General features: G+C 72.5%; 50 protein-coding genes (1 of these 50 cut by a window edge). 26 read left to right on the forward strand and 24 right to left on the reverse strand.

Annotated elements, in window-relative coordinates; genetic code table 11:
* Positions 1-1,164: the 5' portion of a cytochrome P450 family protein gene (locus RM479_RS16125; RefSeq protein ID WP_311512542.1), read on the reverse strand. 51 nt of this gene lie to the left of the window's left edge; the window shows 1,164 of its 1,215 coding nt (coding positions 1-1,164); it begins with the start codon at positions 1,162-1,164; its stop codon lies beyond the left edge, outside the window.
* 81 nt (positions 1,165-1,245) lie between these two features.
* Between RM479_RS16125 and RM479_RS16130 the strand changes: the two genes are divergently transcribed.
* Positions 1,246-1,713, forward strand: a complete 468-nt coding sequence (locus RM479_RS16130) for a hypothetical protein (protein ID WP_311512543.1) — start codon at positions 1,246-1,248, stop codon at positions 1,711-1,713.
* A 7-nt stretch (positions 1,714-1,720) separates the two neighbouring features.
* On the opposite strand, the gene RM479_RS16135 is transcribed toward RM479_RS16130, so the two are convergent.
* Positions 1,721-2,893 carry a PucR family transcriptional regulator gene (locus tag RM479_RS16135; protein ID WP_311512544.1) on the reverse strand — a complete coding sequence of 391 codons (1,173 nt, stop codon included), beginning with the start codon at positions 2,891-2,893 and terminating at the stop codon, positions 1,721-1,723.
* A gap of 288 nt (positions 2,894-3,181) precedes the next feature.
* Between RM479_RS16135 and RM479_RS16140 the strand changes: the two genes are divergently transcribed.
* Positions 3,182-4,009 carry an aldo/keto reductase gene (locus tag RM479_RS16140; protein ID WP_397222386.1) on the forward strand — a complete coding sequence of 276 codons (828 nt, stop codon included), beginning with the start codon at positions 3,182-3,184 and terminating at the stop codon, positions 4,007-4,009.
* A 15-nt stretch (positions 4,010-4,024) separates the two neighbouring features.
* Here the strand turns inward: RM479_RS16140 and RM479_RS16145 are convergent, their stop codons facing one another.
* Positions 4,025-4,186, reverse strand: a complete 162-nt coding sequence (locus RM479_RS16145) for a hypothetical protein (protein WP_274808023.1) — start codon at positions 4,184-4,186, stop codon at positions 4,025-4,027.
* A gap of 95 nt (positions 4,187-4,281) precedes the next feature.
* On the opposite strand from RM479_RS16145, the gene RM479_RS16150 reads away from it, so the two are divergent.
* Positions 4,282-4,830 (forward strand): RidA family protein, encoded by a 549-nt coding sequence (locus RM479_RS16150; RefSeq protein ID WP_311512546.1) that lies wholly within the window; start codon positions 4,282-4,284, stop codon positions 4,828-4,830.
* A 114-nt stretch (positions 4,831-4,944) separates the two neighbouring features.
* Here RM479_RS16150 and RM479_RS16155 read toward each other — a convergent pair whose 3' ends face one another.
* Positions 4,945-5,829: a sulfotransferase family protein gene (locus RM479_RS16155; protein WP_311512547.1), complete on the reverse strand. Its 885-nt coding sequence runs from the start codon at positions 5,827-5,829 to the stop codon at positions 4,945-4,947.
* A 167-nt stretch (positions 5,830-5,996) separates the two neighbouring features.
* Here RM479_RS16155 and RM479_RS16160 point away from each other — a divergent pair, with 167 nt between their 5' ends.
* Positions 5,997-6,803 carry an SIR2 family NAD-dependent protein deacylase gene (locus tag RM479_RS16160; RefSeq protein ID WP_311512548.1) on the forward strand — a complete coding sequence of 269 codons (807 nt, stop codon included), beginning with the start codon at positions 5,997-5,999 and terminating at the stop codon, positions 6,801-6,803.
* A 49-nt stretch (positions 6,804-6,852) separates the two neighbouring features.
* Here RM479_RS16160 and RM479_RS16165 read toward each other — a convergent pair whose 3' ends face one another.
* The 4 genes from RM479_RS16165 to RM479_RS16185 form a co-directional block, all read right to left on the reverse strand.
* Positions 6,853-10,098: an NACHT domain-containing protein gene (locus tag RM479_RS16165; protein ID WP_311512549.1), complete on the reverse strand. Its 3,246-nt coding sequence runs from the start codon at positions 10,096-10,098 to the stop codon at positions 6,853-6,855.
* Positions 10,099-10,198: 100 nt separating this feature from the next.
* Positions 10,199-13,420: an NACHT domain-containing protein gene (locus RM479_RS16170; RefSeq protein WP_311512550.1), complete on the reverse strand. Its 3,222-nt coding sequence runs from the start codon at positions 13,418-13,420 to the stop codon at positions 10,199-10,201.
* A 104-nt stretch (positions 13,421-13,524) separates the two neighbouring features.
* Positions 13,525-14,196, reverse strand: coding sequence for a uracil-DNA glycosylase (locus tag RM479_RS16175; RefSeq protein WP_274808136.1), 672 nt, complete (start codon positions 14,194-14,196; stop codon positions 13,525-13,527).
* Between the two features lie 472 nt (positions 14,197-14,668).
* The gene (locus tag RM479_RS16185; RefSeq protein WP_311512551.1) at positions 14,669-16,339 is read right to left on the reverse strand and encodes a serine/threonine-protein kinase; all 1,671 of its coding nucleotides are present in this window, start codon (positions 16,337-16,339) and stop codon (positions 14,669-14,671) included.
* A 191-nt stretch (positions 16,340-16,530) separates the two neighbouring features.
* Between RM479_RS16185 and RM479_RS16190 the strand changes: the two genes are divergently transcribed.
* Positions 16,531-18,861: a protein kinase domain-containing protein gene (locus RM479_RS16190; protein ID WP_311512552.1), complete on the forward strand. Its 2,331-nt coding sequence runs from the start codon at positions 16,531-16,533 to the stop codon at positions 18,859-18,861.
* Positions 18,862-19,083: 222 nt separating this feature from the next.
* On the opposite strand, the gene RM479_RS16195 is transcribed toward RM479_RS16190, so the two are convergent.
* Together RM479_RS16195 and yczE are read right to left on the reverse strand one after the other, a co-directional pair.
* Entirely contained in the window at positions 19,084-20,889 is a 1,806-nt protein-coding gene (locus RM479_RS16195) for a glycoside hydrolase family 15 protein (RefSeq protein WP_311512553.1), read from the reverse strand.
* Between the two features lie 431 nt (positions 20,890-21,320).
* On the reverse strand, positions 21,321-21,956 hold the full coding sequence (gene yczE, locus RM479_RS16200; protein WP_311512679.1) for a membrane protein YczE: 636 nt from the start codon (positions 21,954-21,956) through the stop codon (positions 21,321-21,323).
* Between the two features lie 235 nt (positions 21,957-22,191).
* Between yczE and yczR the strand changes: the two genes are divergently transcribed.
* Positions 22,192-23,673: a MocR-like transcription factor YczR gene (yczR, locus tag RM479_RS16205; protein ID WP_311512554.1), complete on the forward strand. Its 1,482-nt coding sequence runs from the start codon at positions 22,192-22,194 to the stop codon at positions 23,671-23,673.
* Between the two features lie 40 nt (positions 23,674-23,713).
* Here yczR and RM479_RS16210 read toward each other — a convergent pair whose 3' ends face one another.
* Complete coding sequence (locus RM479_RS16210; RefSeq protein ID WP_311512555.1) at positions 23,714-24,535, reverse strand: alpha/beta hydrolase; 822 nt, start codon at positions 24,533-24,535, stop codon at positions 23,714-23,716.
* 323 nt (positions 24,536-24,858) lie between these two features.
* Here RM479_RS16210 and moaA point away from each other — a divergent pair, with 323 nt between their 5' ends.
* Together moaA and RM479_RS16220 are read left to right on the forward strand one after the other, a co-directional pair.
* On the forward strand, positions 24,859-25,866 hold the full coding sequence (gene moaA, locus RM479_RS16215; RefSeq protein WP_311512680.1) for a GTP 3',8-cyclase MoaA: 1,008 nt from the start codon (positions 24,859-24,861) through the stop codon (positions 25,864-25,866).
* 120 nt (positions 25,867-25,986) lie between these two features.
* Entirely contained in the window at positions 25,987-27,174 is a 1,188-nt protein-coding gene (locus tag RM479_RS16220) for an RtcB family protein (protein WP_311512556.1), read from the forward strand.
* A 284-nt stretch (positions 27,175-27,458) separates the two neighbouring features.
* Here the strand turns inward: RM479_RS16220 and RM479_RS16225 are convergent, their stop codons facing one another.
* Together RM479_RS16225 and RM479_RS16230 are read right to left on the reverse strand one after the other, a co-directional pair.
* A complete protein-coding gene (locus tag RM479_RS16225) occupies positions 27,459-27,842 on the reverse strand; it encodes a hypothetical protein (RefSeq protein ID WP_311512557.1) in 384 nt (127 codons plus the stop codon).
* A 242-nt stretch (positions 27,843-28,084) separates the two neighbouring features.
* The gene (locus tag RM479_RS16230) at positions 28,085-28,342 is read right to left on the reverse strand and encodes a hypothetical protein (RefSeq protein WP_311512558.1); all 258 of its coding nucleotides are present in this window, start codon (positions 28,340-28,342) and stop codon (positions 28,085-28,087) included.
* 143 nt (positions 28,343-28,485) lie between these two features.
* Between RM479_RS16230 and mobA the strand changes: the two genes are divergently transcribed.
* On the forward strand, positions 28,486-29,049 hold the full coding sequence (gene mobA, locus RM479_RS16235) for a molybdenum cofactor guanylyltransferase (RefSeq protein ID WP_311512559.1): 564 nt from the start codon (positions 28,486-28,488) through the stop codon (positions 29,047-29,049).
* A 129-nt stretch (positions 29,050-29,178) separates the two neighbouring features.
* On the opposite strand, the gene RM479_RS16240 is transcribed toward mobA, so the two are convergent.
* Both RM479_RS16240 and RM479_RS16245 read right to left on the reverse strand, forming a co-directional pair.
* A complete protein-coding gene (locus RM479_RS16240; RefSeq protein WP_274808042.1) occupies positions 29,179-29,412 on the reverse strand; it encodes a hypothetical protein in 234 nt (77 codons plus the stop codon).
* A 170-nt stretch (positions 29,413-29,582) separates the two neighbouring features.
* Entirely contained in the window at positions 29,583-29,867 is a 285-nt protein-coding gene (locus RM479_RS16245; RefSeq protein WP_311512560.1) for a hypothetical protein, read from the reverse strand.
* Positions 29,868-29,956: 89 nt separating this feature from the next.
* Here RM479_RS16245 and RM479_RS16250 point away from each other — a divergent pair, with 89 nt between their 5' ends.
* The 4 genes from RM479_RS16250 to RM479_RS16265 all read left to right on the forward strand — a co-directional run bounded on the left by RM479_RS16250 (position 29,957) and on the right by RM479_RS16265 (position 34,764).
* Entirely contained in the window at positions 29,957-30,712 is a 756-nt protein-coding gene (locus RM479_RS16250; RefSeq protein ID WP_311512561.1) for a Scr1 family TA system antitoxin-like transcriptional regulator, read from the forward strand.
* The gene (locus RM479_RS16255; RefSeq protein WP_311512562.1) at positions 30,709-30,885 is read left to right on the forward strand and encodes a DUF397 domain-containing protein; all 177 of its coding nucleotides are present in this window, start codon (positions 30,709-30,711) and stop codon (positions 30,883-30,885) included. The genes RM479_RS16250 and RM479_RS16255 overlap by 4 nt, the downstream gene beginning before the upstream one ends.
* Positions 30,886-31,023: 138 nt before the next feature.
* Positions 31,024-31,197, forward strand: a complete 174-nt coding sequence (locus RM479_RS16260; RefSeq protein ID WP_311512563.1) for a DUF397 domain-containing protein — start codon at positions 31,024-31,026, stop codon at positions 31,195-31,197.
* A 114-nt stretch (positions 31,198-31,311) separates the two neighbouring features.
* Complete coding sequence (locus RM479_RS16265) at positions 31,312-34,764, forward strand: hypothetical protein (RefSeq protein WP_311512564.1); 3,453 nt, start codon at positions 31,312-31,314, stop codon at positions 34,762-34,764.
* Positions 34,765-34,969: 205 nt separating this feature from the next.
* Here RM479_RS16265 and RM479_RS16270 read toward each other — a convergent pair whose 3' ends face one another.
* Positions 34,970-35,191: a hypothetical protein gene (locus RM479_RS16270; protein WP_311512565.1), complete on the reverse strand. Its 222-nt coding sequence runs from the start codon at positions 35,189-35,191 to the stop codon at positions 34,970-34,972.
* A gap of 547 nt (positions 35,192-35,738) precedes the next feature.
* Here RM479_RS16270 and RM479_RS16275 point away from each other — a divergent pair.
* On the forward strand, positions 35,739-35,948 hold the full coding sequence (locus tag RM479_RS16275) for a dodecin (protein WP_274808049.1): 210 nt from the start codon (positions 35,739-35,741) through the stop codon (positions 35,946-35,948).
* Positions 35,949-36,008: 60 nt separating this feature from the next.
* On the opposite strand, the gene RM479_RS16280 is transcribed toward RM479_RS16275, so the two are convergent.
* The 3 genes from RM479_RS16280 to RM479_RS16290 form a co-directional block, all read right to left on the reverse strand.
* Positions 36,009-36,800, reverse strand: a complete 792-nt coding sequence (locus tag RM479_RS16280; protein WP_311512566.1) for a hypothetical protein — start codon at positions 36,798-36,800, stop codon at positions 36,009-36,011.
* Between the two features lie 157 nt (positions 36,801-36,957).
* Positions 36,958-37,659: a cell wall anchor protein gene (locus RM479_RS16285; RefSeq protein WP_311512567.1), complete on the reverse strand. Its 702-nt coding sequence runs from the start codon at positions 37,657-37,659 to the stop codon at positions 36,958-36,960.
* A gap of 312 nt (positions 37,660-37,971) precedes the next feature.
* Positions 37,972-39,489 carry an LCP family protein gene (locus RM479_RS16290; RefSeq protein WP_311512568.1) on the reverse strand — a complete coding sequence of 506 codons (1,518 nt, stop codon included), beginning with the start codon at positions 39,487-39,489 and terminating at the stop codon, positions 37,972-37,974.
* A 497-nt stretch (positions 39,490-39,986) separates the two neighbouring features.
* Between RM479_RS16290 and RM479_RS16295 the strand changes: the two genes are divergently transcribed.
* Positions 39,987-40,895, forward strand: coding sequence for an Lrp/AsnC family transcriptional regulator (locus RM479_RS16295; RefSeq protein ID WP_311512569.1), 909 nt, complete (start codon positions 39,987-39,989; stop codon positions 40,893-40,895).
* Positions 40,896-41,106: 211 nt separating this feature from the next.
* Complete coding sequence (locus RM479_RS16300; RefSeq protein WP_311512681.1) at positions 41,107-41,865, forward strand: RraA family protein; 759 nt, start codon at positions 41,107-41,109, stop codon at positions 41,863-41,865.
* Between the two features lie 207 nt (positions 41,866-42,072).
* Here the strand turns inward: RM479_RS16300 and RM479_RS16305 are convergent, their stop codons facing one another.
* Positions 42,073-42,774: a FadR/GntR family transcriptional regulator gene (locus RM479_RS16305; protein ID WP_274808054.1), complete on the reverse strand. Its 702-nt coding sequence runs from the start codon at positions 42,772-42,774 to the stop codon at positions 42,073-42,075.
* Positions 42,775-42,941: 167 nt separating this feature from the next.
* On the opposite strand from RM479_RS16305, the gene RM479_RS16310 reads away from it, so the two are divergent.
* Entirely contained in the window at positions 42,942-44,225 is a 1,284-nt protein-coding gene (locus tag RM479_RS16310; protein WP_311512570.1) for a CynX/NimT family MFS transporter, read from the forward strand.
* 136 nt (positions 44,226-44,361) lie between these two features.
* Here the strand turns inward: RM479_RS16310 and RM479_RS16315 are convergent, their stop codons facing one another.
* Positions 44,362-45,204 carry a CPBP family intramembrane glutamic endopeptidase gene (locus RM479_RS16315; RefSeq protein ID WP_311512571.1) on the reverse strand — a complete coding sequence of 281 codons (843 nt, stop codon included), beginning with the start codon at positions 45,202-45,204 and terminating at the stop codon, positions 44,362-44,364.
* A gap of 287 nt (positions 45,205-45,491) precedes the next feature.
* Positions 45,492-46,790 (reverse strand): isocitrate lyase, encoded by a 1,299-nt coding sequence (aceA, locus tag RM479_RS16320; protein ID WP_311512572.1) that lies wholly within the window; start codon positions 46,788-46,790, stop codon positions 45,492-45,494.
* Between the two features lie 221 nt (positions 46,791-47,011).
* Here aceA and RM479_RS16325 point away from each other — a divergent pair, with 221 nt between their 5' ends.
* Positions 47,012-48,454, forward strand: coding sequence for a helix-turn-helix domain-containing protein (locus RM479_RS16325; protein WP_311512573.1), 1,443 nt, complete (start codon positions 47,012-47,014; stop codon positions 48,452-48,454).
* Between the two features lie 197 nt (positions 48,455-48,651).
* On the opposite strand, the gene RM479_RS16330 is transcribed toward RM479_RS16325, so the two are convergent.
* Positions 48,652-49,209, reverse strand: a complete 558-nt coding sequence (locus tag RM479_RS16330) for a hypothetical protein (RefSeq protein ID WP_311512574.1) — start codon at positions 49,207-49,209, stop codon at positions 48,652-48,654.
* Positions 49,210-49,457: 248 nt separating this feature from the next.
* Between RM479_RS16330 and RM479_RS16335 the strand changes: the two genes are divergently transcribed.
* The gene (locus RM479_RS16335) at positions 49,458-50,687 is read left to right on the forward strand and encodes an acyl-CoA dehydrogenase family protein (protein ID WP_311512575.1); all 1,230 of its coding nucleotides are present in this window, start codon (positions 49,458-49,460) and stop codon (positions 50,685-50,687) included.
* A 272-nt stretch (positions 50,688-50,959) separates the two neighbouring features.
* A complete protein-coding gene (locus RM479_RS16340) occupies positions 50,960-52,426 on the forward strand; it encodes a hypothetical protein (protein WP_311512576.1) in 1,467 nt (488 codons plus the stop codon).
* 177 nt (positions 52,427-52,603) lie between these two features.
* On the opposite strand, the gene RM479_RS16345 is transcribed toward RM479_RS16340, so the two are convergent.
* On the reverse strand, positions 52,604-53,200 hold the full coding sequence (locus tag RM479_RS16345; RefSeq protein WP_311512577.1) for a TetR/AcrR family transcriptional regulator: 597 nt from the start codon (positions 53,198-53,200) through the stop codon (positions 52,604-52,606).
* Between the two features lie 63 nt (positions 53,201-53,263).
* Here RM479_RS16345 and RM479_RS16350 point away from each other — a divergent pair, with 63 nt between their 5' ends.
* From RM479_RS16350 to RM479_RS16375, 6 genes are all read left to right on the forward strand, one after another.
* Positions 53,264-53,797, forward strand: a complete 534-nt coding sequence (locus tag RM479_RS16350; protein ID WP_311512578.1) for an SRPBCC family protein — start codon at positions 53,264-53,266, stop codon at positions 53,795-53,797.
* Positions 53,798-53,834: 37 nt separating this feature from the next.
* Complete coding sequence (locus RM479_RS16355) at positions 53,835-54,368, forward strand: HAD domain-containing protein (RefSeq protein ID WP_311512579.1); 534 nt, start codon at positions 53,835-53,837, stop codon at positions 54,366-54,368.
* A 156-nt stretch (positions 54,369-54,524) separates the two neighbouring features.
* Positions 54,525-55,307 carry a hypothetical protein gene (locus RM479_RS16360; RefSeq protein ID WP_311512580.1) on the forward strand — a complete coding sequence of 261 codons (783 nt, stop codon included), beginning with the start codon at positions 54,525-54,527 and terminating at the stop codon, positions 55,305-55,307.
* Positions 55,308-55,423: 116 nt separating this feature from the next.
* Entirely contained in the window at positions 55,424-56,074 is a 651-nt protein-coding gene (locus tag RM479_RS16365) for a TetR/AcrR family transcriptional regulator (protein WP_311512581.1), read from the forward strand.
* Between the two features lie 64 nt (positions 56,075-56,138).
* Positions 56,139-56,546 carry a MerR family transcriptional regulator gene (locus RM479_RS16370; protein WP_311512682.1) on the forward strand — a complete coding sequence of 136 codons (408 nt, stop codon included), beginning with the start codon at positions 56,139-56,141 and terminating at the stop codon, positions 56,544-56,546.
* On the forward strand, positions 56,546-57,514 hold the full coding sequence (locus tag RM479_RS16375) for an aldo/keto reductase (protein WP_311512582.1): 969 nt from the start codon (positions 56,546-56,548) through the stop codon (positions 57,512-57,514). The genes RM479_RS16370 and RM479_RS16375 overlap by 1 nt, the downstream gene beginning before the upstream one ends.
* The last annotated feature ends 157 nt before the right edge of the window (positions 57,515-57,671 follow it).

A 57,671-nucleotide genomic window follows, 5' to 3' on the forward strand; every position in this document is an offset into this window, starting at 1 on the left:
GCTCGGCCACCGGCGCGGTTCGGCCGGGTCGACGGCCAGGCGCAGACCGGGCAGGCGGTCCAGCACCGCGTTCACGGCGACCTTCGCCTCCATCCGCGCCAGGTGCGCGCCGACGCAGAAATGGGCGCCGTGCCCGAACGACAGGTGCGGGTCACCGCGTTCGGGGTCGAACGCGTCGGGGTCGGCGTAGCGTTCCGGGTCCCGTCCGGCGGCCAGCAGCGACACCAGGACGGGTTCGCCGGCCGCCAGCCCCACCCCGCCCACGGTGGTCGCCGTGCGCGGGAACCGCCAGGTGGCGTTCTGCAACGGGCTCTCCAGACGCAGCGCCTCCTCGATGGCCGGACCCACCAGGTCGCGCTCGCCTCTCAACCGTTCCAGGCGTTCCGGCCGGCGCAACAGGATGTGGAAGAGGTTGCCGATGAGCGCCACCGTGGTCTCGTGCCCGGCCACCAGCATCAGGAACGCCGCGGAGGTGACCTCGTCGCGGCTCATCTCCCCGCGCCGGTGCGCCTCCACCAGGTCACCGAGCAGGTCGTCCGTCGGTTCGGCCAGCCGTGCCTCCACCAAGGACGCCAGGTAGGCGTCGAACCAGTCGGTGGTGGCGGCGATCGCCTCCATCTCCTCGTAGGACGACGAGTCGATCACCGCGGCCCGTCGATGGAACTCCTCCCGGTCCGCCTCGGGGACGCCGAGGATGTCGCAGATGATCGCGATGGGCAGCGGGTAGGCCAGGTCCCGCACCAGGTCGGCCTCGCCGGTCCCGGCGTCGACGATCCGGTCCAGCAGGTCGGCGGTGATCCGCTCGGCCCGTTCCACCAGCGTCCGCACCCGGCGCGGGGTGAACGCCGTGCCCGCGACCCGCCGCAGCCGGCTGTGATCGGGGGCGTCCACGTTGACCATGCTGAGCATCAGCGAGGGCCGGTGATCGTAGGGCAGGCCGAGTCCGGCCTCGCGCCAGACCTCGTTGCCCGCGTGCGGGCTCTTGAGCATGTCCGGGTCGGCGAGCACCGCCTTGGCGTCCGCGTGGCGGGTGACGATCCACGCCCACGCCCCGCCGGGCAGGTCCACGCGGTGCACGGGGGAGTGCTCGCGCAGCCACCGGTAGGCGGGGTGCGGGTCGGCCTCGAACTCGGGGCCGTGCAACTGCGGAGGGGAGGCGGACATGCGGGACCTTTCCGGCGGGGGACCGTTCCGGGGGAGTCCTACCCATCCGGCCGGCCCGCCCACGGCCGGTTCCGGACACCCGTGTCCGTCGTCCCCGCCCGCTACGCTCGCTCCGCGCACGGCTACTTCCAGGAGGCCCGAATGAGCTGGGACGTCGTACTGGTACCCCTTCCCGAGGACATCGCCTCGGTGTCCGATCTGCCCCGCGACCACGAACCGCCGCCGATCGGCCCGGTCGCCGAGGTCCTGGACCGCATCCGCGGGGGGTTCCCCGACGCGGACCTGTCCGACCCCGCCTGGGGGTTCCTGTCCGACGCGGAGGGTGCCTGGTCGATGGAGCTGAACATCGGCGCGAAGGACCCGGTCGAGACCGTCATGCTGCACATCCGGGGCGGCGGCGACGCCGTCCCCACCGCGCTGCTCCTGGCCGAACTGCTGGGATGCCGGGCCGTCGACTGTTCCGACGGGGGGTTCCTCACCCTCGACGGCGGATCCCGGGACGCCTTCCAGGCCTACCGGGACCGCGTCATCGGGCGTTCGGGGGACTGACCGTCGTTCAGGGGGCGATGGCGCAGGCGGTCTCCAGGACGAACCGCGACCACGGTCGGTGCGGGTCGTGGCCGGTCAGCTCCCGTGCCCGGCGCAGCCGGTAGCGCAGGGTCTGGGCGTGGACGTGCAGCGACTCGGCCGCCGAGGTGGCCGCGCCCTCCCGGAAGTAGGCCCGCAACGTCTCCAGCAGGTGGGCGTTGGACTCGGTCAACAGGGGACCGAGGACGGCGCTGCGCACCGCGTCCGGGGTCACCGGGCCGCCGTTGAGCAGGGCCAGCACACAGGCGTCGGCCTCGCCCAGCAGTCCGCCCGACCCGAACGCGTGCGGCGGCGCGGTCTCCAGGGCCCCGTCGGCCAGCCGGTAGGCCGACGACACGTCCGTCAACTGCCGCGGCGCGGACACGCACCCGCGCCAGGCGCGGCCGTCCAGGGCCCGTGCGGCCCGGTCGGCGTCGTCGGGGGACGACAACAGCACCACCCGCCCCGACCGGGTCGTTGACAGCGGGTCGGCGACCGCGGGTTCCATCCGGGCGATCAGCTCCAGGGCGTTCGACACCGTCACCGGGGACGGATCGCCCGTGTTCACGGGTTCGGCCACCACCAGCACCGCCGGGTCGGGCGGGGTGATGCCCAGGGTGCGGGCCCGGTCGCGGATCGCGCCCCGGGACGCCTGCCGGCCGATGAGCAGATCGTCCAGGAACGTCCGCCGGGCCCGCTCCAGGTCGGCGTCCATCCGGCGGGCGGTCTCGGCGTGCCCGGCCGCGAGGCCCTCGGAGATCTGGTCGATCGAGGTCATCCACAGTTCGCTCAGAGCGAACACGTCGGCGGTCTCCAGCCGGTCGCCCGCGTAGGCGGAGATCAGACGCATCGCGGCCACCGACCCGACCCGGTGGGCGCGCACGACCGCGCCGATCGAGCGGCCGTCGGCCGCCCGGGTGCGGCCGATGCCCCGCAACCGCTCCACGTCCTCCGCCGCGAGCCGGGTCCCCCCGGCCACCCACAGCTCCAGCGACCGGGTCACCAACCACGCGGTGATCGCCCGTACCTCCGCCAGTTGCGATCCGTGCAGGGCCCGGTAGGCGGGCACCTCCGCGTGCACCTCGGCCACGATCCGCTCCACCAGAGCGGTGCGGTCCCGCATCAGCTCCGCGCCGACCGCGGCCCGACGATCCCGACCCACGACGCCCCCTTCCCCGGCCCGGGCAGCCTACCGCCCGACCCCGGCCCCGGCACGGGCCGACGCCGCGCCCGGAACCGGGCCCGGGGAGGTCGATACGGCCGATCGGGGCGCGGTCTCCGGTCTCCCGGGTAAAAAGCCCGTACGTGGCGGTGCAGTGACCGGTCACCGCCGGGTCGCCGTGGCAGTATGCCAAGTGGGCGACCTGGGGGAGGTCGCGGGCTCGCCGACGGCCCTTCGGCGGGCGACGACGGCGTTGCGGGCCGACGGGGGATGACTGGGATGAGAACCATGACGGTTCCCGAGCTGACGCTGAACAACGGATCGCGGATCCCACAGTTGGGCCTGGGCGTGTGGCAGGTGCCCGATGAACAGGTCGTCGACGTGGTCACCACCGCGTTGGAGGTGGGCTACCGCAGTATCGACACGGCCGCCGCCTACGGCAACGAACGCGGAGTGGGGGAGGCGCTGCGTCGTTCGGGGATCGACCGCGACGACGTGTTCGTCACCTCCAAGCTGGCCAACCCCGACCAGGGGTACGACCACACCCTGCGCGCCTTCGACGCGAGCCTCGAACGCCTGGGTCTGGAGACCCTGGACCTGTACCTGATCCACTGGCCGCTGCCCGCCCGCGACCTGTACGTTCCCACCTGGAAGGCGTTGGAGCACCTGTACGCCGAGGGTCGGGCCCGTGCCATCGGCGTGTCCAACTTCCAGATCCCGCACCTGCAACGGGTCATGGAGGAGGGCGGGATCGCGCCCATGGTCAACCAGATCGAGCTGCACCCCCGCCTCTCACAGCGGCGGCTGCGCGAGTTCGGCGCGACGCACAACATCGTCACCGAGGCGTGGAGCCCGCTCGGTCACGGTCGACTGCTCGACGACGTGGTGGTCGTCTCGATCGCCGAGGAACACGAGCGGACCCCCGCCCAGGTGCTGCTGCGCTGGCATGTCCAGCTCGGTGACGTGGTCATCCCCAAGTCGGTGACGCCCGAGCGCATCCGCGCCAACTTCGACATCTTCGACTTCGAGCTGAGCGAGGACGACATGGAGCGCATCGGCCGGCTCGACGCCGGTGTCAGGTTCGGTCCCGACCCCGACCGGTTCGACGGGGACTGACGGACCTCTGCGGGCTCAGGTCCGCAGGTCGCGGCGCTTGCGCGCGCCGACCAGGGTCGCCTCGGTGCCCTGGCGGCGCATCCGCACCACGTAGACGATGCCGCCGATGAAGATGGCGACGATGAGGGCGAGCACCGCGACGAGGGCGACGAGGGACAGCAGGAAAGTGATCGACATGGGCTCATCGTAGCCGCACGTCCGGGGATCCCTCCGGGGGGAGTCCGCCGGGACGCGGCCGATGGGCACGACCACAACCGGGAGGGGTTCCGCCGGTGGACCGCACACCGCACCAGATCGTCAACCCGCTCACCCTGTCCGAACCCGTGGGGTTCTCCCACGCCCTGGTGGTGTCACCGGGCCGGATCGTCCATGTCGGCGGCCAGGCGGCCCGCCGCCACGACGGCAAGGTGATGGGCGACGGCGTCGCCGAACAGTTCGACCGGGCCCTCGGCAACGTGATCGAGGCGCTGCGCGCGGCCCACGCGGAACCGTTCCACGTGGTCGAGATGCGCATCTACACGACCGTCATGCACGCCTACCGGGTCAGCAGCAACACCATCGGATCGGTGTACCGCCGCCACATGGGCCGCCACTACCCGCCGATGACGGTGATCGGGATCGACGAGCTGATGGATCCCGACGCCCTGGTGGAGATCGTGTGCACCGCGGTGGTCCCCGAGGTGAGCGAGGAGGCCGCCCTGGAGGACGAGGAGACCCGGGAACTGCTGGAGGAGATCGAGGAGTCCGCCGACGACACCGTCGTCATCGGCCGTCCCGGCGCGGAGGGGCCGGAGGAGTTCCCGGAACGCTCTCCGGCCTGAGCCCGCGACCCGGGGGCGCGGGATCGGCGGTCCAGCGCCCACGCCACCGCCGACACCCTGCTCACCGCGTCCGGGGCGCCCTGAGGCGGGCCCGGCGCGGGGCGGCGATCCGCCTCACAGGTAACCCAGGCGGGACAGCTCCAGCCCGGCCGCCTCCACCACGTCGGCGTGCTGTTCGCGGGTGAGCCGGTCCCGCCAGGCCCCCACCCGCCAGGAGCGTTCGATCATCAGCTCCGTCGCCGACACCCGCACGCCGGTGAAGTCGCGCAACCGCTTGGCGGTCTGCACCTCCCCGCCGTGCAGGTCCTCGTAGCGCAACGTCAACAGTCGGTCGGTCTCGATGCCGCGCCGCAGCGTCGCCGACATGCGCACCGCGCCACGCCACCGCATCGCGCACTTGGCCTCGATCGACCCGTCCCGGAACTCCTCCAGGTCCGAGCCGTCCTCCAACCCGAAGAAGTGGTTGGGGAACTCGTGGTCCACGTTCATGAAGCTGGGGCGCGCCCACGCCAACGACCGCTCATCGTCCACCATCTCCGCGACGACGTCGCGCCCGTCCCGGATGATCTGCACGAAAAGGGCGTCGGGGAAGGCGATCCCGAGGGCCTTGGCGCTGAACAGCAGATCGGGACTGGCGTCCCCGTACCGGCGCACGTCGGCGCTGTGCTCGCACGGTTCGGCGGAGTCCTTCGCGGGCACCCGCGCCCACGGTCCGGGACAGCGCGGGCAGGTGAGCGGCGTCAACTGCCAGGCCTCGGCGTAGGCCTCGCGCAACAGGCTGGCCGTGCCCGCGGCCTTCTCCAACGCCAGGGAGGGCTTGCGGGCGACGGCGTACACGGCGTTGAGCACGCCCGAGGAACCCGCGCTCAGGTGGAACCCGGGTGCGCGCGACAGGGCGCGGGAGATCTCGGAGACACCGGAGTGCGGCGCGCCCAACAGGAACACGGGCCGCTGCACCTTGGTCCCGTTGACCACGAGGATGTAGGAGGGCTGCTTCATGATTGCGTTGATTTTCGCACCCTTTGCCCTTCTCGTGTGCATCGGACCGATGTCGTTCCGGCACACCTTCGTGCGTTTTCCGAGGTTAAGGTGTGTGCAGGGGCGCGCGGGGGCGCCCACGACCAAGCCGAGGGAAAGCCGGTCCCACGTCGCTGCAAGAATGGGGTATGGCCGCGATGACCACAGACTCCACGCCCTTCTCCGATCCCGAGGCGTTCGAGCGGGCAGCCGAACTCCTGGAGTCGGCCGGGCGCATCACCGTCCTGACCGGTGCGGGCGTGTCCACCGACTCCGGGATCCCCGACTTCCGCGGCCCCAACGGGGTGTGGACCACCGACCCCGACGCCCAGGCGCAGTCCGACATCGGCATCTACATGGGCGACGTGAACGTCCGCCGGCAGGTGTGGTCACAGCGCCGCGCCCACCAGGTGTGGGAGGCCGGGCCCAACGCCGCCCACCGGGCCCTGGCCGCACTCGACCGCACCGGTCGGTTGCGCGCGCTCATCACCCAGAACATCGACGGCCTGCACCAGCTCGGCGGGGTCCCCGCCGAGAGGATGATCGAGGTGCACGGGACGATGCTGTGGGTGCGGTGCACGGCGTGCGGGCTGCGCACCCCGACCCCCGAGGTGCTCGCCCGCCTGGACGAGGAGTCCGACCCCCGGTGCGTGGAGTGCGGCGGGATCCAGAAGTCGGACACGATCTCGTTCGGCCAGAACCTGGACCCCGACGTCATCCTGGCGGCCACGCACGCCACCCGCGACTGCGACGTGTTCCTGGCGGTCGGCACGTCGCTGACGGTGCACCCGGTGGCGGGGCTGTGCGACATGGCGATGATGGCGGGCGCGGCGCTGGTCATCGTCAACGGCGAGCCCACGCCCTACGACGACTTCGCGTCGGCGGTCGTGCACGACCCCATCGGCGCGACGCTGCCCGCCCTGGTGGCACGGGTCGGCGCGAGCGCGTCCCACTGAGGGCGGCGGAGCCGGTCCCCGGGGAGGGGACCCGGCCCCGCGCCGCCCACTAGCGCAGGTGGGCGTGTACGCGCTCGCGCCTCCCGCGCAGGGGGTTCTCCTGGTCGACGACGGCGATGATCCGGTCCACCATCTCGTCCGGGAGGAAACCCGGGGGGAACATGTCCAGCACGGGGGCGACGTTCTCCTTCGACAGGCTGTTGCCCGAGACGACGGACCGGATCCCGGAGAGGTACTCCCAGATCATGCGCCGCAACGGGGAGACGACCGTGTCCGCTTCGCCCCTCGGCCAGCGCAGGTCCTCCGCCGCCTGCCGCAGCACCAGCAGCTCCAGACGGCCCAGCTGGGTCGACGTGAGCAGCCTGCGATAGGAGTTCATGCGCCCCTCGGGATCGCGGTGCGGCGGTTCCATGCGCAACCGCATCACCTCGTGCGGTTCCAACCAGGCGCTCTCGCCCTCCGGGTCCAGGAACCAGGCGCCCAGATCGCCGGAGACCTGCCTCAGGTAGGGGATCAGGCCCAGGATCACCCGGGCGCCGCTGCCGTTGACGCGCATGGAGATGGAGCGCAGCATGCGGGAGATCGCCCGGTCGAACGGGACCGTCACCCCGTAGGGGTCCACCACGTCGGGGCGCACCTCGACGTCCGTGTGCAGCTCGAACCCGATGCACTCACCGACGTCGACCGGATCGCCGGTCTCCCGGGAGAGCCTGCTGTGGCTGTCCTTCCGCGTCCACGACTCCAGGTGTCTCAGCCGCACCGTGTTCAGCACGCTGAACCACTCCGGGCTGTCCAGCGAACGCCACACCCCCACCAGGTTGCGCCATTCCTGGAGCGGCTCGGCCGGGGGCGGGAACAGCTCTCCCAGATCCACCTCGTCCTCGCGCACCAGGATCAGCAGCACGATGAGGTTGGCCGTGTAGTTGCCCTGCCGGAGCGTGACCGGCAGGCGCGCGGGCTCGAACTCCCCGTAGGACCGGTTGGTCGCCGGGAACGGAGCCTCCCGGAAGAGCTCGACGAGCAGGTCCGCGTAGTCCTCGCGCAGCCCCGGGTCCTCGGCGAAGCGCCGCTCCAGGGCCTCCTCCAGGAAGTCCACGACCTTCTCCCGGCCGGGCAGGCACGCGAACGACAACAGCGCGTACAGCTCACCGTCGTCGATGCGCTGGGCCCGCCCGCGCCGCCGTGAGACCCGGGACCGGGAGGCGTCCAGCTCCTCCAGGGCGGCCACCACCGTCCGCGCCACCAGGTACTCCCCGAACGTCGCGTGCAGGAACTCGAAGACGCTCGCCGTCCCGGTCCCCGTCCGCGCTCGCGCCTCGTGGACGAAGAAGAACCGGCCCAGCACCTGGTGGGCCGGGGCGATCCGGCCGTGCAGGTCGGTGTCGGCCGGGTCCAGGGCCGCGTCGGGCATCAGCACGCCGAGGTCGCGCTCCAACTCCTCGGCGCTCACGTTCTGCTTGCGTCGGGTGAACATCGCCAGCGCCGCCACCTCCAGCCGGCGCAGCTCGTCCTCCACGGCCTCCGCGAGATCCTCCCGGCCCAGGCCCGAACGGTGCTTGTCCACCTCCCGCCGGGCGAACATGGTGAGCAGCCTTTCGTACAGCTCCCCATGGGTGAGCCGCTGGTCGGCACGGCGCAGCGCGCCGTCCGCGGCGTCGTAGATGAGCAGCATCATCAGCAGCAGCGGCTGTTCGGCCAGGTCGCGGTAGCGGAGCACGGCCTCGGTGGTCAGCGCCCCCTCGGTTCGGGCGTTCGCCCGGTTCCACACCGCCACCAGGCGGGAGATCCGTCCCTCGTCGAAGGGGTCGAGCTTGATGACGGTCGTCCCCTGTGGGAACCGGGCCCGGTCGGCGACCACGGTGCGGCTGGTGACGATGACGACCACCGGCAGCCCCATGGCCTCCTGCTGCTGCTGGAACTCCTGGACCCGCTCCAGGTAGTCGGAGCGGTCGACCCCGGTGGCCTGGAGGAGTTCGTCGAACCCGTCCAGGATGATCACGGGCAGCGCCCCGTCGGCCGAGTCCGCCAGTTCCCGCCAGGACACCCGCGTGTGCAGGGCGGCGGCCAGGCCCTCCTCGATCTGCACGTGGATGGGGGAGTTGGGGCTCACCGACCGCAGCTCCACCCGTACCGGCAGGAAGTCGGCGGCGGGCAGCCGGGCCGCGAGCACCTCCGTGAACTTGGACTTGCCCGCGCCGGGGTGTCCCAGCAGGACGGTGGGGTGGTCGGTCGCGTCGGGGTGGGTCAGGTGGGCGGCGATGAACGCGGCGAGCTCGTCGACGGGCGTGTGCATCCCCCACCACTCCTTGGAGGAGGGGACGGCGTTCGCGGTGACGACCGCGATGCGTCCGCGCGGGGGGACGTAGGCCTGTGCCAGCGACGGCAGCACCAGGCCGGTCGGGACGTCGGACGCGCGCAGCACGGGGCGGTCCAGCACGGCCCGATGGGCGGCGAACAGCTCCTCCCGGCGCCGGTCCACCGTACGCTCCGAACCCACCGTCGCCAACAGCCGGCGCAGTTCCCCCAACCCCTCGTCGACGGCCGCCCTCGTCCGCGCGTGCTCGCCCTCGTGCGCCCACAGCCCGAACTCGGGCACCTCGACGGCGAGCCTGCGGTGGTGCTCGGCGTACCGCTCCGTCGCCCTGACGGCCAGCTCGGTGCCCACCGTCGTCAGCAGCGGGTGATCGGGGCCCTCGATCCCGTGCTCGCGCGCCGTCGTCACCCGGGGCACGGCGTGCTGGAACGCCTCGACCAGGCCGTGGAAGTACTCCTGCCGGGTCAGTTCCTCCGCCCGGTCGAAACGCGCGTGCGTCCAGGGGGTCTCGGGCGCGTTCGTTCCGGCGGCCGGGTCCGCGGAGTCGAGGGCCTGGTGGGAGGCCTCGATGTTCCAGCGGTAGGGCAGGGCGACCCGCTCGGGCTGGCCGGGCGACACCAGCGGCTCGAACAGGACGGCCCGGTCCTCGGCGGAGAACCCCAGCTCGTCCAGGGTCAGCGGGGCGTCCGCCGCCTCCCACACCTCGTCCAGCGCCTCCAGGAAGGCGACCGCGGCCAGGATCCGCTCGGCGGCCAGGATGCGCTCGGTCCGCGTCAGCCGGCCCTCACCGTTGAGCCGATCGCGGATGCCCTCCACCGCCTCCCGGCCCTTGCTCACCAGCAGGCTCCGCAACCCGAACAGGTCCGGGACGCCCACCAGTCCGAGCCCGCCGTCCGCCAGCCGTTCGGCGAGGTCCCAGGCCTCGGAGTCCTTCTTGCCGAGGATCTTCAGGGCGTCCGCGTAGGAGAGCTTCTTCGCCACGTTCGGGGGGCCTTTCGTCGGGGGCGGGGTGCCGAGGTCCTCCACGAAGGATCTCGGACCCTCAGGTGGGATCGGACGGTGGGGTCCGTGGTTCGGGGGGTCAGTGCTCCCCGCTGCCGGGAGGGCTGATGACGATGGGGACACGGCGGCGACCCTTCTCCCCGTCCCCCGTCCGATGGGCCGCGTCCGCCAGATCCAGGATCCGATCCACCATGCCGTTCGGGAGGAAACCCGTCGGGAACGACTCCAGGATCGGCCGGATCGCCTCCCGTGACAACGTCGGCCGGGGGGACACGGAGCGGACGGCGCTCAGATAGTCCCGCACCGTGCGACGCAGCGGCTCCATGCCACCCGTGTCGGAGGGCCACCGCGCGTCTTCGGCGGCCTGGCGCAGCGCCACCAGTTCCAGCCTTCCCAGCCTTCGCGTGGAGAGCAACCTGCGGTAGCCGACCAGCCGGGCGTCCGGGTCGTGTCCCGGTGTCTCCAGGCGCAACCGCAGCACCTCGTGCACCTCCAGCCACGCCTTTCGCCCGTCGTCGTCCGTGAACCAGGACCCCAGCTCCTCCGAGATCCGATGCAGGTAGGGCAGGAGCCCCAGGACCGTCCGGGCGTTGGTGCCGTTGACGCGCATGGCGGTGGAGCGCAGCATCCGCGACGCGGTCGACCGGAACGGCGAGGTGACCTCGTAGGGATCGAGCACGTCGGGGCGCACGTCCAGGTCCGTGTACAGCTCGAACCCGACGCACTCGCCCACGTTCACCGGTTCCCCCCGATCCCGGGATATCACCGTGCGGCGCCGGTCCGGATCCCAGGCGTCCAGGTACCGCACCCGCACCGTGTTGAGGAAGGCGAACCACTCCGAGCTGTGCAGGGACCGCCACAGTCCCGCCATGTCGCGCCACTCCGGCAGCGGTCTGTCCACGTCGGGGAACAGTTCGTGCAGGTCCACCGCGTCCTCGCGGACCAGCACCAGCAGGACGACGAGGTTCGCCGTGTAGTTGCCCTGCCGGGTCGTGATGGGCGATCGCGCGGGTTCGTACGCTCCGTGGGAGCGGTCGGCCGCCGGGAACGCGGACGCCTGGAACAGGTCGAGGAGCAGTTTCGAGTACTCCGTGCGCAGCCCCGTGTCCTCACGGAACCGCTTCTCCAGCCCCTCGGTCAGGAAGTCCACGACCTTCTCCCGGCCGGGCAGGCACGCGAACGACAGCAGCGCGTACAGCTCGCCGTCGTTGGCGGACCGCGCCCACCCGTGCTGTCGCAGGGCCAGCGACCGGAAGGCGCGCAACCGGTCCAGCGCCGCGACCACGGCCCGCGCCACCAGGTACTCGCCGAAGGTCGCGTGCAGGAACTCGTAGGTCCGCGCTGTCCCCTCCGCGACCCTGGCCCGCGCTTCGTGCACGAAGAAGAACCGGCCCAGCACCTGGTGCGACGGGGCGATCCGGCCGTGCGGGGCGGTGTCGCTCGGGCGCGGGACCGCGCCCGGCATCAGCACGTCGAGGTCGCGGTCCAGCTCCTCGGCGGTGACGTACTGCCGCCGCCGGGTGAACATGGCCAGCGCCGTCACCTCCAACCGGCGCAGTTCGTCCTCGACGGCCCGGTCGAAATCGTGCTGGTCGAGCGAGGAGCGGTGCTTCCTCACCTCGCGTGCGGCGAACATGGTGAGCAGCCGTTCGTACAGCTCCCCGTGGGTGAGCCGGTCACCGGTGCGGCGGAGCGCGTGGTCCCGGGCGTCGTAGACGAGCAGCATGGCCAACAGGAGCGGCTGTTCGGCGAGATCGCGGTAGCGCAGCACCGCTTCCGTGGTGAGCGTCTCCGCCCCCGTGCCGCCCCGGCCGTTCGCCGTGTTCCACACCCGGAGGAACCGGTCGATCCGCGCCTCGTCGAAGGGCTCCAGCTTGATGACGGTGGTCCGGTGGGGGAACCGGGCCCGGTCGGCGACCACGGTGCGGCTGGTGACGATGACGACCACCGGCCTCTCCATCGCCTCCTGCTGCTGCTGGAACTCGTGCACCCGCTCCAGGTAGTCGGAGCGGTCGACCCCGGTGGCCTGGAGGAGTTCGTCGAACCCGTCCAGGATGATCACCGGCAACGCGCCGTCCGCGCAGTCCGCCAGTTCCCGCCAGGACACCGGGGCGTTGAGGGTGTGCGTCAGCCCCTGCTCGATCTGGGCGTGGATCGGCGCGTTGGGCGGGACGGAGCGCAGCTCCACCCGGATGGGCAGGAAGTCGGCGGCGGGCAGCCGCGCGGCGAGCACCTCCGTGAACTTCGACTTCCCGGCGCCGGGGTGCCCGAGGACGACGGTCGGGAAGGCGGTGGCCTGCGGGTGCACGAGGTGGGCCGCGATGAACCCCTCCAGGTCCTGCGTGATGCCCGTGGTCTCCTGCCACCATGACTCGGAGGAGGGGACGGCATGGCTCCTGATCAGGGTGATCCGCCCGCGCGGGGGGATGTACGCCTCCTCCAGCGAGGGCAGGACCAGATCGCGGACCGTGTCGTCCGAGGGGAGGACGGGCCGACGCAGCACGCTCCGGTGAAGAGCGGAGAGCTCGGTCCGCCGTCGGGCCACCGGACGGTCGGAGGCGATCGCGTCCAGCCGGCGGCCCACCTCCGCCAGGCCGGTGTCCCACCGGTGCCGGGTGCGGGTGTCCTCCTGTTCGCGCGTCCACATCGCGAACTCGGGGATGTCGGCGGCGAGTGCGCGTCGATGCTCCTGATGGCGGAGCACGACCACGTGTTCCAGTCGGCTTCCGAGGGCGTCCAGGAGCGGATCGCGGACGTCGGTGATGCCGTGCGCCTCGGTCACCGCCAGACCCGCGACCATGGTCACGAAGGAGCCGACGAGGTCGTCGAAGAGCTCCTCCGTCTCCATGGCATGGAAATCGGGTGGGGACAGCCCCTCGGGGTTCTCCTCGCTCCATCGGTCGGTCAGGTAGGGGACGACCCTGCCCGTCGGTCGCATGATCCCCTCCACCAGGGCGATCCGCTCCTCACCGGTGATCTCCAGATCCTTCATCGGGAAGGGCATCCCGACCTGTTCCCACGCCTCCCCGGCGGCCTCGAAGAAGGAGACGACGATCAGGAGCCGCTCCGCCGCGAGGATCTTCTCCGTCCGGGACAGCCGGCTCTCGCCCTTGAGCTTGCCCCGCATCCCCTCCAGGGCCCTGCGCCCCTTGCCCACCACCATGCTCCGGATCCCGAACAGGTCCGGGACCCCGAGCGCCCCCAACCCCCCGTCGGCCAGTTTCTCGGCCATGTCCAAGACTTCCGAGTCGTTCTTCCCCAGGATCTTCAGGGCGTCCGCGTAGGAGGGCTGCTTCGCCACGTTCGAGGGACCTTTCCGGGGTCGGGGGGCGGGACACAGGGAGGACCCGGCACCGGGGTCGGTGCCGAGTCCGCAGGTCGACAGGGGTGGAGGAGGTCCGGGGGCTAGACGAGGCTCCAGTCCACCGGATCCGCGCCCTGCTCCTTCAACAGCGCGTCGGTCTTGCTGAACGGCTTGGAGCCGAAGAACCCGCTGCGCGCGGACAGGGGACTCGGGTGCGCCGACTCCACGCACGGGACGCCCGGCATCATCGGACGCAGGTTGCGGGCCTGGCGCCCCCACAGGATCGCCACCATCGGCTTGTCCCGCTCGGCCAGGGCCCGGATGGCCTGCTCGGTGACGGCCTCCCAGCCCTTGCCCTGGTGGGAACCGGACTTGCCGGGCTCCACCGTCAGCACCCTGTTGAGCAGCAGCACGCCCTGTTCCGTCCACGGGGTGAGGTCACCGGTGTCGGGGATCGGCAGGCCGAGGTCGTCCTGCATCTCCTTGTAGATGTTCTTCAGACTCGCGGGCGGTCGCACACCGGGGGCGACGGAGAAGCTCAACCCCACCGGGTTGCCGGGGGTGGGGTAGGGGTCCTGGCCCACGATGAGCACGCGCACGTCGTCGAACGGCTGCTGGAACGCGCGCAGGACATGTTCGCCGGCGGGCAGGTAGGTGCGCCCGTCGGCGACCTCCTGTCGGAGGAAGTCGCCCATCGCGGCGATCTGCGGGGCGACCGGCTCCAGGGCCTTCGCCCACCCGGCTTCCATGATTTCGTTGAGGTCCTTGGGCATGGCCAGAACATTAGCGTCCGGCGGCGACATCCACGGCCGTTCCGGTCGATCGGCCCTCGAACGGACACCCGTCATCCCAGCGCGCGGCTCCGCGTCGACCTCCGGGCCGTCTTCGCGGAGCGCCCTCGACACGGCTTCGACGTCGAGGGGTCGTCGGAGCGTGAGCACTTCGACGCCGACCGGGCGTCCGTCGAAGGCGCGGTCCACGAGGAAACCGCCGTGGTCCGTGGTCCTCTCCACCGGTGCCTCGTCGAGGAGCAGGTATCCGGCGTCGGCCTCCCGGTCGATGGTGATGTTCCGGGCGGTGCCCTCCGCCTCGGGGGTCACGATGACGTCGCCCCCGAGGAGCGGCACGAGGACCGATGCCGGGGCGGGGGCGGTCGTGTCACGTTCCATGGGAGACGACGATAGGGAAGCGGAGCCTCGCGCGGGGGCGGAACGGCGTGATCGCCGGGCGACCGTCGCGGCCGGTTCACGCCTTGGGGCGGTCCCTTTTCGCCAGGCCGTGCCAGCGGCGCAGGTGGGCGGCGGCGCGGACGGTCTCCGGCGCCTCCTCGCCGTGCAACCGCACGTGCCGGGCGACCAGGTCCCGGTAGCGGCGGGCCGCCTCGGACGCATCGCCCGCGTGTCCCAGGTAGGCGGCCTGGTAGTGGCGGGCCCGCAGCGTCGTCGGGTGGTCCTCGCCCAGCGCCCGCTCCAGGTCCGGGATCAGCTCGTCGAGGATCCCGACCGCCTTGCCCGGATCCCCCGCCTCCCCGGTCTCGAAGGCCAGGTACAGGTGGGTGGTGAGCACCCGTTCGGTGTCCGGTCCGTACACGGCCGCCAGATCGGGCAGCAGTTCGGCGTGCACCCGGGCCGCCCTGGCGTGCTCACCCGCCCGGCCCGCGTTGGTCGCCAGGTAGTAGCGCACCGTCAGGGTCTCCGGGTGGCGGGGGCCGTGTACCCGCAGCATGTCCGGCAGCAGTGCCTCCATCGACTCCGCCGCCCGCGCGTGGGCGCCGCTCTTCCCGGTCAGGTACGCCTCCCGGCGGCGGGCCCGCAGCGTCTCGGGGTCGTCGGGGCCGAACGCGGCGCGCAGCCGGGGCAGCAGCGGACGCAACCGCTCCGCCGCCTCGGCGTAGCGTCCCTCGCCCGCCAGTTCCTGGGACGCCTCCACCATGGACCGCAGCCGGAACCGGTCCTCGCCCTCGGTGCCGGGCGTGCCCGTCGTGGCGACCTTCGTGTACGGGCGGGTGCGGGGGACCGGCAGGGAGGCCCCGGTGTCCGACGCCGACACCGGGCGGGAGGGCCGCGCCACCGTGAACGGGGCCAGGCGTTCGCGGACCTCCTCGGCCGAGGCGGGCCGCTCCTGCGCCCGTTTGGCGAGCAGCGAGTCGACCAGTTCGGCCAGCGGCTCCGGTAGTCCCGGTCGCAGCGACGCCACCGGTCGGGGTTTCTCCCGCAGGTGTCCGCGCAGGATCGCCAGCGGGTCGTCGCCGGGGAACGGGGGTTCGCCGGTGAGCATCTGGTAGAGGATCGCGCCCACGGAGTACAGGTCGCCGGCCTGGCCCACCCGCTCTCCGCGCACCTGCTCGGGCGCCATGTACAGGGGCGTGCCCAGCACCCGGCCGGTCTGGGTGAGCCGACGGCTCTGGGCCGCCGCGGTGAACGCCGCGATCCCGAAGTCGAGGACCTTCAGGGTGCCCCCGTGGGGTTCGGAGCCCTCCGCGAGCACCATCAGGTTCGCGGGCTTGACGTCGCGGTGCACGATCCCCGCCGTGTGCGCCGCACCCAGCCCGGCGGCGGTCTGGGACATCAGGTCGGTGGCGCGGGCGACCGGCATCGGGTCGGCGTCGCGCAGCACGTCCGAGAGCGGGCGGCCGGCGACCAGCTCCATCACCGCGTACACCGAACCGTCGGCCTCCTGGCCGAAGTCGTGCAGGATGACGATGTTGGGGTGGCCGGCCAACCGGGCGGTCACCCGGGCCTCGCGACGGAACCGCGTCACGGCCTCATCGGAGTCGCCCCGTTCGGCGCGCACCAGCTTGACCGCGACGGGGCGGTCCAGCAGCTCGTCGACCGCTCGCCACACCTCGCCCATGCCGCCGCGACCCAGGCGGGAGAGCAGGCGGTAACGCCCGCCCAGCACCCGTTCGTCGGCCATCCCCGTCCCCCCACCGTCGCCCGTGCCTCGCCCACGGCCCCACGACCCCACGGCCGTTCCCGGCCATTGGGGCCGTACAGGGCGTAAGGGTACAGTCGTCCGCGTTAATGTGGTCCCCTGTGCCCACAGCCCGAACCCCCGACCCTGTGGGCCATGCCCGAGCCCCCACCGTGAAATCGAGTGCCACAGCCGTGAGCCTGAGTCTCTACGTCGGTCCGGACTCCCAACCGGACAAGTACCGTCTGGTCCGTTCCGTGGGACGCGGCGGCGAGGCCACCCTCTACCTGGCCGAGGTGACCCTGGCCGGGCAGACCGAACCGGTCGTGGTCAAGGCCCTGGACGCCGACGTCACCACCGATCCGGCCCAGTTCGCCGAGTTGAGCTCGCGCTGGGCCGAGCAGGCGGAGCTGCTGCGCTTCATCAACCGGCTGGGCGTGGTGGGGGTCCGCGAACACTTCGAGGGTGCCCCCGAACACCCCGAGGGGCGGTCCGGGGAGTACACCGAACGCTGCCTGTACCTGGTGATGAACCACATCGACGGCCTGGACCTGCGCGACTGGCGGGCCGAGCACGCCGAGGAGGGCCCGCACGGACAGCGCGAGGCGCTGCGCCACCTGGAGCAGGTCGCGCAGGTGCTGGACATGCTGCACTCGGGTCGGGCCACCCCCTCCCGGCGCCCGGTGGTGCACGGTGACCTCTCCCCGGGCAACGTCATGATCGACGCGGACGGTCAGGCCACCCTGGTGGACTTCGGGCTCAGCCGCATCGCGGCCCGGCACATGACGGCCCGCCCGTGGTTCACCCCGGGGTACGCGGCTCCGGAGATCTTCGGCGGCGAGTACTCCCCGGCCACCGACCGCTACGCCTTCGGCGCCGTGGCGTTCTACGCCCTGACCGGTGAGGACCCGCCGCCCGCCCCCGAGCAGTTGCGCGAACGCTTCGCGGCCCTGCCGCTGGTCGCCGACGCCGGGGAGCGCACGCGCGCCCTGATCGTGTCGATGTTCTCGGCCGAACCCGGCGAGCGCCCGGGGGCCTCGGACTGGGTCCGGGCGCTGCGGACCCTGGCCACCTCGGTGCCGTGGACCGGCCCGGGGCACGAACCCGGCGGCCCGGTGGTCGACGGTGACCCCGGTGCCTCCGCCGTGTTCGCGGCGTCGCTGTTCAGCGCCGTCGCGGACGGGGCGGACGTCCCGGACGAGCCGGGCGGGTCCGACGAGGACACCCTGGCGACCGCGACGTTCGCCGCCCCCGACGAGGACACCCTGGCGACCGCGAAGATCGACCCCTCCGCGCTGCCGGGCGGCGCTCCGAAGGGCTCGGCGCCGCCCCAGGGCGCGCCGTTCGCCGGTCCTCCTCCCGCGAGCCCGCCCGTCCCCGGCGCCCCGCCCGCCCCCACCGGCCCTCGGACCCCGCCCTCCGGCACGGACGCGACCGTCGTCCCGTCGTCGAACCCGACGCCCGCCCCCGGCGGCGGCCCGGCGGCCTCCGATTCCGAGGCGACCGTCGTCCCGCCCCCCGTGGCGGAGGAGTCCCGGATCGAGGAGATGCCGCACCGCCCGGTCGGCGGGATGCGCGGACGCCCCGTCCAGCAGCGTCCCGCCCCCGGTCCCTCGCCCGCGCCGCGCGCTCCCGCCGGGCCGCCGACGGGGAGACCCGGCGGCCCCACCCCGCCGGGCGGCACGGCACGCCCGCCGATGCCCCCGCCCCACTCCGGTCCGACACGTTCGGGCCCGATGAACCCCGGTCCCGCCTACGGTCCCCCGCCCGCGTACTCCCGGCCCGCCTGGGGACCGCCCGCCGGGACGGCCACCGGGGCCTTCCCGGCCCACGGCGCTCCGCCCGCGCCGGAAGCCCCCGGGAAGAAGTCGCGCAAGCCCCTGATCATCGGGCTCGCGGTCGTCACCGTGCTCGGCATGTTCGGCGGTGCCGCCCTGACCTACGTGGTCATGGACCGGGGCCTGCCCTTCCTGGAGGGCGACTCCCGGCAGGTCGCCGCCGACGCCCCCGGCGAACCGTCCGCCTCCGAGGAGGCCCCGCCGGCGGCGGGCCTTCCCACGGAGGAGGAGTCGGCGTCCGCGGCCGACACGGACGGCTCCGCCGGCGACCCGGCGCCGGGCGACAGCACCCTGCTCACCCAGTTGGAGATCGTCGACGACGACGGCTACTGGCGCCCGGAGACCGGTAGGGCGGAGGTCGACGGGCAGGCCTACACCCGGGCGATCGTCCCTGGTTTCTGCATGCAGCACAGCTCGTCCTGCGACGGGTGGGCCGACTACAACCTGGGCCGCAAGTGGTCGACCTTCACGGCCACCATCGGTGTCGACGACAACTCCAGCGCCTCGGCGACCACCACGTTCACCGTCTACACCGACGGTGAGCCCGAAGTGACCGAGACCCTGAGGCTGGGGGAGACCCTGGACATCGAGGTCGACGTGCGCGACGCCCTGCGTCTGCGCATCGAGGTGGACAGCGACCAGAACGGCGTCTACCCGGTCTGGGCCGACCCCACCCTCACCTCCTGAGGGCGAGCGGCCGGGACATGGACGCCCGGTGCCGTCACCACCGGAGGACGGGACCGTCCATCACCCGGTGCGCGTGATCCGCGGGGATGCCCGCCGGACGGCCCGGCCCCGACCCGTCGTTCCCGCCTCCGCCCCGACACGACGGTGCCCCGTGGCCCGGTGGTGGATTCCACCGGTCGGCCACGGGGCACCGTCTGCGGCCGGGGCCGCGCTCCTCCCGTGCTACTCGGCGCGCCACCCGCCCTGCCGGTCGGCCAGGTTGAGCGCCGTCGTCACCAGCGGCACGTGGCTGAACGCCTGCGGGAAGTTGCCCACCTGACGGCCGATCCGCGGGTCCCACTCCTCGGCGAGCAGTCCCACGTCGTTGCGCAGGGCCAGCAGCCGCTCGAACAGCTCCTTGGCCTCCTCCTGCCGTCCGATGGACAGCAGCGCGTTGGCCATCCAGAAGCTGCACGCCAGGAACGCGCCCTCGTCGCCGGGCAGCTGGTCGGCGGAGTTCTCCAGGTCGGTCCGGTAGCGCAGCACGAACCCGTCCACCATCAGGTCCTTGCGCACCGCCTCGATGGTCCCGATGACCCGTGGGTCGTCGTAGGGCAGGAACCCCACCTCGGGGATGAGCAGCAGTGCGGCGTCCAGTTCCTTGCTGCCGTAGTACTGGGTGAACGTGTTGCGCTGCGGGTCGTACCCGTACTCGCACACCTCGGAGTGGATGGTGTCGCGCAGGGCCCGCCACCGTTCGATGGGGCCCTCCTTGCCGAACTCCTCGATGCTGCGCACCGCCCGGTCGGCCGCCACCCAGGCCATCACCTTGGAGTGCACGAAGTGCTGCCGGGGTCCGCGCACCTCCCACAGGCCCTCGTCGGGTTCGTCCCAGCACCATTCGAGGTAGTTGACCAGGGAACGCTGCAACCCCCACAGGTAGTCGCCGCCCCGGATGCCCGAGCGTCGGGCCAGGTGCAGGACGTCCATGACCTCGCCGTACACGTCCAGCTGGTACTGGCCCACGGCGGCGTTGCCGATGCGCACCGGCCGGGACGCCTCGTACCCGGGCAGCCAGTCGGCCTCCCACTCGGTGAGCCGTCGTTCGCCCCGGATGCCGTACATGATCTGCATCAGCTGGGGTTCGCCGGCCACGGCCCGGACCAGCCATTCGCGCCAGGCCAGCGCCTCGTCCTTGTACCCGGAGCGGATAAGCGCCTCCAGGGTGATGGTGGCGTCGCGCAGCCAGCAGTAGCGGTAGTCCCAGTTGCGGACGCCGCCGATCTCCTCGGGCAGCGAGGTGGTGGGGGCGGCGACGATCCCGCCGGTGGGCCGGTAGGTGAGCGCCTTCAACACGATGAGGGAGCGGATGACGGCCTCGCGGTAGGGGCCCTCGTAGGTGCACTGGGACACCCACTTCTCCCAGAACCGCTCGGTGCGCGACAGCGCCTTCTCGGCGTCGAGGTGGTCGGACTCCTCCACCTGGGAGGGGTGCCAGGTCATGACGAAGGACACCCGTTGGCCCGCGGTGACGGTGAAGGTGGCGTCGTGGGTGAAGTTGTGCCCTTGGAGGTGGACGGGGGTGCTGAGCCAGACGGCGTCGGGGCCGGCGACCGCCACCAGCTCGGCGCCGGCCCGGTGCACCCACGGCACCACGTGGCCGTAGTCGAAGCGCAGGCGCAGCACGGTCTCCATGGTGACGCTGCCGCTGAGCCCCTCCACGAGGCGGACGATGTGCGGGGCCCCGCCGCGCGGGGGCATGAAGTCGATGACCCGGACCGAGCCGGTGTCGGTGTCCCACTCCGATTCCAGGATGAGGGTGTCGCCCCGGTAACGGCGCCGGGTGGCGCGGGGATCGCCGTCGGCGGGGCGCAGGGTCCAGCAGCCGTTCTGTTCGTCGCCGAGCAGGGCCGCGAAGCAGGCCGAGGAGTCGAAGTCGGGCAGACAGGCCCAGTCGATGGAACCGTCGCGACCGACCAGAGCGGCGGTCTGCATGTCGCCGATCATTGCGTAGTCTTCAATCCAGCCGGGCACGCGGCTCACCCCCATCACATCGTTGAGTCCTTGCGGTCGGCGCGGCACTCTCGCCTCCGGACGGGATCGCGGCGCTCCATTGCGGACCACATCGCGCACGCCCGTGTGCACGCCCCGTCGGGGTGCTTCTCCCGGCCCGTTCCGGCGGAGCGGCGTCCGCCGCGGACCGGGGCGCCGCTCGGATCACGGCCTCTCCCCTCGGACCACCTGCCGCGTGCCCCTGTACCCGATTATGTTCCCAGGTGAGGGCAGGCGAAAAGGTCGGTCCCCGGGAGCCGCTCCAAGACGGTCCTTCCGTTCACCGCGATTCCCCATCTTCCCCCTTGTGCCGGGCACGCGCCACCCGCAATTGCACGTGCATTGGAGAGTGCAGCCGGATATGTGGTCGATTGGGGTTTTTGTCGGTCCAGAAGTTATGTCGTGGTGATCAACAAACGATGACGAGGTCACCGATGGCCCGATCTGATCGGTGTTTCGGGGAGGTTCTCGGACATCCGGAACAAGGGGAGGAAGATCTGGGCGAGCGGGCCGATCGTCACGGCGAACAACAGGGTGCCCACCCCCACCGTGCCGCCCAGCAGGAACCCGGTGACGACCACGAGCGCCTCGATCCCGGTGCGGGCCAGCCGCACCGAGACCCCCAGGGCCGCCAGCCCCGTCATGAGCCCGTCGCGCGGGCCCGGGCCCAGACCGGCCCCGATGTAGCAACCGGTGGCCATCGCGCACGCCAGGATCCCGACGAGTAGTTCGCCGACGCGGATCCATGGCACCCCGGTCTCCGGCAGCAGCCACAGGAACAGGTCCGCGGTCACGCCGACCACGATCACGTTGCTCAGCGTGCCCAGGCCCGGCTTCTGCCGTAGGGGGATCCACAGCAGCATCAGGAGCGCCCCGACGATGACGCTCCAGGTGCCGACGGACAGCCCGCTGCGCAGGGCCAGGCCCTGGTCCAGCACGGCCCAGGGCATCGCCCCCAGGTCGGACTCGATCAGCAGGGCGACGCTGAGCCCGTACAGGGTCAGGCCGACGTACAGCCGGACCAGGCGGCGCAGTCGCGGCCGGGGGAGCACGGGGGTGATCATCACCCGGCTCAGGAGGGAGGGGCGGGGGCCGCGCCGTTCGTTCACGGGACGTCCTTTCGAGAAAAAGAGGGGATCATCGGATGAGATGCGGGCGCGGGCTCCGGGCGTCTTCGGGCACCCGCGATGACCCCCGTTCCGCGGAGGTGCCACTTCGGTATCCTGGCCGATGTGGCACCACGTTCACAGTGCCAATTCCAACAAGTGGCCCTGAGTGGGCGCGGAAGGGCGCGGTGTCATGGCGCGACAGGGCGGCGGGGTCCGCACATCGGAGCGCTCCACCGCGGGCGGCGGGTCCCGGCGGATCAACGGCCGCCTGCTGGCCCGCCTCATCGGCGAGGCCCCCGTGGAACGCCCCTACTACCTGGCCATCGGCCGCGCCGTCAGCGGCCTGGTGCTGGACGGGCGGGTCCCCACCAACACCCGCCTGCCCGCCGAACGCGACCTGGCCACCGCACTGGGGGTCAGCCGCAACACCGTCACCGCCGCCTACGCCTGGCTGCGCGACAACCGGTTCCTGGACAGCCGCCAAGGGGCCGGCAGCTGGACCGTCCTGCCCGACGCCGGCGCAGGGGAGTCCTCCCCGTCACCGTTCCTGTCCGGTGCCGAGCAGATCGACCTGGGAGTGGCCGGCCCTCCGGCCGTGGAGGGGTTGCGCGACGCCGGGTTCCGGGCCGCCGAACAGTTGGCCGCGCACGTCGGCGGGCTCGGCTACCACCCCTACGGCCTGCCCGAACTGCGCCACGCCATCGCCCGCCGCTACGTCGAGCGCGGCCTGCCCACCACCCCCGAACAGATCTTCGTCACCAACGGCGCCCAGCAGGGGGTGGCCCTGGTCCTGGACCTGCTCGTGCAGACCGGCGACGAGGTCCTGGTGGAGTCGCCCACCTATCCACACGCCGTGGACGCGGTCCGCCGCACCGGCGCCCGGGTGCGCACCGTCGGGGTGACCCCGCAGGGCTGGGACATGGAGTACCTGGTGGACGCGTTCCGCCAGTGGAAACCGGCGCTGGCCTACCTCATCCCCGACTTCCAGAACCCCACCGGCGCCCTCATGGACGACGACGAACGCCGGGTCCTGGTGCGCGAGGCGCGCCGGGCGGGCACCCACCTGGTCATCGACGAGTCCGTGGCCGAGCTGGCCATCGACTCCGGCGACCTGCCCACCCCGGTGGCCGCCCACGACACCGACGGCCGGGTCATCTCGATCGGCTCGGTGGGCAAACTGCTGTGGGGCGGACTGCGGGTGGGGTGGGTGCGCACCACACCGCCGATGGTGGCCCGGCTCATGGCGGTCCGCCAGCGCTTCGACCTGGCGGGGTCGGTCCTGGACCAGCTCACCACCACCCACCTGCTCGCCGACGTGATGCGCATCCGCGCCGAGCGCAGCCGCTGGCTCCGCCGCAACCGGGACGCCCTGCTGACGGCGCTGCGCGACCGGCTGCCCGACTGGCGGCCCAACGTGCCGGGCGGCGGCCTGGTGCTGTGGGCGGCGCTGCCGCACCCGGTGGCGAGCGCCCTGTCCGCGGCCGCGGTCCGCCACGGCGTCCACCCGGCGGCGGGGCCGGTGTTCGGTACGGACGGGACGCTGGAGCGTTATCTGCGCCTGTCCTACACCCGGCCGCCGGACGTGCTCGCCGACGCCGTGGACCGCCTCTCCGCCGCCTACGCCGAGACGCTGGCCCACCCGGCCCAGCCCCACGGGCGACTCTACGTCTGAGTCCGCGCCGGGCCGGGCGCCGGGCCGGTGGTGGGCGGGCTCAGGAGACGAACCGGTGGGCGAAGCGCACGACCTCGCCGATCACCTCGTCCCGGTTCGTCTCGTTGAACACCTCGTGGCGGGCCCCGGGGAGGATCCGCGCCGTGAAGTCCTCGCCCCTGATCGCCTCGATGCCCTTCGCGGTGCCGGAGATCGGCACCAGCCGGTCGTCGGAGCCGTGCACCCACAGCAGGGGTGTCCCGACCAGGGGTCCGGCCTCCACGCCCCGCTCGACCTCGGTCAGCATCGCGTTCACCGTCGTGCGCTTGAACGGGCCGTGCCAGACCAGTGGGTCGGCCACGTAGGCCTCGCCCACCGCCGGGTCGCGGGACAGGGTGGCGGGGTCGATGGGCACGTCGGGGATCTCCTCGGCGGCGGCCAGCGCCTCCAGCACCTCCCACCGGCCCAGCACCGGTCCGGACAGCACCAGGGCGGTGGGCGCCTCGGGATGGGTCTGGGCGTATCGGGAGGCGATGAGTCCGCCCATGGAGTGACCGATGAGGATCAGGGGCAGGGTGCGGTAGGCGGTGCGGGCCTGCGTGACGACCCGGTGCACGTCCTCCACGACCCCCGCGAAGTCGTCGATGAGCACGCGCTCGCCCGAGGAGCCCCCGTGCCCCCGGTGGTCGGCGCCGTAGACCACCGCGCCGGCGGCCACCAGGTCGGCGGCGACCTGCTCGTAGCGTCCGAGGTGTTCGCCGTAGCCGTGCACCAGCACGGCCAGCCAGGTCGGTTCGCCCCCGGTGGGGGCCCACGCCCGGGCCGCCAGCCTCCCGGACCCGTTCGGACCGCCCGCCAGTCCCCAAGCGCGTGTGGTGATCACCGTGTCCTGCCTCCTCGTCGGGTGCGCCCCCGCGGCGGTCGCGGAGACGATCGCCCATGGCGAGGGACACCTTAGGGCATGCCCCGTGGGCGCTCACCCCGCCGCCCGACGTCCCGGACGTCGCCGGGGCGGACGCGGCACGGGGTCCGGATGATGCTCCCGAAACACGGGGGTCCTCTCGTGCGCGCCGACGAAATCCGTCAAAAGGGTTGATAAGTGCTACTCATTCCGAAAGTTGATCTTCTACGCTGATGGGTGGGTATCCCGCGAGTGGGTACGAGTGGCGTTCTGCTCGACGATTTCAACTGGAGAGGGTGACGCCCGTGCTGGCCGACTCCTACGGGCGCGTGTCCACGGACCTGCGCGTCTCGCTGACCGATCGCTGTAACCTCCGGTGCACCTACTGCATGCCCCCCGAAGGGCTGGAGTGGCTGCCCAAACCCGAGCTCCTCACCGACGACGAACTCCTGCGCCTCATCGACATCGGGGTCACCCGCCTGGGCATCACCGAGGTGCGCTTCACCGGCGGCGAACCCCTGCTCCGTCGCGGCCTGCCCGGCATCATCGCCGGCACCACCGCCCTGGCCCCCCGCCCCCACACCGCCCTCACCACCAACGGCATCGGCCTGGCCCGCATGGCCCCCGCCCTGGCCGAGGCCGGCCTGGACCGCGTCAACGTCTCCCTCGACACCCTGCGCCACGACGTGTTCGAGACCCTCGCCCGCCGCCGCCGACTCGACGACGTCCTCGAAGGCCTGACCGGCGCCACCCGCGCCGGGCTCACCCCCGTGAAGGTCAACACGGTCCTCATGCGCGGCGTCAACGACGGCGAGGCCGCCGACCTGCTGCGCTTCTGCATCGAGCACGGCTACGAGCTGCGCTTCATCGAGCAGATGCCGCTCGACGCCCAGCACGGGTGGCGCCGCGACGACATGATCACCGCCGACGAGATCCTGGCCCGCCTGGAGGCCGTCTTCGACCTCGCCGACGCCGATCCGGCCGCGCGCGGCAGCGCGCCCGCCGAACTCTTCCGGGTCCTCGGGCACACCTTCCCGAACGGGCGCGAGGCCACCGTCGGCGTCATCGGCTCGGTCACCCGACCCTTCTGCGGCACCTGCGACCGGGTGCGGCTCACCGCCGACGGGCAGATCCGCAACTGCCTGTTCGCCCGCGAGGAGTCCGACCTGCGCACCCCGTTGCGCGAGGGCGCCTCCGACGCGGAGATCGCCGAACGCTGGACGGCGGCGGTCGCCCGCAAGCTCCCCGGCCACGGCATCGACGACCCGGGCTTCCTCCAGCCGGCCCGGCCGATGTCCGCGATCGGAGGGTGATCGCCGGTCCCGCGACGGAAAACGAGTGGACGAAAAGCACCCTTTGCGGCTGAATGTCTCGGGGCGCGCTCGCGTCCGTCCCGAAGCACAGGCCGTTCGCGGAAAGGGAGGTGGCCTGTCATGACCCATACCGAGATCCCCGGTGACCGGGTCCCGATCCGCATGTGGGCCCGCCCGGACGAGGTCGAGGACGCCGCCATGCGGCAGCTCCACAACGTCACCGCCATGCCCTGGATCCACGGCCTGGCCGTGATGCCCGACGTCCACTACGGCAAGGGCGCCACCGTCGGCTCCGTGATCGCCATGCGCGACGCGGTCAGCCCCGCCGCCGTCGGCGTCGACATCGGCTGCGGCATGACGGCGGTGCGCACCGACCTGACCGCCGAACGGCTCCCGGACGACCTGGGCCGACTGCGCTCGGCGCTGGAGGCGGCGATCCCGGTCGGGTTCCACTTCCACGACGAGGCCGTCGATCCCGCCACGATCCCGGGACTGCGCAGCCGGGCGTGGGACGCGTTCTGGAAGGGGTTCGACGACCTCGCCGACGCCGTCCACCCGCGCCGCGAGCGGGCCCTGCGCCAGCTGGGCACCCTCGGCGGGGGCAACCACTTCCTGGAGGTGTGCCTGGACGACGAGGGCGCGGTGTGGCTGGTGCTGCACTCGGGGTCGCGCAACATCGGCAAGGAACTGGCCGACCACCACATCGGCAAGGCCCGCGACCTGCCGCACAACCAGGACCTGCCCGACCGCGACCTGGCGGTGTTCCTCACCGGGACCCCGGAGATGGACGCCTACCGCCGGGACCTGTTCTGGGCGCAGGACTACGCCCGCCGCAACCGCGACGTCATGATGGGGCTGGCCTGCGAGGTCCTGGCCCGGCAGGTGCCGGGCACCGGGTTCGGGCAGTGGATCTCCTGCCACCACAACTACGTGGCGGAGGAGACCTACGACGGGGTGGACCTCCTGGTGACCCGCAAGGGCGCGATCCGCGCCGGCGCGGGGGAGTACGGGATCATCCCCGGCAGCATGGCGACGGGGACGTACATCGTCGAGGGCCTGGGCAACGAGGACTCGTTCAACTCGGCGTCGCACGGGGCCGGACGCCGGATGAGCCGGACCAGGGCCCGCAAGACGTTCACCGCCGCCGACCTGGTCGAGCAGACCAAGGGCGTGGAATGCCGCAAGGACGCCGGTGTGGTCGATGAGATCCCGGCGGCGTACAAGGACCTGGAGTCGGTCATCGAGGCCCAGACCGATCTGGTGCGCGTGGTCGCGCGCCTGCGCCAGGTGATCTGCGTCAAGGGGTGAGGGTGCGGGCGGCCCCGCCGGTTCCGGCCGGGCCGCCGTTCCGTGCCGCTCGCCATCGCCGGGAGCGGCCCTGGGACGGGTTCGGCCAGGGGCCCATCGGTGGGTTCCGCCCTTCCCCGGTGCCCGTGTCCGGCTCCCGCGGAAGGCGGTGCCCCGTGGCCCTCGTGCGCCCCGGAACACCGCGTCGGGGGAGTCCCCGGAGCCGTCGCCGCGTTCCGGCGACGACCGTGGAAGAGCCCCTCGCGCGGTGCGGGCGCGAGGGGCCGTCTTCCCCGGGTGCGTCGTCAGTAGACCAGCGGGGTGAACTGCGGGGAGGCGAAGGTCCCACCGGTGTGGAAGTCGATGCTGCGACCGGCGGGGATGTTGTACAGGTGGGTCCTCTTGGAGGCCGCGTTGGCCCACGTCCCGCGGATCGTCACGGAGTAGGAGCGGAAGCCGGAGGAGAGGCCGACCGACGTGCACTGGCCGGGTCCGACCACCCGGGTGGAGAACCCCCCGCTGTTGGAGAAGGTGGCGTGGGCCGTGTAGTTGGAGGCCACGTTGCACAGGCGGAAGGTACCGGCTGCGGCGGCGGGGGCCGCGGTGCCGATGGTGATGCCGAAGGACAGCAGCAGGCCCAAGGCCATGGCCAGGGCGATCGTCTTGCCTCGGGAGAGCGCGGCGGTCATGGGACTCCTCGTCATGGCGGTGAGTGAGGGGCCGGGGCAGGGGCCGCCCCGCATCTGGGGGCGATGCGTACTCAACCACACTCGAAGAGTGACTTCTAGGTGTTTGTGTGGTTTTTTTCTTGCTTTGTATGTGTTTCCAGGTCTTTTGTGTGGTGTTCGTGGTGAGTGGTCTCCGCGTTCACCTCGAACGTGTGGGCCCCGCCCGGTCCGGACCCTGATCGGTCCGGGGTCCCGGGCAGGAATCACTCCCACCCCTTGAAGTGCCAGACGTTCCGGTTGCCGCCGGGAAGTGGCTCGTACACGGCCCGCACCTCGGGCGCGCCCTTCGACTGCGGCGGCCGTGGTGCGGACGGAGCCCTCAGCAGGGCGCCGAGCTCCCCCACGGGCACCTCGTAGATCTCCTCGTGGTCGTACACCCCCTCGATCGCGAGCCCGTCCCAGCACGGCGGGCCTCCGACGAGGTGCACGGTCACGTGGTCGTCCAACGATGTCTCTCTCACCCTTCCATGATGTGACGGAGCGGGACGGGGGACGCCGCGACGCGCCCAAACGAAGGGGGGCTTCTCCCGTGGACGGGGGACCCCGAGGCCCCTCGCCCCTCCCGGGCCGCCCGGCCCGGCACGGGAGGGTGCATGCTGGTGGAGTGAGCACTCTGGACGCGGTGATCCTCGCGGGCGGGGCGGGCAGCCGCATGGGCGGTGTCGACAAGCCGGGACTGGCGGTCGCCGGACGCACCCTCGTGGAGCGCGTCGCGGCGGCGGTCCGCGCCCACGCGCCCGACGGTCGGATCATCGTGGTGGGCCCCGAGAGGGAGTCGCCGCCCGCCCTGTACGTGCGCGAGGACCCGCCGGGCTCGGGGCCGGTCCCCGCCCTGCGCGCGGGGCTGCCGCACGTCACCGCCGAGCGGTTCGCCCTGCTCGCCGCCGACCTGCCCCACCTGACCGGAGGGCACCTGGCGACCCTGGAGGGCGCCGTCGAGGACGTCGGCGCGGTGTTCGTCGACGGCGGAGGACGGGAGCAGTGGCTCACCGGTGTCTGGGACACCGGTGCCGTCCGCGCGGCCCTGGCGGCGTACGCCGGTCGGTCCCTGTACGGGCTCCTCGGTCCGCTGGGACCCCGGTTCGTCCCGGCCCCCGATCCGGACGCCGTCGCCGACTGCGACACCCCCGAGGACCTCGCCCGCGCCGCCCGGCGCCTCGACGGCTGACGCCGGGGAGCCTCCCAGCGGCGGCTCCACGGCCGGTGCCGTGCGCAGTGGACGTGCCGGTCGGGCGTGCGTCCCGCGTCGCCCGTGCGGGAGCCCGACCGGCCTGCGGTGACCCACCCGGATCCCGGGTCAGCGGCGGGCGTCGCGCCAGGGGTGGGGGAGGGCGCCGCCTGCGCGGAGGTGGCGGTGAAGGGAGTCGAAGGCCCTGTCGGCCCGGCGCAGCACGGCGGCCGGGTCGACGGTGGGGTCCGACGCCTCGCGGAGGAGCGAGGAGAGGCGGTCGAAGAGCGCGTCGGCGCGTTCCCGTTGGCCGGGCGTGGCGGGCCGGTCGCGCCGGTCGGCGGCGGTCTTCCGGTCGGGCATGGTGGTTTCCTTGCTCGCGGTCGGTGCGGTCGGTGCGGTCGGTGCGGTCGGTGCGGACGCGCGGGCCCCGGGGTTTCGTCGGGGCAGTGGCCCGGCCGGGTGGTGCGCGATCGTGGCGGGCCGGGATCGGGGTCGCGTGAGTCGGGCGAACTCGTCGAAGGTCAGGGGGTTCACAGCCGCCCCAGGAGTTCGGAGACCAGGTCGCGGGCGAGGTGGTCTTCGCCGCCTTCGTGCGCGACCGGGACGGTGACGTGGGGTTCGCCCCGCATCGGTCGCCACCACCGGTGGTCGACGTAGCGGACGGTCACGTGGCGTCCGGCGTACTCGGCGCGCACCGATCCAGGGAGGTCGCCGTCCCTCGCGGCGATCCCCCGACGGCGCAACGCGGAGTGCAGAGCGAGGACCGCCGCCTCCGCGCCTATCTGCTGAGCTGCTGTTCTGTGTACTCCGGTCATGAATTCAGCATCGGGGTTCCTGATCTGATCCCATAGGAATCTGCGGATTCCCACCCCGGAACCGATGGCTGTACCGGTACCCTTCTCATATGGAACCCCCCGACTTCGCATCCGAACTGCGCAAACGGAGAATGGAAGCCGGCCTTTCACAGCAACAGCTGGCAGCTCGTACGGGTTTGTCCGTATCGAGCATTTCTCGGTGGGAAACAAATGGTTCCCTCCCGAAGCGTCCGTCCGTGGAAATCCTCGACCGCGCTCTACCCGGAGAAGGACCTTTGCTGGCGCGCTTCGAGGAAGCGAAGGACGGTGTCGCCCTCCCACCCTGGTCACGGTCGTTGTCGGTGGTGGAGCCCGAAGCCCGCGCGGCGGAGGTCGTGTCACCCGCCCATGTGCCGGGATATCTCCAGTCCCGGACTTATGCGACAGCGTTGTTCCGGGCCGCTCGCCCGTGGGGGACGGGCGAGGAGATAGCACGATTGGTCGATCTTCGCTGCCAGAGGCTCGAACAACTTCCGGAACTCCGTCTGACCACCGCCTTCCCGGTATTCGCCCTGGAGGCGCTACCCGAAGAGGTCAGAAAGGAGCAAGCAGCCCACCTGTTGCGCTGGAGTGAGACGGGCAGGGTCACCGTGCACATGGTGACCTCGGCCCTCCTGGTCCCCGGCGCGCCGGTGATGGTGTTCCATCTCCCCGGCGAGGAACAGGTGATCAGCTGTGATTACGCCTCGGGTAACGTGCTGGCAGAGCGATCGACGCACCGGCGACTGTTGTCGATGGTGGCGACCGCGTTCCGCTCCGCGCTCCCCGTGGAACAGTCTCTAGCAGTGCTGGAAGGTCTCGCATGACGTCGGATTGGTACAAGTCGTCTTACTCTCCGAACACCGGCGATTGTGTCGAGTGCCGTCGCCAAGTCGGAACAGTGGACCTGCGTGATACGAAGAACCGGGAGGCCGGGCACCTGGCCTTCGACCGCGTCGAGTGGTCCGCGCTGCTCGCCGGGGTGCGCGCCGGCCGCTGACCCCGAAGCGCGATGAGAACCCCCGGGCCGGACCGCCCGGGGGTTTCTGCGTGTCCGGGGTGCGCGTGGAGGGGGGCGGGTAGGACATGCCCTGAATCATCGAGAGACCAAGGAGTCTCAATGCATTACGGAGGATCCGTGACCGAGTGGCACAAGTCCAGCTACAGCGCCAACGGGAACAACTGCGTGGAAGCGCGTGAGGGTGTCCACGGTGCGGATGTCCGCGACACCCAGAACCGGGAGGCCGGGCACCTGGCCTTCGACCGCGTCGAGTGGTCCGCGCTGCTCGCCGGGGTGCGCGCCGGCCGCTGACCCCGAAGCGCGATGAGAACCCCCGGGCCGGACCGCCCGGGGGTTCTCACATGTCGCGAACCCGGTGTACTCTCGCGCCATGACGATCAGGAAGGGCGGTCTCCGCCCGGGCCGTTGAGCCCCACCGAGCCGACGCGCGCGTCGGCCCCCTCACTTCTCTCCACCGTCGAACCCCTCTCCGCGACCGCGCGGATGCGCGCCCTGTCGGACTTCGCCCGCCGCCGCGCGGGAACCCCGGAACTCACCGCGATCATCCGCGACCTTGAGGCCCACACCCGGGGAACCGGGTTCGCCCCGCACGCCCAACGCGCGTTCGCCTCCCACCTGGCCCTGGTCTCCCGCGACCTCGACGCGGTCGCCCGCCACCTCGCCTCGCCCCACCACGATCTGCGCCGCGCCGCCCTGCGCGCGGTCCGCGCGCTCCCCGTCCCCGACGAGGTCGTGATCCCCGTCCTGCGCGACGCCCCCACCGAGCTGCGCCGCGCCCTCTACCGCACCCTGCTCCACGCCCGCCGCACGGCCCTCGCCGACCGACTCCTGCCCCGCGTCCACCACGACCACGGCGCCCCCGAGGCCGCCGCCCTCCTGCCCGCCTGCTCCCCGCCGGTCGTCGCCGCGCGCCTGCCCGACCTCGCCCACGCGGTCCTGTCCTGGCGGCGGCTCGCCCGCCGCCACCCGGACACCCTCGTCGCCTACCTGCACGCCCTGCGCGAGGCGGGTCGCGACGACGAACCCGCCGACCGCACCCGCCTCCTGCGCGCCCTGGACCCGCTCCGCCCCGAGGCGGTCGCCGACCTGGCGACCGGGCACCCGGGGCGGCGGTACCACGCCTACCCGCACGCCGCCCGCGTCCACGACCGAACGCGCGGCGACGACGCGCGCTTCTACCCGACCCGCTACCCGGTGACGCTCTACGGGGACCGCAGCGTCCGCTCCCTGATGCGCACCATGCGCGGTTTCCCCGAAGCGGCCCGCCCCGTCCTCCGCGCCATGGAACCCGAGGTCCGCGCCCGCTACCTGGAGGCCTTCCTGGAGAGCCGCGACGCCCTGCGGATCCCGTCGCTCACGGCCCACCTCGACCTCCTCGCCCCACGACGGGCCGAACAGGAGGCACGGTCCGCGCTGGAGCGCCTCCGCCGTTCACGGCGCAACGGACGGCGCGACGACCCGCACCTCGCCCTGGGCGTCCTCGCGTTCCTGCCCCACGCCGAGGTGGCCGGGACGCTCACCGAAGCCGCCGGCTCCGGCGACGTCGACCGACGTGCCCGCGGCCTGGCCGCCCTGCTCAAGGCGACCGTGCGCACGGGTGATCCGGCGCTGATCGCCGACGTCCTCCTCACCCGTGCCGTACGGGCCCGCGCCGAACGAGACCCGGTGCGCCGCGTCCTGCTGAGCGCCGTCGCCGCCACACCCCCGCCCCTGCTCGAAGCGTCGCTCCCGGCCCTGGAACGGTTGCTCGCCGACACCGTCCAGGCCCGCGACACGAGTGCCGACACCCGCCGGGCCCTGCGCGACATCGCCGCCCGTCTGCTCCGCCACCCCGGCACCGGCACCGCGCTCACCGCGTGGGCGCTGGAGGTCTACACGCGCCTGGTGGAGCGCTTCGGCGGCGAGGGCCTGGGGGAGTCCGGCCGCCCCCGGGCGAACCCGCCCTGGTGGACGTCGCGCAGGCGGGGGAGCGTCGTCGACCTGGAACCCCACCTGGACCAGGTACTGCCCCGAGGGACGGAACACGAGCTGTACCGGCGTCTGGCCCCCGTGCTGGCCGCCGCCCGCGAACGCGGCGATCACCTGCCCACCGTCCTGGTGGTCCGCGAACTGGGCCGCCGGGCCCGGAACCTCCCGGAACTGCGCGCGCACCTGCGTGCGGCCGTATCGGAGAGCGGGGATCGGGCCGTGGCCGGCGCGGCGGCCCGGCTCCACCTGTCCGGACCGGACGCGGCGCGGGAGGCGCTCCGCCTGACCGGGACCGACCCCGACACCGTTCGGATCCCCCGGGTGTGGCGTCTCCTCGTCCGCGAACACGGCACCGACGCCGTCCTCACGGCCATGATGACGGCGACCCGGGTCCGTGACGGGCACGCCTGGATTCCGGACGTCGACCGGCGGGCGGCCCGGCTCTGGCCGCTCCGCCTGGCCGGGGCCGTCGCCGAACACCTGAGCGTCATCGCCGCCGATCCCGCGCTGAGCGTCGACGACCGTGAACGGGCCCTCCTCCGACTGGGCGACCTGCCCCGGACGACGCACCGGCTGTGGCCCTACCGGACCACCGACGACATCGTGCTGCGGGAGGCCGCCCTGCGGGCCCTCGGCCGGAACCACGACCGCAACCTGGAATCCCTCCTGGACGCCATGGACGGTCCCCGGTCCCGGGCCGCCGCGCCGGCGCTGTCCCTCAGGGCCCTGGCCACACCGCCCTCGGAACTGGGGCCGGCCCTGGCCCGGACCCTGCACGGCCCGGCCAAGGTCACCGTCCGCAAGACCGCCGCCCGCCTCCTGGCACACCATCGCCCGCCCGGCGCCGTGGAACACCTGGCCCGGATCCTTGTCGCCGACGGGCTGCACCGCGACGTGCGCGCCGCCGTGTTCGGTGCCCTCGTCCGGTGCCTGGACGACCCGGTGGCGCTGCCCGCACTGGCCGAGCACGCCCCGAGGTCGGCGGACACCGAGACCCGGCTCGCCCTTCTGGGCCCCGGGCCCCTGCGCTGCCCGCCGGAGCACCGGGCGGCGATGGCCGCGCTGGTGGCCTCGTTGCCCGAGGCGGAGGAGACCCACTGGAGGTTCGGGTACTGGACCTCCCGCTGGGTCTCCTGGGGTGGCGCGCCCGACGTCGACGCCCTCAACGACGCCGCGGGCGACATGGGACGGCCCTTCGGTCGGACCCGTGTCGGACTCCACACCCTGTGGCGTGAGGGGATCGCCCTCGACCGGGCGCACGAGGTGGTGGACCGCCTGCTCGATCTCGTTCCGGGACCGTCGGCGGGGCCACTCGTCCGCGTTCGGGAGGGAACGGACACGCCGCACCGTCGGCTGACCGTGCTGCTGGGGGACTTCGTCGCGGCGGTGTACACGGGGGAGCGGGACGACCCCGGCCGGTTCGACGGTCGTGTGCGGTCGGTCGTGCGCTCTCTGGAACGCCGGGACGAGTACCTGCCCGAGGCGATGGACCTCGTCATCGGACGCGTGGAGTCGCGGATCGGCCGCGACGAGGGTCGGGTACGGCCCGAGGAGATCACGGGACTCCTCCTGTGGTACCTGCGCCTGGGCTCGCGCACGGCCCACTCCGGCGGCGACGTCCCCCTCCGTCCGGTGAAGGTGCTGTGCGACCGCCGGGGGCGCGACGAGATCCCCTGGGACGTTCGGGCCGAGATCGTCCGGGGCCTCCTGCGGGCCGCGACGGAGGAGGAGCGGATCCGCTACGCGGCGGGAGTGCTCGCCCTGGGGCTCGTCCGACGGGCCCTGACCGAGTGCGGACCGGCCGCCCCCTGGTCCGAGCTTCTCACCCGCATCGCCGACCTGGGCGCCCCGGCCCTGCGCGCCGCCGCCTGGCGGGTGGCCGCCGACTGATCGTCCGGGAGGACGCGGGCCTCACCGTCCCCCTCCGCACGGGTCCCCGGTGACCCGTGCGGAGGGCGGGGGCGGACGCGCGGTGGCCGGGGCCGAGGGACGGGCATCCCGGCCGGGCCTGTCGGTGGAGGCGGGGGAGTCACCGCACGCGGCGGCAGGGGAGCGGGCACGGCCGACGACGGTCTCCTGAGGGGCCGGACCGGCCCTACCGCTCCTCCAGCTCGTCCACGGGGACGGTCTCGCGCAGGAAGCCGCGCAGCTCCAGGAAGTTCGTCAGGTAGGCGCGGTGCTCGTCGCAGGCCGTCCACACCTTGCGCCGGTCCGGGGTGTGCACCTTCGGGTTGTTCCAGACCAGGGCCCACACCGCCGCCTCGCGGCAGTCGCGCCGCGAGCAGATCGCGGTCTCGGCCCGTTCCTCATCGCCCACTGCCGACCCTCCCGGAGAAAATCCTCCCGCCCGGTCAAAGGGCGGTAACGGCAGGGTAGGGGGCCCGGCCCCGAAAAGACAAAGGCGACGCCGGGTGGTTACGGGGGCAAACCACCCGGCGTCGCACACGATGTTCCGACGGGGGCTCGAAACATCGTTCCGCGCTTCGACGGGGGACCGAAGCGCCAAGACCCAATGTACACCGACCCCCCCGGGGGTACGTCAAGAGTCGGTTACGAGGTTGTCTCGGGAGAGTCCCGTCGTCTCTGGGGCCTTTAGTGCCAGGTCAGTACGTATACCGCCATTCCAGGGGCCTTTCGGGGACGTGACGGAAGAGACGTCCGTGCCCTCGTGGTCATCGGAATCCCAACAGGGTCCAAAGTCCTTATCCATGTCGGGTCACGTGTCTCCTCCGCTCCCTTTCCCGGTCGGAGCGGCCGGGACGTCGCCTTCGTGCGACGGAACGTGTGACGGAGGGGGATAACGGGGAGGCAGATGAGCGGAGGTCGGCCCGTCGGGCCGCGCAACCGATCAGCAGGGGGTACACATGTCCCACCACACCTATCGGGTCACGGAGATCGTCGGTACCTCGCCGGAGGGCATCACCCAGGCGATCCACAACGGCATCGACCGGGCGTCGAGCACGCTTCGCGGGCTCGACTGGTTCGAGGTCACCGAGGTCCGCGGGCACATCGAGGACGGCCGCGTCGCGCACTTCCAGGTGGGTCTCAAGGTCGGCTTCCGCCTGGACGAGTAGCCGACGGCACGGGAGGGGCCGGTGGGGCGTCGACGGCCCCCACCGGCCCCGCGCCCTCGGTCAGCGCTCCTCGGAGGCGTCCCGGCCGCGTTGTACGTCCACGTGCACGTGGTCCAGGTGCCGCAGGATCTCGTTGTCCGGGTCGGCATCGTAGTCGCGCCATCCCAGGGACGGGTAGTAGGTGCTCCAGATGCGGTCGTCGAAGATGATGACGTCGATGTCGTAATCGGGCGCGTGCGCGATCAGCCAGTGCGCCATGATCCAGCCCTCGCGCCGGTTCCCCTCGTTGACCGGCCGGTAGAAGATGTCCAGCGCGCGCCCGTCGTAGTGCGCCGAACCCTCACCGTGCCCGGTGTTGTAACCGCCCGGGACGTATCCGCCCAGGCTCGGCTCGGAGAAGTGCTCCTCCACCCCGTCCTTGAGCCTCTGTGCCCGGGGTGTCAGCCCGGAGGGCTCCAGGTCCGGTTCGACGGCCAGGTCCCGGTCCTTCACGGAACGGCAGGTCAACGACGGTCCGGCGTCGTCCTCCGGGCCGTTCTCCAGGACCTCCATCACCTCGTCGGGGATGTCCTCGACGTCGGGTGCCTCGACCGGCGCGGCGTCCCCCTGTGTCGTGACCGCGGCCGCGGTGGTGGCCCGCCGGGCCTGGTCCCGTTCGAGGCGGACGCTCTCCTCGCCGGTCCACACCGAGCACTCGGGGCCCCACGGCGTGGAGGTCGGGAAGGCGGTGTCGCCGCGCTGGGCGACCAGGCGGGTGCCCAGGACCGCGATGAGGCCCAGGACCACGATGAGGCCGACGGCCAGGAGGCCCCGGTGCCAGCGGCGCTCCGGTCGTGCGGGTCGGTGTGCCATGCCCTTTGTGCCCTTCGCTCGTGCCGGGCGGCGACGCCCCCCGACGCGGGTTCCAGAGTGGTCAACTCCGGAAGACATGCTCAGATTTCCGGCACAAAGGACATTTTTCCCACATTGACCCGCGGGCACTCCTGCGGCGGCCTCTTCGAGGGGCCGCTCAGAGCACCGACCACAGCACCAGAACGCCGCCCGACAGCAGGGTCACCGCCCAGACCCGGTCCATGGTGACCCCCTTCCAGCGCAGGGCGTGCACCCCCAGGAAGTCGTGGGCCACCAACGCGGCCACCGCGCACGCCGCGAGCATCGCCGCCGTGTGCACCCCGGCGGCCAGCAGCCCGGTCAGGGTGGCGTCCCACAGGCCCCACGCCCCGGGGCCGGCCTCCGGGGCGGCCCCGGCCACGGTGGCCGGGGCCGCGACCCCGTGCCCGCCGTGTCCGCCGCCGGCGTCCATGTCGTGCGACGTGTTCCCGGCCAGCACCGGCATGAGCATCAGCCCCGACCCGTGCGCCGAGGCCATGACGAACGACCAGGCCGCCAGCTGCCACGGCGGCAGTCGCAGTTCCAACCGGTGCGCGTGCCGACGCCACAACAGCATCACCAGCCCGACCACCACGATCAGGCCCCCGCCGACCACGGGGAAGAGCACCGAGGCGGTCACCGAACCGGTGACGGTGATCGCCACCGCGGCCACCGCCACGCTCCCGGCGTGGCCGACGGCGATCGGCGGCAGCGCGCGCAGCACCGCGCCGCGACCGCCCTCCTGGAGGCCCCGCGCCACGGCCAGCAGCCAGCCCATGCCCGGATGCAGACCGTGGAAGGCGCCCAACGCGACAAGGGCCAGAAGCTGAGCGGAGGTCACCGCGTCAGATTCACACGGGCCCGGGGAACGGGCAACGGATCGCCGCCACCTGACCGGGACCGGTCACCTGACGTGCCCGCGGTTTCACCCACGGCTCCGACGGGCAGTCACGCGTTCTCCCGGAGGTCGCCGCACCGCCGCGCCCACCGGGCCCTGAGGCGGGGATCGCGGGGGCCGGGGAGCGCCCCTCAGCGCGGCTTCCGCGCCGAACGGCCCGGACCCGCCGATCACCTCGTCGCCGACACCGGGCCCGGACACGGGAGGGGGCGCCGGCCTTGCGGTCGGCGCCCCCTCGGGCCGTGCTTCACGGTGTCACGGGCACAGCGTGCTCAGATCGGTGGCCTGCTCGCCCACCTGGCGGCCCGGGTCGGCCGGGGCCTCCTCGTCCAGCCCCGTGTACTCCTGCCACTCGGTGCGCCCCTCCTCCTCCGCCGCCTCCTCGCCCGGCGCGGCCGGGTTCGTCGGGGAGGGGGTGCCGGTGGGCAGCTCGTCGCCGTCCGACCCCTGGGCCGCGATCGCCTCGTCGACCAACCGCTTGACCTCGTCCCAGTCCGGGTTGGCCGTGTTGACCTGCGGCGGAGACAGCTGCAACGTGCTCATCCCGCCGGTGTCGCCGACCAGGTCGGCCAGCTCCACGAACGCGGGCACCTTCGACTGGGGGATGTCGGTGCTCAGGGTCCGCTCCGTGGCGCCGGCCAGTCGCCGGTAACTGGTGAGGACGGTGGTCGGCTCCACCTGCTCGGCCACGTACTTGATGAGGCAGCCCTGGCGGCCCATGCGCCCGTAGTCGTCGCTGTTGACACGCGAACGCCCGTACCAGAGCGCCTCGTGGCCGTCCAGCAGCTGGAGGCCCGGCTCCAGGACACCGCCGTGCACGCCGTAGGGGATGGGCTCCTCGATGTTCACCCGGATACCGCCGATGGCGTCGATGAGGTCCCGGAACCCCATCATGTCGACCATCGCGTAGTAGGAGACGTCCAGACCGACGTTGTGGCCGATGACCGCCTTGAGGGTGTCGGCCGCCGGGTCGACGACGTGGGGGTTGATCGCCAACTCCTCCGGGTCCTCGGCCACCGTCTGGTAGACGTCGTTGAGCAGCAGGTCGAACCCGTAGGGCTCGGGATAGCGCTCGGCGAGCGCGGTGCCCTCGGGGAAGCGCACGTCCTCCAGGTTGCGGGGCAGGCCCACCAGGACCGCCTCGCCTGTGCGCGTGTCGACGCTGGCCACGATCATCGTGTCCGTGCGCACGCCGTACCGGTTGTCCGCCGAGTCCGAACCGATCAGCAGGACGTTGACCCGCTCGGCCCCGTTCCACGGGTCGGCGGCGTCGTGCGGCACGCCCTCGCGATCGGGCCCGCCGAAGATGTTGTTGAGCGCCGCGTAGGTCGTGTACCCGCCGTGCAGGGCCAGCGCCGAGGGCGCGGCGACCATCAGGCACAGCAGCACCACCACGGCCCCGCTGAGCAGCCGGACGCCCAACGACCGCCCCGCAGGGCGGGTGATGACCCACGAGTGCACGATGACGGCCATCCACAGCACCGCCACGACGAACACCACGCCCATCGCCGTCAGCAGCCAACTGCTGCGCAACGCCATACCGGCCACGGCCGTCAGGGTGTCCGCCCCGGCGCCGGTCAGGCTCATCGCCCACACCGCCAGCGCCGCGATGGCGGCCAGGTACAGGCCCAGGATCACCGCGCCCGCCACCCAGCGGCGCATCCGCAGGTGGGCGATGCCCGGAAGCGGGACCGCGGCGGCCGTCCACACCAGGGCTCCGGCCGTGCCCGGGCGCGCCGACGCCCTGTTCCCTCGCTCGTCCTCCGCTGCCACCGACGCTTCCTCTCCAGGGGTCGGAGTTCCGGCCCCGTGCTGTCCATTGTTCCCCGCCGATGGACCGCTCGCGGTCATGCCGTGCCGTCCGCGAGCACGTCCGTATCCGTCGACGGTGACGTCCGTACGGAGAGAGGAAGACCCTCCCCCCGATGACCGGTCAGGGTCCGGGGCGTGCCGTCGGGGCCGATGCCCTCCGTCGCGCGGCGTGAAGTGCCCCGGGGGAAGTGGCGCGGGCCCGTGAGATCAGTGTGGCGCTCTGCCTGAGTTGTGTGCACGGCTACTCCCTCATTAGGGATGTTCTATACAAGTCTGTTATGTGGTTCCAAAGCCTTCGATGGGGCATTGGGACACGCTTCTCGGCCGTTCAAAGGGGTGAATCAGCCGATTTCTTTCTCGATCGGTAGTGATCGCGGCGTCGTAGCTGCGATGATCTGGCCGCAGGAGGGGGCGTCGTCCGGGGGAAGGGCGGCGTCATGGGAACGAAAGGCACCATTGTGCTCGATGCGGTTGACGCGGCGCTGATGCGCGCGTTGCAGGGGGACGGCAGAGCGACGTTCCAGGCGCTGGCCGACGGGGTCGGCCTCTCTCGTACGGCGGTGCGCGCCAGAGTGCGCCAACTGGTCCAGTCGGGGGCCATCAGGATCGTCGGCGTTCTGCACGCCGGTGTGGTGGGCATGGAGGTCCTCGGCCATGTGTCGTTCCGTGTCGCCGGCCCCGTCGGCCCCTTGATGGAGGCCCTGGGGGAACGCGAGGCGGTGACCTTCGCCGCGCAGTCGGCGGGCAGGTTCCCGGCCGTCGCCCATGTGCGGTTGGCCGATGACGCGGCCCTCACCAAGGAGCTCGCCGAGTTGCGCGCGCTGCCCGGGGTGGAGGGCGCGGAGGTGTTCCGCGCGGTGTCGGTGTTCAAGGACGCCCACAGCAGCGTGCGGGAACTGCGCGACGTGGAGTTGGACGCCCTGGACTGGCGGCTGGTTCGCAGACTGCTCCGGGACGGGCGCGCCTCGTACGCGGATCTGGCCCGGCAGGTGGGCCTGTCGCAGGCGGCGGCGCGCTCCCGGGTGGTGCGTCTGCTGGACTCGGGGGTGATCCACGTGACGGCGATCGTGGAGCCGACGGCGCTGGGGGCCAACGAACAGCTGGGGTTCGGGTTGCGCTGCCGCGGTGACGCCGAGGCGCTGGGGGCGGCGCTCGCGAACATGTCCCGCGTCTCGTTCCTGGCCAGCGGGTTCGGTCGTTACGACATCGTGGGGACGCTCACCGCGCCCGACCGCTGCCGGTTGGTGGAGGCGCTGGAGGCGCTCCGGGGCGCACCGGGGGTCGGCCACGTGGAGACCTGGGAGCACCTGTCGATCCGCAAGGAACGGCGGGGCGGGGACCGGACGCTGGAGTGGATCCCCGGGTAGGGGCGTGCCGCGGAGGCACCGGTCCCAGGGTCTCGCGCGCCGGATCGCCGACAAATGTAACCATCGGTAGCATTTTTACGTGTTTCCGCCACGTATGGCTTGCGTCACGCCTAAGTTACCCGTGAGTATGGAGGAGGTCGGTTCGAATCGGCCACACCGGGCGCGGGTGTAGCGGGAGGCAGACATGGCGCTTGCGGACACACTGACGGCTGTGGGCACGGTGGCGTTGGCCAGGTGCGGTGCCCGACCCTTCGGGACCGATCTGTTCTCCGTCTGGCCCGGGGCCTCCTTCGCGGCGACCGCCTTTCCGGTGCGCTGCGCCCCCGGGGACAACCTCGCCCTGCACGTCGCCATCGCCCAGGCGCCCCCCGGGGCCGCCCTGGTCGTCGACGTCTCGGGGGAGACCGAGTACGGCTACATCGACGAGATCCTGGCGGTGGCCGCCCGTGCCCGCGGCGTGACCGGCATCGTCCTGGAGGGGTGCGTGCGCGACGTCGCCGCCATCGCCCGCTGCGAACTGCCCGTGTTCGGCGCGGGGGTGGCGGTGCGCGAGGCGCGTCCGGAGGCGGGCGGCTCGGTCGGGGAGCAGATCACCATGACGACCGTGGGGCCGGTCCCCCTCCCGGTGCGCCGGGGCGACTGGATCGTGGCCGACGACGACGGCGTCGTGTGCCTGCCCCGGGGGCAGGTCAGCGCCATCATCGCCGAGACGATGGACAGCATCACGCGCGAGCGGGAGATCATCGACGCGGTGTGCGCCGGGGAGAGCACCCTGGACCTGCTCGGGCTGGACCCGTCGCGGGTCAGCGGCTGGGAGGGCGCGGTCGAGACCCGGAGCCGGCGCCCCGGCGCGCGCACCAGGCCCCTGGGCGGTCGCCGTGAGGGGGCCGCGCGCGGTTCCGGGGGCGACCAGTCCCGGCCGCGCCTGTCCTCGCGCCCGGCGCTCGGCGAGGCCTACGGCGGCGAGTAGCCCCGCGCGTCCCGGGAGTCACGTGCGGTTCGGCTCTCATGCCGGCCCGAGGTGGGACGGTGACCTCGGTCCCGGGGTGCCTCGTGTGCTCGACCCGTCCCGGGTGCCACATCCGGCTCGGGGGTGTGCCGGTTCCGCACGCGCGAACGGCCCCGACCCTGGAAAGGGGACGCCCCCAGGGGTGGGGCCGCGGCGCGGCCGGGCCGCTCACTCCTCGGTCAGCGAGAGCAGTTCGTCGATGTAGCAGGTCGCCTCGCGCACCGCGGCCGTCGGGTCGGCGGCGCGGATGGCCTCGGTGAGCTTGGAGTGGTCGATCCCGTCCCCGGTCGGGGTGGGAGCGGCGCCCTCCTCCTCGTTCTTCTCATAGGCCGTGTGCGCGATGCTCGCGTACACCACCTGCGCGATGTCGTCGTACAGGTCGATGAGCAGCGTGTTGTGGGTGGCGTTGACGACCGCGCGGTGGAACGTGAAGTCGGCCTCCACGAACGCGCTCATGTCCCGATCGCGCCAGGTGGACTCGCGCAGGGCCATGGCCCGGTCGATGTCGGCCATGTCCTCCTCGGTGTGGCGCAGCGCCGCCAGGCGGGCCGCCTCGACCTCCAGGGCGCGGCGCACCTCCAGGTTCTCGCGCACGCGCGAGCGCTCCAGGCGTCTGCGCAGGGCTCCACCGAGTTCGCTGGAGGCGCGCACGAACGTGCCCGCCCCCTGGCGGATCTCCAGCAGGCCCGCGTGCGCGAGGGCCCGTACGGCCTCGCGGACCGTGTTCCGGCCCACTTCGAGCTGTTCCGACAGTTCCGACTCGGTGGGGATGCGGTCGCCGATGCCCCACTCACCCGAGTCGATCTGGGCTCGTAACTGACTGATGACCTGGTCGACGAGACCGGTCCGGCGTGTCGAGGCGAGGGGCACGCTTTTACCTCCTAGGGGCGGGTCGCCGGATGACAGGGCCAGCGTACGGATGCGGTCGGTTAAGGCCGGAGCTTAGACCAGTCACGGACCGGAATTGGTCTCGAACGTCAATGCGTTATCCTCATGCAGTACATCGGGTCATCCTACGAATCTGTGAGTCGCCTTCCATGAGTACCCGAGTCCTTCCCCGGAACAGCGAGACGAATCGTCGCCCTCAGGACGGGAACACCCCGGACCGCCCATCGGTCGGAGCGTTGTTCCTGATCGCCGCCGGTATCGCCCTGGCGGCCCTCAACCTGCGCACGGCCATCACCAGTGTGGGCCCCCTCCTCGGCGAGGTCACCGGAGCGCTGGGGATGACCGCCGTGGGCGCCGGCGTCCTCACCACCCTGCCCGTGCTGAGCTTCGCGCTCTTCGGGGCGCTCACGCCCTCGCTGTCCCGCCGGCTCGGCTCGCATCGACTCCTGGTACTGGCCCTGGCCGCCCTCACCCTCGGTCTGGGCGGACGCGCCCTGGTCGGATCCCCGCTGCCGTTCCTCGCCCTGAGCGTGCTGGCCCTGTCGGGCGGCGCGATCGGCAACGTCATCCTCCCGGTCCTGGTCAAGCAGCACTTCCCGCACCGGGTCGGGCTGATGACCACCGTCTACACCACGGCCCTGGCCCTGGGCACCACCATCGCCGCGGCCACCACCGTGCCCCTGTACGACTCGACCGGTCAGTGGCGCGTCGCCCTGGGCTCCTACGCCCTGTTCGGCCTGATCGCCGTCGTGCCGTGGCTGCTGGTCCTGCGCCACGGGTCCACCCCCGGCGGCTCCACCCGGAGGTTCGGCTTCGGCCGGGTGCTGTCCACCGGCGTGGGCCTCCAGTCGATGCTGTACTTCGGCACACAGTCGTCGGTGGCCTACATCATGTTCGGCTGGTACGCCCAGATGCTGCGCGACCAGGGGATGAGCGCCCAGAGCGCCGGGCTGGCCCTGTCCTACCTGACGCTGCTCGGCATCCCCATGTCCCTGGTGCTGCCCACCCTGCTGACCCGGGTGCGCGACCAGCGGCCCTTCGTGCTGATGTTCTCCCTGTCCTATCTGGTGGGGCTGGGCGGGCTGTGGTTCTCTCCGATGAACGGGGTGTGGGTGTGGACCACCCTCATCGGCGTCGGTATGGGCAGCTTCGTGTACGCCCTCACCTCGTTCGCGCTGCGCACCCGTACGGGGGAGGGCACGGCGGCCCTGTCGGCGACGAGCCAGAGCCTGGGCTATCTCATGGCCGGTACCGGTCCCTTCCTGTTCGGTCTGCTCCACGAGCTGAGCGGCGGCTGGCACGCCCCGCTCCTGCTGCTGCTGGCCCTGGTCCTGGTCAACGCCGTGACGGGCTGGCTGCTGGGCCGTCCCCGTCACCTGGAGGACGCCCTCGCCGCCCGCGACGGGCGACGAGGGTCCACCGCCCGGCCCTGAGGCCGGTTCCCGCGAGCCGGGACGCGAGGACCGTCCGATGGTCGCGCGCCCCGGGGCGGGTCCCAGGGCACGAGGCGGATGCCTTCGTCCGGTTCGACGTTTGCGCCGCGAGGCGGAATGATCCGTCGAACACGTCCTAGCCGGGCAGCCAGTCCAGGTGGCCGATGAGGTACACCGAGCCGACGAACGCCACGATGTCGATGATCGTGTGCGCCACCACCAGCGGCATCACCCGGCCGTACCGGTGATAGAACCAGCCGAACACCAGCCCCATGACCAGGTTGCCGAAGAACATCCCCACCCCCTGGTACAGGTGGTAGAAGGCGCGCAGCACCGAACTCGCCACCACCGCCTTCCAGGGCGACCACCCCAGCTGCCCCAGCCGGTGCAGCAGGTAGCCGACGACCACGACCTCCTCCAGGATCCCGTTCTTGGCGGCCTGGAGGATCAGCACGGGCACGTCCCACCAGTTCCCCTCCAGGGCGCTGGGGGCGATCGTCACGGTCATGCCCAAGCGCCACGAGACCACGTAGACGACGAGGCCGCCGGCCCCGATCAGGGCCGCCAGCAGCGCCCCCGAGCCCAGGTCGAACCCGGGCCTGCGCGGATCGAACCCGATGGTGCGCATCGACTCGGCGGACCGGTGCAGCAGGTACCCCACCAGCAGCACCGGGACCAGCCCCACCGCCACCCGGTACAGCTGCCAGGACAGGTCCAGCCACGGCCGTTCGTCGGCCTGGGGGCGCACCAGGCTGGCGGTGTGCTCGGCCAGGGACTCGGTCGCGGTGAGCACGCCGAGGAAGCTGATGGTCGCCGACACGGCCGCGGCGCCCAGGGACAACGCCAACAGGCACACGATCTCCCACCGCAGGGTGGTCGCCCCCGGCAGGCCGATGCCGGGGGCGGCGGGCGTCCGCGCGGAGGCGGGGCCCTCCTCGGAGGGGGAAGGGTGCCGGTCGGGGCGGATCTCGTCTCTCACGAGACGCAATCTACGCGCCCCGGGCGCCGGGCGATCACCGACCTCGACGGCCGGTCGTCCTTACCGCCGTCACACTCGTCGCCGTCCCGGCCGTGGCGGTGCCCGTCGTCGTCCGGACACGACGACGGCCGCCCCCCGGGAACGGGGAGCGGCCGTCGGCACAAGCCGCCGGCCATGCGCGTGTGACACGGATCGCGCATGGCCGACGGCTAGGGGGTGGCGGCCGTCCCGCCCCGCCCCAGCCACGAAAGCGGGGAGGAACGACCGCCGGGGAAAGAAGACCAGGGTCAGTGAGCCGCTGAGAACTGGTCTTCCTCGGTGGAACCGGTGAGAGCCGTGGTGCTGGCCTCGGGGGCGATGGTCGTGCTGATGGTGTCGAAGTAGCCGGTGCCGACCTCGCGCTGGTGGCGGGTCGCGGTGTAGCCGTCGGCCTCCGCCGCGAACTCGGCCTCCTGGAGCTCGACGTACGAGGTCATCCCGTTCTGGGCGTAGCCCTTGGCCAGGTTGAACATCGAGTAGTTGAGCGAGTGGAAGCCGGCCAGGGTGATGAACTGGAACTTGTAGCCCATGTGGCCCAGCTCGCGCTGGAACTTCGCGATGGTCGCGTCGTCCAGGTGACGCTTCCAGTTGAAGGACGGCGAGCAGTTGTAGGCCAGCATCTGGTCCGGGTACTCGGCCTTGATGCGCTCGGCGAAGTTGCGGGCGACCTCCAGGTCGGGGGTCGCGGTCTCCATCCAGAGCAGGTCGGAGTGCGGGGCGTAGGCCAGGCCGCGGGCGACGCAGGCGTCGACGCCGTTGCGGAAGCGGTAGAAGCCCTCGGCGGTGCGCTCACCGGTGACGAACGGCTGGTCGCGCTCGTCGATGTCGCTGGTGATCAGCGTGGCGGCCTGCGCGTCGGTACGGGCGATGACCAGCGAGGGGACACCGGCGACGTCGGCGGCCAGGCGCGCGGCGTTCAGGGTCTTGACGTGCTGTCCCGTGGGGATGAGCACCTTGCCGCCCAGGTGGCCGCACTTCTTCTCGGAGGCCAGCTGGTCCTCCCAGTGCACGCCCGCCGCGCCGGAGGCGATCATGCCGCGCATGAGCTCGTAGGCGTTCAGGACGCCACCGAAGCCGGCCTCGGCGTCGGCGACGATCGGGGCGAGCCAGTGCGGGGCGTTCTCGTCACCCTCGGCCCAGGTGATCTGGTCGGCGCGCATCAGGGCGTTGTTGATGCGGCGGACGACGGCCGGGACGGAGTTGGCCGGGTACAGGCTCTGGTCCGGGTAGGTGTTGCCGGAGAGGTTGGCGTCGGCCGCGACCTGCCACCCGGAGAGGTAGATGGCCTTGAGGCCGGCGCGGACCTGCTGGACCGCCTGGTTGCCGGTGAGGGCGCCGAGGCTGTTGACGTAGTCCTCGGTGTGCAGGAGCTTCCAGAGACGCTCGGCACCGGCGCGGGCCAGCGTGTGCTCTTCGGTGATCGAGCCGCGGAGCTTGACCACCTGGTCGGCGGAGTAGGTGCGCTCGATCCCGGCCCACCGGGGGTCGGTCTCCCACTCCCGCTGGAGTGCCGCGCTGGCTTCCTGACGTCGAGCGCTGGTGCTCATGTGCGTTCCCGCCTTACGTGTAGTCCCCAAGGTGTTCACACCGGTCGAGGGGAGGGCCTGCCCGGGGCCAGGGGGGGAGCCCCTGGGCGGTAAGTTCCCCGCCGGTAACTATGATTCTTAGGGAAGATCCAGAGCTTTTCCACTCGAAATCGGGTGAAGATCGTCGATTCTTTCCGTAAGATGAACGCATGGCGTACTTTGGTGCTGAAGAAATACCGTCTTTGACAGGTGACCTAGATCTCGTCACCTTCGGCCAGCGGCTCCGTCATCTGCGTCGAGCGCGCGGCATGACCCTGTCTGACCTGGGAGAACGTGTGGGAAGGGCGCCTTCCCAGCTCTCCCTGCTGGAGAACGGCAAACGTGAACCCAAGCTTTCCCTCCTCACGTCCCTTGCCTCCTGCCTCGGCGTCTCCGTCGAGGAACTTCTCTCCAAGCAGCCCCCCAGCCGGCGCGCCCAGCTGGAGATCTCCGTGGAGGAGGCCCAGCGCGACCCCGTCTACCAGACCCTCAACCTCCCGCACCTGAAGGTCGGCAAGCGGGTCCCCAACGACGTCCTCGAACACATCGTCGGCCTCTACGACGAACTCAAGCGCCGCAGCGCCAAGCCCACCGCCACCCCGGAGGAGGCCCGGCGGGCCAACGCGGACCTGCGCCGACAGATGCGCGAACGCGGCAACTACTTCGAGCACATAGAGAAGTCCGCCGCCGAGACCCTGGGCGCCGTCAACTACACCGCCGGCGCGCTCTCCCAGGGGCAGATCCTCGCGATCGCCACCCACCACGGGTTCAGCCTCCGGTACGTGCAGGACCTGCCCCGCTCGGTGCGCTCCCTCACCGACCACGTCAACCGGCGCATCTACCTCAAGCGCGAGACCACCCTGGGCATGCACAGCCCGCGCACGATCCTCCTCCAGACCCTGGGCCACGTCGTGCTCGGCCACCGCACGCCCAAGGACTTCGGCGACTTCCTGCGCCAGCGGGTGGAGGCCAACTACTTCGCGGCGGCCGTGCTCATCCCCGAGTCCACCGCCGTCACCTACCTCCAGGAGGCCAAGCAGGCCCGCGACCTGTCGGTGGAGGACCTGCGCGACGTCTACTCGGTGTCCTACGAGATGGCCGCGCACCGGTTCACCAACCTGGCCTACCGTCACCTGGACCTGGTCTGCCACTTCATCCGCAACGACGAGACCGGCATCATCTACAAGGCCTACGAGAACGACGGGCTGGTCTTCCCCACGGACGAGACCGGCGCCATCGAGGGCCAGCGCATGTGCCGCCAGTGGTCGGGCCGCCAGGTGTTCGCCTCACCCGACCGGTACTCGATCTACTACCAGTACACCGACAAGCCCAACGGCACCCACTGGTGCGTGGCGCACGTCGACCCCAGCCGGGAGCGCAACTTCGCCATCACCCTCGGCGTGCCCTACAAGGAGTCGCGCTGGTTCCGCGGTCGCGAGACCACCAACCGCACCAAGTCCAACTGCCCGAGCGGGGAGTGCTGCGTGCGCCCGCCCGCCGACCTGGCCGCGCGTTGGGAGGGCAACGTGTGGCCGTCGGCGCGGGCGCACTCGCACGTGCTGTCGGCGCTGCCGTCGGGGACCTTCCCCGGCGTGGACGAGCACGACGTGTACACGTTCCTGGAGAAGTACGCCCTCGACGACTGAGCCGGTCCGGCGGGAAGAGGGGGGTGCGGTGCGAGCCGCGACCCCCCTTTCGCGTGGTCGGACCTCCCCATCGACGCGCCCCGGTGGGCGTGGAGGCGCGGCTCCCTCCCGCGTGGTCGGACCTCCCGGCCCGGTGCCCCGTGGTCCGGGGCCACCGTGGCGGCGGGACGACGTCCGCGCGCCGTCCCGGGCGGAACTCACCGGTCCTCGGGGATCAGGGCCATGGGACGGGCGGAGTGGTGGATCCACCGACCCTTGGCGCGGTACACGCGGGCACCGGACCAGCCCTCGCCGGGGCGGCGGCCCAGCCTCAGGGAGGTCCACGACCAGCGCCAGCGGAGGAACTCCCCGGTGTGGACGTTGATGCGCTCGCCGTGGTGCAGGTTGGGGCGGAAGGTCACCCAGGTGATCTCCACCCACAGGTCGCGGGGGTCGGGGTGGGGGAGGGGCGCGGAGAGGTGGAGGGGATCGGATTCGGGGGAGAACCGGTTCTTGTGGACGCGGGGTCGGCGACCCGCGACGGATTCGCCCAGAAGCGTGCACACGACGCTGTAGACGGTGGCGCGGCCTTCGGAGAGGACGTGGACGTCGGCCCGTCCGGGACGCGGTGCGTCGGTGGCGGTCGCCGAGGTGGGCGGGGTGATGTGCCGCCGGACCCGCCACGCGTGCTGTGGGGCCTTGAGCCATTCGAGACGCCACAGGATGATCCCGGTCATGCCCGCCACCAGGGAGAAGAGGAAGGTCAGAATCTCCACACGGTCACGGTAGCCCGGCGGTCGCCGTCGGCCCGCCCGGACACACGGGAGCCCGTGACCGTTCGTGGCCCCGTGGCGCCGCGACCCGGGGGCCGCACCCCGTGGCGGCGCCGCCTCGATGCCCCGCCGGGCCGGTGTCCTGTTCTCCACGGGGCCCGATTGTGCCCGCCCTCCCTCGGTGTTACCGTTGGTAACACAAGTTGATCTCCCCCCTCCTCCCCCGGAGGGTCCGACAAAGGATGTAGCGCATGAGTGAGGCCACCGCGCCCGCCTTCAGCCTGGAACCGAGCGAGGACGTTCGCGAGGTCCGGGACTGGACCCACGGGTTCGCCGCCGACGTCATCCGCCCCGCCGCCGCGGAGTGGGACGAGCGGGAGGAGACCCCCTGGCCGATCATCCAGGAGGCCGCCAAGATCGGCCTGTACTCCCTCGACTTCTTCGCCAACCAGTGGCTGGAGCCCAGCGGCCTCGGCATCCCCGTCGCCTTCGAGGAGCTCTACTGGGGCGACCCCGGCATCGCCCTGGCCATCACCGGCACCGGGCTGGCCGCCGTCTCCGTCGCCGCCAACGGCACCCAGGAACAGCTCTTCGAGTGGACGCCGCAGATGTTCGGCACCGCGGACGACGTCAAGCTCGCCGCGTTCTGCTCCTCCGAGCCCGACGCCGGCAGCGACGTCTCGGCCATCAGGACCCGCGCCGTCCACGACCAGGCCAAGGACGAGTGGGTCCTCAACGGCACCAAGACCTGGGCCACCAACGGCGGCATCGCCGACGTCCACGTCGTCGTCGCCTCCGTCGACCCCGAGCTGGGCTCGCGCGGCCAGGCCACCTTCATCGTCCCCCCGAACACCCCCGGTCTGAGCCAGGGCCAGAAGTTCGCCAAGCACGGCATCCGCGCCTCCCACACCGCCGAGGTCGTCCTCGACGACGTGCGCGTCCCGGGTTCCTGCCTCCTCGGCGGCAAGGAGAAGCTCGACGAGCGCATCGCCCGCGCCCGGGAGGGACGGCGCTCCAAGGGCCAGGCCGCCATGAAGACCTTCGAGGCCTCCCGCCCCACCGTCGGCGCCATGGCCGTCGGCTGCGCCCGCGCCGCCTACGAGTACGCCCTGGAGTACTCCACCCGGCGCGAGCAGTTCGGCAGGCCCATCGGCGACAACCAGGGCGTCGCCTTCCTCCTCGCCGAGATGGCCACCCGCATCGACGCCGCCCGCCTGCTGGTGTGGCGCGCCGCCTGGATGGCCCGCAACGGCAAGGACTTCGACAGCGCGCAGGGCTCCATGAGCAAGCTCTACGCCAGCGAGACCGCCACCTTCGTCACCCAGAACGCCGTGCGCATCCTCGGTGGGAACGGCTACACGCGGGAGTACCCCGTGGAGCGCTGGCACCGCGACGCCACCATCTTCACGATCTTCGAGGGCGCCAGCGAGATCCAGAAGCTCATCATCGGCCGCACCATCACCGGCCTGCCGATCCGCTGACGCCACCGCGGGCCGGACGGGCCCGCGGCGGAGTCGGCCCCCGGCCCCGGGCCGGACCCCCGGGGCGGGTGGAGGAATCCGCCCGCCCCACCCCGGACCGGCCCGGCGGGGCGCTCCGACGGTGGCGGGTGTCGGTGACGACACCCGCCACCGGCCCCGACCGGGTCCTACGCCACGGGGCGGGTGCGGCGGGTTTCCCCGTCGCCGCACCCGCCCCGTGGCGTGCCCCTCCCACTTCGTCTCCACGGCCCGGATGTGCCAGGATTCCGGGTATGCCCGGCACCCCGCCCCCCGCCGATCCGCGCTCTTCGTCCCTCCTCGCCGTTCTGGGCGCCCTCCTGGACCGCTCCCTCGTCCAGATCGAGGACGCCACGGCCGACGCCCGCCTCCTCGACCGGGAGACGGCCCGCACCGCCGCCGACGTCTGGGCCGACAACACGCACCCCCTGTTCCTCTCCGCGCTGGCCCGCGGCCGACGACGGCGCGAGGCCCGCGCCCGCGACGCCCTCCTGTGGATGGCCGACCGGGGTCCCCGCAGACGGGCCTGGATGGTGGAGCGCGCCGCCGAGGCCGGCCACGACATCGACGGACTGCTGCCGCCCGCCCCCGAACCCGTTCCCCACCGGGACCACGCCGGGAACCTCAGACCCGTGGTCGTCCCGGTCACCGAGGAGGTCGCCGCCGACCTGGCCGCCGACTACGACCTGGACACGGCCACGATCCGGGCCCTGGCGGTGGAGCGCCGCGGCACCGGGCTGGCCGCGCAGGTGACCATCGCCGCCGAGCGCCTCCACCGGGTCGCCGGGCCGACCGGACCGGCCGAACTGGACGTACGCCTGCCCGAGGTCGACGAGGTCCGCTTCGACACCCGTGACGCCCCGGGGGTCCGCCTCACCTGCGGTCCCACCGGGGTCACGGTGGCCTTCGGCGACGGGCTCCTGCGCGGGGGGAAAGCCACCCTGTGGAACCGCGACGACCACTGGCACCTCTCCGCCCGGGGCCGCCGCGCCGAGCGGGACGTCCCTCCCACACTCCGCCGACGATGGGATCGCGGCCACGGGGCCGCCCCCCTCGAAGGCGTCGTCCACGGGCCCGCCGCCAGGACCGTCTCCCATCTGCTGACCTGGATCATGACGAGGATCCGCTCGACCTGCCGGCGGCCCGAGGGGGACCGGGTGCCGACCCCCGCCCTCTGCCGTGCCCTGGCCGGCGCGGGTACGGCGATCGTGGCCGCCGGCGCACACCTGTCCCGGCGGCGCCGCGAACGGGCCTTTCGCGAACTGGCCCTGGAGTGGGTCCGCCGCGGCGGACCCGAGACGGCCCCCTGGTTCGCCGCGGCCCTGGACCGGGTGTCCCGCCGTTCCGGGACGGAGGAACTGCCCGAGGCCCGTCGGCTCGCCGGCGAACTGGCCGCGCAGGCCGCGCCCCGGGCGGAGGAGACCACCGACACGCCCTCCTCGGCCGTACTGCGCATGGTCTCCTACACCGCCTCCCACCAGGGGGCCGAAACCTCTCGGTCCGCCGAGGTGACCCTCCACCTGGCGGTCCCGGCCGATGCCGCCGACCCCGGGGCGCCCTGGATGCTGCGCGTCCTCACCGGCGGCGGTCCCGGCCGTGTGCGGGTGCTCACCCGGGCGTTCCGGGGGACGCTGCGCCCCCGGACCATCGACGACGACGGAGGCGTGTCGACCCTCCTGGCCGGTGACGGGGCCCTGGAGGCGCGCGCCCGCTGGTCCTGAACCCGTGACCCACGCCCCACGTGAGGGCGGCTCCCGGAAGTCGGCCTACGGCTCTTCGGGCACGGAGCGGGCCCGTGGCCGGGGTGGAACCGGATCACGGAATCGGTGTGCGGCCCCTCGGCCCCCGGCCGGCCCAGGGGCGCGGACCGCCCGGCGGCGCGGCCCCGGGCGGCCTTCTCAGGGCCTCGGCGCCAGCAGCCGGTACGCCGCGTCCGCAGCCGCGTCCTCCGCCTCGGCCGGGATCTCCCCACCGCCCGACAGATACCGGCGGACCAGGGCCAGCGGCAGATCCACCACCGCCATCCGCGTCCGCTCCAACGCGGTCCCGGCGGACTCCTCCGGGGCGCGCAACGCCTCGGCGATCCCGACGAGCGCGGCCCCCGACCGCGCGTTGCCCCGTTCCATCCGCTCCCGCTCGGCCGCGGGCCACCGCTCCACCTCGAAGTCGACGGGGGAGTACAGCAGTACGCGCGCCCGGTCCGGACGGGTCCGGCTCCAGGCCACCACGTGACGGGCGGCCCCGGTGGCCGCCGCCAGCGGGTCCGCCACCGCCAGCACGGCCCGGAGCCCCTCCTGGAAATCGGTCAGCGCCTCCAAGCGGACGGCGGCCAGCAACGCCGGCCGCCCGGGGAACCGGTGGTACAGCGAACCACTGGGCGCCCCGGCGGCCCGTGCCACCGCGACCATGGTCACCGCCGCCGGCCCGCCCCGCGCGGCCACGGTGATGGCGGTCTCCACGAGGGCGTCGGTGTCGAAGCGCGAGGGTCTTCCCATGGGAGGGACTTTATGCTCCACTGGTTTTTAGAGACACCCCTCTAAAAATGGAAGGTCCACCCGATGCGCGTCCACAACGTCCACCGACGCCGCCTGACGGCGTCCCCCGCCGAGGTCGGCGCCCTCCTCGACGGCCTGGCCTCCGACACCGACGGCCTCTGGCCCACCGACCACTGGCCCGCCATGCGCCTGGACCGTCCCCTCGGGGTCGGCGCCGCGGGCGGCCACGGCCCCGTTCGCTACACCGTCGTCGAGTACACGCCGGGGGAGCGCGTACGCTTCCGCTTCTCGGCCCCGCGCGGCTTCGACGGTTTCCACGAACTCACCGTCGTCCCCGAACCCGACGGCGGCGCCGTGCTCGGCCACCTGCTCCGGATGCGCGCCCGCGGGCCCGCCCTGCTCACCTGGCCCCTGCTGTTCCGGCCCTTCCACGACGCCCTCCTGGAGGACGGCCTGGACCGCGCCGAACGCACCCTCACCGGCACCGTCCGCACCCCCGCCCGTTGGGGGTGGTACGTCCGGCTGCTGCGCCGCGCGGCCCTGCGCACCTCCCGAACGCGGCATCCCCTTCCGGGCGCCGATCCGTCCCGTCCCTAGGATGGGCCCCGGCGCCCCCCACCCCCACAGGAGCCCCGTGTCCCACCGCCCCCTGCTGTTCCTGGACGTCGACGGCCCGCTCAACCCCTTCCGGGCCAAGGCCCAACGCCGCCCCGACGGGTACACCACCCACCGCCTGCGCCCGCACGGATGGGAGGACACCCCCCGTCCCCTGCGCGTGTGGTTGCGCCCCGACCACGGCGAACGGCTGCTCGCCCTGCCCTACACCCTGGTGTGGGCCACCACCTGGGAGCACGACGCGAACACGATGATCGGGCCGGTCCTGGGCCTGCCCGAACTCCCGGTGGTGGAACTGCCGCACTGGTCCACCGCCGCGGAGGGGCTCTGCTTCAAGACCACCACCCTGGTCGAGTACGCCGACGGGCGCCCCTTCGCCTGGGTGGACGACATGATCACCGACCGGGACGTCGCCCTGGTGCGCCGACGCCATCCGGGCGCGGCCCTCCTGCACCGGGTGGACCCGCGTCTGGGCCTGCTCGACGCCGACTTCCGCCGCCTGGGGGAGTGGCCGTCGGCCCGCCCGGCCGGGGCCCTCCCCGAAGACGCGTGACCCCCGGTGGGGTGCCGACCGCGCACCCTTCCCCGTGGACCGCCGCACCGCGTGGTGCGGCCGTACCGGTGCAGGAGGCGCCCGGCTACCGCTCCCGGGGGTCGTCGTCCGGGGGCGTCCTGGCGGCGGGAGACGTCCCACCCCTACCCTGGAGTGATGCACGCCACCACGGGCAACGGCGCCCCCACCATCACCATTCCCACCACGCACAACGGCCCTGACGGTTCCGGCAACGGCGGCTACAGCGCCGGTCTGCTCGCCGCCCGGCTCACCACCGTCGGCGGACCCGCCGTGCAGGTCACCCTGCGCACCCCGCCGCCCCTGGGCCGTCCGCTCACCGTGGAGGGGCCCGCCGACGCGCCCGCGCGGCTCATCGACCCCGAGGCCGCCGACGCCAAGGCCCGCCTCATCGCCGAGGCCGAGACCGTCGTCGTCCCCGACACCCCGGCGGTTCCCGGCGACCCCATCGACCCCGCCACCGCGAAGGACGCCGAGAGCCGCTACCCCGGCCTCACCCTCCACCCCTTCCCCCGCTGCTACAGCTGTGGTCCCGAACGCGCCGAAGGCGACGGCCTACGCCTGTTCGCCGGTCCGGTGCGCCCCGGCCACGGCCCCGACGGCGTCGGCGGCACCGTCGCCTGCTCCTGGACCCCGCACCCGGTCCTCGACGACGGCACCGGCGCCGTCGGCCTGCCCGACGTGTGGGCCGCCCTCGACTGCCCCGGAGGCTGGTCCAGCGACGTCTCCGGCCGCCCCGCCGTCCTGGGACGCATCACCGTCCAGGCCCTGCGCGCCCCCCGCGTCGGTGGGACCCACGTCGTCGCCGGACACCTGGAGTCCATCGAGGGCCGCAAGATCCGCACCGGCAGCGCCCTGTACGACGCCGACGGCCGCCTCCTCGCCCAGGCGTGGGCCACCTGGATCGCCCTGCCGTCCTGACACCGCGTTCCCCGCCGGAGCCCCCGGCCCCGTTCACGTCCGGCCCCGCACCGGGCCGCCCTCCGCAACCCCTAAGGTGAAACGTTGTGGCCTACCAAGACGTGCGGCGGTGACCGATGAACGACGGCGATGACGCCTCCGGTACGGCGACCGTGTCGGAGGTCCCCACCGTCCGCCGGGGGCGCGGCGGGCGGGGACGCGACCCCGAGCGTCGCCGCGCCATCCTCGACGCCGCCGACCGCGTCATCCAACGCGACGGACCCCACGCCTCCATGCTCGCCATCGCCGCCGAGGCCGGGATCAGCAAACCCATCCTCTACCGGCACTTCGGCGACAAGGGCGGCCTCTACCGGGCCCTGGCCGGCCGCCACGTGGACCCCCTCATCGAGCGCATCCGCGCCGAACTGCACCAGCACACCGAGTTCGAGGTGCGCGCCCGGACCACCGTGGGCGCCTATCTGTCGATGATCTCGCAGAACCTCAACCTCTACCGTTTCCTCATGGACCGGGCCACCTCCGAGGACCAGCGCACCCGCAGCGACCTGGGCATGATGGTCCGGCGCCTGGGCGAGGAACTCGCCGAGCTCATGCTCGTCGAAGGACGCGTCACCGGCCGCCTGCGCGCCCAGATCACCGCGCACGCCGTCGTCGGCATGGTCCAGGCGGCGGGGGAGTGGTGGCTGGAGCACCCCGAGGTGGGCGAAGAGGAGATCATCGACAACCTCACCGCCTCCGTGGTCGGGGCGGTCCAGGGCAACCACGGCTGACGGGGAGCCCCTCTTCCCCTCCTCCCTTGACCTGGAGCGCACTCCAGGTCCCATGCTGGAGCACATGAGGGACTACTACACCCCCGGTGAGATCGCCGAGCGCTTCGATCTCACCCTGGACACCCTGCGCTACTACGAGAAGGCCGGGCTGCTGCGGCGGGTCGACCGCGCCCCCAGCGGACACCGCCGCTACCGCACCGACGACGTCGAACTCCTCCACCTCATCCGCTGCCTGCGCGACACCGACATGCCCATCGCGCGCCTGCGCGAGTTCGCCGAACTCGTCCGGGACGGGGACCACACCATCCCCGAACGCCTGGAGGTGCTCCAAGAGCACAAGAACCGGCTCGACGACCGCATCGCCGAACTCGTCGACCGTCAGGGCGCCATCGAGCACAAGATCGACCACTACCTCGGCGTGCTCGCCGAACGCGCCGCCGAGACCGCCCACACCCTCAAGGACGTGAACTGATGCGCCACACCGAGATCGGCGGTCGCAAGGTCAGCGCCCTGTGCCTGGGCGCCATGAAGTTCGGCAGCCAGACCGACGACGCCACCTCCGCCGCCATCCTGGACCGTTTCATCGCCGCGGGCGGCACCTTCGTCGACACCGCCGACTGCTACCAGTACTGGGTGGAGGGCTTCGAAGGCCACGAGAGCGAGACCTTCCTGGGCCGCTGGCGGCGCGCGAACGGCATCACCGACGAGGTCGTCATCGCCACCAAGATCGGTGCGCAGCCCACCGTCCCCGGTGGTGGTCCGTACGACCAGGAGGGGTTGTCCGCCGAGGTCGTCGCCACCGCCGCCGAACGCAGCCGCCGACGTCTGGGCGTGGACCGCATCGACCTGCTGTACACGCACAAGGAGGACCCGCACACCCCGCTCGAAGAGACCATGGCCGCCCTGTCCCGCCTCGTCGACGAGGACACGGTCTCCCTGCTGGGCATGAGCAACCACCGCACCTGGCGGTTGGAGCGCGCGAGGGCCGCCGCCGGGGACCACGGCCACCGGCCCACCGTCCTCCAGTACCGCTACAGCTACCTCCAGCCCCGCCACGAGGTCCGGCTGGAATCACCCGCCTTCACGCACGTCACCCCCGAACTCCTCGACTACGTGCGCGCCGAGAACGCCGCGGGACGCGACCTGACCCTGGTGGCCTACACCCCGCTCCTGAGCGGCGCCTACGTCCGCCCCGAGCGCGCCGCCGCACTCGGCCCGGCCTACGACCACCCGGGCACCCGCAACCGGCTGGCCGCCCTGGACGAGGTCGCCCGGGAGACGGGGGCGACCCGCAACCAGGTGGTGCTGGCCTGGCTCATCGCCGGAGGGGTCGTCCCCCTGGTCGGTGTGAGCGGCGTCGACCAGCTCGACGAGGCGGTGGAGGCCGTCGACCTCACGCTCACCCCCGAACAGCGACGGCTCCTCGACGAGGCCCACTGACCGTGGGGACGCGCGGTGGCCTCTCCGTGACGGGGTGACCCGCCCACCGGACCGCGCGGCCTCGTCCGGTCGCCCGACGTCCACCGGAGCGTCCACCGCGTCCGGCAGAACGGCCGAAAGCGGACACCCGTAGCGGTGTCCGGGTGGCTCCGACCCG

Source organism: Nocardiopsis lambiniae, from assembly GCF_031845465.1.
Taxonomy (GTDB): Bacteria; Actinomycetota; Actinomycetes; order Streptosporangiales; family Streptosporangiaceae; genus Nocardiopsis; species Nocardiopsis lambiniae.

Bases quoted from the DNA above. Each gene is read 5' to 3' on its own strand.
- RM479_RS16140 (WP_397222386.1), top strand. From the start codon at position 3,182: ATGACGGTTCCCGAGCTGACGCTGAACAACGGATCGCGGATCCCACAG.
- RM479_RS16145 (WP_274808023.1), bottom strand. From the start codon at position 4,186: ATGTCGATCACTTTCCTGCTGTCCCTCGTCGCCCTCGTCGCGGTGCTC.
- RM479_RS16155 (WP_311512547.1), bottom strand. From the start codon at position 5,829: ATGAAGCAGCCCTCCTACATCCTCGTGGTCAACGGGACCAAGGTGCAG.
- RM479_RS16160 (WP_311512548.1), top strand. From the start codon at position 5,997: ATGGCCGCGATGACCACAGACTCCACGCCCTTCTCCGATCCCGAGGCG.
- RM479_RS16175 (WP_274808136.1), bottom strand. From the start codon at position 14,196: ATGCCCAAGGACCTCAACGAAATCATGGAAGCCGGGTGGGCGAAGGCC.
- RM479_RS16185 (WP_311512551.1), bottom strand. From the start codon at position 16,339: ATGGCCGACGAACGGGTGCTGGGCGGGCGTTACCGCCTGCTCTCCCGC.
- RM479_RS16195 (WP_311512553.1), bottom strand. From the start codon at position 20,889: ATGGGGGTGAGCCGCGTGCCCGGCTGGATTGAAGACTACGCAATGATC.
- yczE (WP_311512679.1), bottom strand. From the start codon at position 21,956: ATGATCACCCCCGTGCTCCCCCGGCCGCGACTGCGCCGCCTGGTCCGG.
- yczR (WP_311512554.1), top strand. From the start codon at position 22,192: ATGGCGCGACAGGGCGGCGGGGTCCGCACATCGGAGCGCTCCACCGCG.
- RM479_RS16220 (WP_311512556.1), top strand. From the start codon at position 25,987: ATGACCCATACCGAGATCCCCGGTGACCGGGTCCCGATCCGCATGTGG.
- RM479_RS16225 (WP_311512557.1), bottom strand. From the start codon at position 27,842: ATGACCGCCGCGCTCTCCCGAGGCAAGACGATCGCCCTGGCCATGGCC.
- RM479_RS16240 (WP_274808042.1), bottom strand. From the start codon at position 29,412: ATGCCCGACCGGAAGACCGCCGCCGACCGGCGCGACCGGCCCGCCACG.
- RM479_RS16245 (WP_311512560.1), bottom strand. From the start codon at position 29,867: ATGACCGGAGTACACAGAACAGCAGCTCAGCAGATAGGCGCGGAGGCG.
- RM479_RS16250 (WP_311512561.1), top strand. From the start codon at position 29,957: ATGGAACCCCCCGACTTCGCATCCGAACTGCGCAAACGGAGAATGGAA.
- RM479_RS16255 (WP_311512562.1), top strand. From the start codon at position 30,709: ATGACGTCGGATTGGTACAAGTCGTCTTACTCTCCGAACACCGGCGAT.
- RM479_RS16275 (WP_274808049.1), top strand. From the start codon at position 35,739: ATGTCCCACCACACCTATCGGGTCACGGAGATCGTCGGTACCTCGCCG.
- RM479_RS16280 (WP_311512566.1), bottom strand. From the start codon at position 36,800: ATGGCACACCGACCCGCACGACCGGAGCGCCGCTGGCACCGGGGCCTC.
- RM479_RS16310 (WP_311512570.1), top strand. From the start codon at position 42,942: ATGAGTACCCGAGTCCTTCCCCGGAACAGCGAGACGAATCGTCGCCCT.
- aceA (WP_311512572.1), bottom strand. From the start codon at position 46,790: ATGAGCACCAGCGCTCGACGTCAGGAAGCCAGCGCGGCACTCCAGCGG.
- RM479_RS16335 (WP_311512575.1), top strand. From the start codon at position 49,458: ATGAGTGAGGCCACCGCGCCCGCCTTCAGCCTGGAACCGAGCGAGGAC.
- RM479_RS16340 (WP_311512576.1), top strand. From the start codon at position 50,960: ATGCCCGGCACCCCGCCCCCCGCCGATCCGCGCTCTTCGTCCCTCCTC.
- RM479_RS16345 (WP_311512577.1), bottom strand. From the start codon at position 53,200: ATGGGAAGACCCTCGCGCTTCGACACCGACGCCCTCGTGGAGACCGCC.
- RM479_RS16350 (WP_311512578.1), top strand. From the start codon at position 53,264: ATGCGCGTCCACAACGTCCACCGACGCCGCCTGACGGCGTCCCCCGCC.
- RM479_RS16360 (WP_311512580.1), top strand. From the start codon at position 54,525: ATGCACGCCACCACGGGCAACGGCGCCCCCACCATCACCATTCCCACC.
- RM479_RS16365 (WP_311512581.1), top strand. From the start codon at position 55,424: ATGAACGACGGCGATGACGCCTCCGGTACGGCGACCGTGTCGGAGGTC.
- RM479_RS16370 (WP_311512682.1), top strand. From the start codon at position 56,139: ATGAGGGACTACTACACCCCCGGTGAGATCGCCGAGCGCTTCGATCTC.
- RM479_RS16375 (WP_311512582.1), top strand. From the start codon at position 56,546: ATGCGCCACACCGAGATCGGCGGTCGCAAGGTCAGCGCCCTGTGCCTG.